The sequence below is a fragment of the Acinetobacter sp. CY17 genome (assembly GCF_059515825.1).
Map to the genome: position 1 here is coordinate 1 of NZ_JCAKMX010000016.1, position 57,671 is coordinate 57,671.

General features: G+C 42.5%; 58 protein-coding genes and 1 rRNA gene (1 of these 59 running past the window's edge). 15 read left to right on the forward strand and 44 right to left on the reverse strand.

Features of this window, described 5'->3' with window-relative positions; genetic code table 11:
- Positions 1-44: 44 nt before the first annotated feature.
- Positions 45-1,581, reverse strand: a 16S ribosomal RNA gene (locus AC5YCI_RS11230).
- Positions 1,582-2,045: 464 nt separating this feature from the next.
- On the opposite strand from AC5YCI_RS11230, the gene AC5YCI_RS11235 reads away from it, so the two are divergent.
- The 5 genes from AC5YCI_RS11235 (at position 2,046) to AC5YCI_RS11255 (ending at position 5,956) form a co-directional block, all read left to right on the forward strand.
- Positions 2,046-2,918: an MlaA family lipoprotein gene (locus tag AC5YCI_RS11235; protein ID WP_496130003.1), complete on the forward strand. Its 873-nt coding sequence runs from the start codon at positions 2,046-2,048 to the stop codon at positions 2,916-2,918.
- A 103-nt stretch (positions 2,919-3,021) separates the two neighbouring features.
- The gene (gene gigA, locus AC5YCI_RS11240; protein WP_496130004.1) at positions 3,022-3,990 is read left to right on the forward strand and encodes an RsbU family protein phosphatase GigA; all 969 of its coding nucleotides are present in this window, start codon (positions 3,022-3,024) and stop codon (positions 3,988-3,990) included.
- A 113-nt stretch (positions 3,991-4,103) separates the two neighbouring features.
- Positions 4,104-4,619: an anti-anti-sigma factor GigB gene (gigB, locus tag AC5YCI_RS11245; RefSeq protein ID WP_496130005.1), complete on the forward strand. Its 516-nt coding sequence runs from the start codon at positions 4,104-4,106 to the stop codon at positions 4,617-4,619.
- Positions 4,620-4,631: 12 nt separating this feature from the next.
- Entirely contained in the window at positions 4,632-5,456 is an 825-nt protein-coding gene (locus AC5YCI_RS11250; RefSeq protein WP_496130006.1) for a carbon-nitrogen hydrolase family protein, read from the forward strand.
- A gap of 107 nt (positions 5,457-5,563) precedes the next feature.
- Positions 5,564-5,956, forward strand: coding sequence for a DUF4951 domain-containing protein (locus tag AC5YCI_RS11255; protein ID WP_496130007.1), 393 nt, complete (start codon positions 5,564-5,566; stop codon positions 5,954-5,956).
- On the opposite strand, the gene gspE is transcribed toward AC5YCI_RS11255, so the two are convergent.
- Positions 5,957-7,444, reverse strand: a complete 1,488-nt coding sequence (gspE, locus tag AC5YCI_RS11260) for a type II secretion system ATPase GspE (protein WP_496130008.1) — start codon at positions 7,442-7,444, stop codon at positions 5,957-5,959.
- Positions 7,445-7,532: 88 nt separating this feature from the next.
- Here gspE and AC5YCI_RS11265 point away from each other — a divergent pair, with 88 nt between their 5' ends.
- A complete protein-coding gene (locus AC5YCI_RS11265) occupies positions 7,533-8,339 on the forward strand; it encodes a DUF432 domain-containing protein (RefSeq protein ID WP_496130009.1) in 807 nt (268 codons plus the stop codon).
- 8 nt (positions 8,340-8,347) lie between these two features.
- A complete protein-coding gene (locus AC5YCI_RS11270; protein ID WP_496130010.1) occupies positions 8,348-9,271 on the forward strand; it encodes a mechanosensitive ion channel family protein in 924 nt (307 codons plus the stop codon).
- A 29-nt stretch (positions 9,272-9,300) separates the two neighbouring features.
- Here the strand turns inward: AC5YCI_RS11270 and AC5YCI_RS11275 are convergent, their stop codons facing one another.
- Positions 9,301-11,955, reverse strand: a complete 2,655-nt coding sequence (locus AC5YCI_RS11275; RefSeq protein ID WP_496130011.1) for a DUF2339 domain-containing protein — start codon at positions 11,953-11,955, stop codon at positions 9,301-9,303.
- Positions 11,956-12,065: 110 nt separating this feature from the next.
- Between AC5YCI_RS11275 and polA the strand changes: the two genes are divergently transcribed.
- Positions 12,066-14,822: a DNA polymerase I gene (gene polA / locus AC5YCI_RS11280; RefSeq protein WP_496130012.1), complete on the forward strand. Its 2,757-nt coding sequence runs from the start codon at positions 12,066-12,068 to the stop codon at positions 14,820-14,822.
- 51 nt (positions 14,823-14,873) lie between these two features.
- Here polA and AC5YCI_RS11285 read toward each other — a convergent pair whose 3' ends face one another.
- The 5 genes from AC5YCI_RS11285 to ppx are packed head-to-tail and all read right to left on the reverse strand — an operon-like array spanning position 14,874 to position 19,950.
- Entirely contained in the window at positions 14,874-15,422 is a 549-nt protein-coding gene (locus tag AC5YCI_RS11285) for a YggT family protein (RefSeq protein WP_496130013.1), read from the reverse strand.
- Between the two features lie 25 nt (positions 15,423-15,447).
- Entirely contained in the window at positions 15,448-16,278 is an 831-nt protein-coding gene (gene proC / locus AC5YCI_RS11290; protein ID WP_496130014.1) for a pyrroline-5-carboxylate reductase, read from the reverse strand.
- A 16-nt stretch (positions 16,279-16,294) separates the two neighbouring features.
- On the reverse strand, positions 16,295-17,638 hold the full coding sequence (tilS, locus tag AC5YCI_RS11295) for a tRNA lysidine(34) synthetase TilS (protein ID WP_496130015.1): 1,344 nt from the start codon (positions 17,636-17,638) through the stop codon (positions 16,295-16,297).
- Positions 17,575-18,396 carry an acetyl-CoA carboxylase carboxyltransferase subunit alpha gene (locus AC5YCI_RS11300; protein ID WP_496130016.1) on the reverse strand — a complete coding sequence of 274 codons (822 nt, stop codon included), beginning with the start codon at positions 18,394-18,396 and terminating at the stop codon, positions 17,575-17,577. The genes tilS and AC5YCI_RS11300 overlap by 64 nt, the downstream gene beginning before the upstream one ends.
- 33 nt (positions 18,397-18,429) lie before the next feature.
- Positions 18,430-19,950, reverse strand: coding sequence for an exopolyphosphatase (gene ppx / locus AC5YCI_RS11305; protein ID WP_496130017.1), 1,521 nt, complete (start codon positions 19,948-19,950; stop codon positions 18,430-18,432).
- 263 nt (positions 19,951-20,213) lie between these two features.
- Here ppx and trxA point away from each other — a divergent pair, with 263 nt between their 5' ends.
- From trxA to AC5YCI_RS11320, 3 genes are all read left to right on the forward strand, one after another.
- Positions 20,214-20,534 carry a thioredoxin gene (gene trxA / locus AC5YCI_RS11310; protein ID WP_122900211.1) on the forward strand — a complete coding sequence of 107 codons (321 nt, stop codon included), beginning with the start codon at positions 20,214-20,216 and terminating at the stop codon, positions 20,532-20,534.
- 344 nt (positions 20,535-20,878) lie between these two features.
- Positions 20,879-22,147, forward strand: a complete 1,269-nt coding sequence (gene rho / locus AC5YCI_RS11315; RefSeq protein WP_004812998.1) for a transcription termination factor Rho — start codon at positions 20,879-20,881, stop codon at positions 22,145-22,147.
- 419 nt (positions 22,148-22,566) lie between these two features.
- Entirely contained in the window at positions 22,567-22,845 is a 279-nt protein-coding gene (locus tag AC5YCI_RS11320; protein ID WP_496130018.1) for a hypothetical protein, read from the forward strand.
- Between the two features lie 121 nt (positions 22,846-22,966).
- Here the strand turns inward: AC5YCI_RS11320 and AC5YCI_RS11325 are convergent, their stop codons facing one another.
- From AC5YCI_RS11325 to pheS, 3 genes are all read right to left on the reverse strand, one after another.
- Positions 22,967-23,263 (reverse strand): integration host factor subunit alpha, encoded by a 297-nt coding sequence (locus tag AC5YCI_RS11325; protein ID WP_067731076.1) that lies wholly within the window; start codon positions 23,261-23,263, stop codon positions 22,967-22,969.
- Positions 23,260-25,641 (reverse strand): phenylalanine--tRNA ligase subunit beta, encoded by a 2,382-nt coding sequence (gene pheT, locus AC5YCI_RS11330; RefSeq protein ID WP_496130019.1) that lies wholly within the window; start codon positions 25,639-25,641, stop codon positions 23,260-23,262. The genes AC5YCI_RS11325 and pheT overlap by 4 nt, the downstream gene beginning before the upstream one ends.
- A 177-nt stretch (positions 25,642-25,818) precedes the next feature.
- On the reverse strand, positions 25,819-26,799 hold the full coding sequence (pheS, locus tag AC5YCI_RS11335; RefSeq protein WP_122900217.1) for a phenylalanine--tRNA ligase subunit alpha: 981 nt from the start codon (positions 26,797-26,799) through the stop codon (positions 25,819-25,821).
- Between the two features lie 153 nt (positions 26,800-26,952).
- On the opposite strand from pheS, the gene AC5YCI_RS11340 reads away from it, so the two are divergent.
- Complete coding sequence (locus tag AC5YCI_RS11340; protein ID WP_496130020.1) at positions 26,953-27,954, forward strand: hypothetical protein; 1,002 nt, start codon at positions 26,953-26,955, stop codon at positions 27,952-27,954.
- A gap of 5 nt (positions 27,955-27,959) precedes the next feature.
- Here the strand turns inward: AC5YCI_RS11340 and AC5YCI_RS11345 are convergent, their stop codons facing one another.
- The 4 genes from AC5YCI_RS11345 to rpmI form a co-directional block, all read right to left on the reverse strand.
- Positions 27,960-28,490 carry a P-loop NTPase family protein gene (locus AC5YCI_RS11345; RefSeq protein ID WP_496130021.1) on the reverse strand — a complete coding sequence of 177 codons (531 nt, stop codon included), beginning with the start codon at positions 28,488-28,490 and terminating at the stop codon, positions 27,960-27,962.
- A gap of 17 nt (positions 28,491-28,507) precedes the next feature.
- The gene (locus AC5YCI_RS11350) at positions 28,508-28,699 is read right to left on the reverse strand and encodes a hypothetical protein (protein ID WP_496130022.1); all 192 of its coding nucleotides are present in this window, start codon (positions 28,697-28,699) and stop codon (positions 28,508-28,510) included.
- 120 nt (positions 28,700-28,819) lie between these two features.
- Positions 28,820-29,179 (reverse strand): 50S ribosomal protein L20, encoded by a 360-nt coding sequence (gene rplT, locus AC5YCI_RS11355; protein WP_004647525.1) that lies wholly within the window; start codon positions 29,177-29,179, stop codon positions 28,820-28,822.
- Between the two features lie 11 nt (positions 29,180-29,190).
- On the reverse strand, positions 29,191-29,385 hold the full coding sequence (gene rpmI, locus AC5YCI_RS11360) for a 50S ribosomal protein L35 (RefSeq protein WP_122900225.1): 195 nt from the start codon (positions 29,383-29,385) through the stop codon (positions 29,191-29,193).
- 202 nt (positions 29,386-29,587) lie between these two features.
- Between rpmI and AC5YCI_RS11365 the strand changes: the two genes are divergently transcribed.
- A complete protein-coding gene (locus AC5YCI_RS11365; protein WP_496175545.1) occupies positions 29,588-30,304 on the forward strand; it encodes an energy transducer TonB family protein in 717 nt (238 codons plus the stop codon).
- A gap of 9 nt (positions 30,305-30,313) precedes the next feature.
- Here the strand turns inward: AC5YCI_RS11365 and AC5YCI_RS11370 are convergent, their stop codons facing one another.
- From AC5YCI_RS11370 to AC5YCI_RS11380, 3 genes are read right to left on the reverse strand one after another with little or no spacing between them, the layout of a single operon-like run.
- Positions 30,314-30,736: a YqaA family protein gene (locus AC5YCI_RS11370; RefSeq protein ID WP_496130023.1), complete on the reverse strand. Its 423-nt coding sequence runs from the start codon at positions 30,734-30,736 to the stop codon at positions 30,314-30,316.
- A gap of 1 nt (position 30,737) precedes the next feature.
- Positions 30,738-31,022, reverse strand: a complete 285-nt coding sequence (locus AC5YCI_RS11375) for a hypothetical protein (protein WP_496130024.1) — start codon at positions 31,020-31,022, stop codon at positions 30,738-30,740.
- 43 nt (positions 31,023-31,065) lie between these two features.
- On the reverse strand, positions 31,066-31,689 hold the full coding sequence (locus AC5YCI_RS11380; protein WP_496130025.1) for a glutathione S-transferase N-terminal domain-containing protein: 624 nt from the start codon (positions 31,687-31,689) through the stop codon (positions 31,066-31,068).
- A 242-nt stretch (positions 31,690-31,931) separates the two neighbouring features.
- Between AC5YCI_RS11380 and AC5YCI_RS11385 the strand changes: the two genes are divergently transcribed.
- Positions 31,932-32,396 (forward strand): Hsp20 family protein, encoded by a 465-nt coding sequence (locus tag AC5YCI_RS11385; protein WP_496130026.1) that lies wholly within the window; start codon positions 31,932-31,934, stop codon positions 32,394-32,396.
- A 47-nt stretch (positions 32,397-32,443) separates the two neighbouring features.
- Here AC5YCI_RS11385 and infC read toward each other — a convergent pair whose 3' ends face one another.
- Both infC and thrS read right to left on the reverse strand, forming a co-directional pair.
- Positions 32,444-32,992: a translation initiation factor IF-3 gene (gene infC, locus AC5YCI_RS11390; protein WP_168401791.1), complete on the reverse strand. Its 549-nt coding sequence runs from the start codon at positions 32,990-32,992 to the stop codon at positions 32,444-32,446.
- Positions 32,993-32,997: 5 nt separating this feature from the next.
- Entirely contained in the window at positions 32,998-34,920 is a 1,923-nt protein-coding gene (thrS, locus tag AC5YCI_RS11395; RefSeq protein WP_496130027.1) for a threonine--tRNA ligase, read from the reverse strand.
- A gap of 324 nt (positions 34,921-35,244) precedes the next feature.
- Here thrS and AC5YCI_RS11400 point away from each other — a divergent pair, with 324 nt between their 5' ends.
- The gene (locus AC5YCI_RS11400) at positions 35,245-36,864 is read left to right on the forward strand and encodes a glutamate synthase-related protein (protein ID WP_496130028.1); all 1,620 of its coding nucleotides are present in this window, start codon (positions 35,245-35,247) and stop codon (positions 36,862-36,864) included.
- Between the two features lie 23 nt (positions 36,865-36,887).
- Here the strand turns inward: AC5YCI_RS11400 and yjgA are convergent, their stop codons facing one another.
- The 24 genes from yjgA to ilvC form a co-directional block, all read right to left on the reverse strand.
- Entirely contained in the window at positions 36,888-37,421 is a 534-nt protein-coding gene (gene yjgA, locus AC5YCI_RS11405) for a ribosome biogenesis factor YjgA (protein WP_496130029.1), read from the reverse strand.
- 2 nt (positions 37,422-37,423) lie between these two features.
- Positions 37,424-37,693, reverse strand: a complete 270-nt coding sequence (locus AC5YCI_RS11410; protein WP_154772117.1) for an HPr family phosphocarrier protein — start codon at positions 37,691-37,693, stop codon at positions 37,424-37,426.
- Positions 37,690-38,541, reverse strand: coding sequence for an RNase adapter RapZ (rapZ, locus tag AC5YCI_RS11415; protein WP_496130030.1), 852 nt, complete (start codon positions 38,539-38,541; stop codon positions 37,690-37,692). The genes AC5YCI_RS11410 and rapZ overlap by 4 nt, the downstream gene beginning before the upstream one ends.
- Positions 38,542-38,560: 19 nt before the next feature.
- On the reverse strand, positions 38,561-39,406 hold the full coding sequence (gene panC / locus AC5YCI_RS11420; RefSeq protein ID WP_496130031.1) for a pantoate--beta-alanine ligase: 846 nt from the start codon (positions 39,404-39,406) through the stop codon (positions 38,561-38,563).
- A 3-nt stretch (positions 39,407-39,409) separates the two neighbouring features.
- Entirely contained in the window at positions 39,410-40,219 is an 810-nt protein-coding gene (gene panB / locus AC5YCI_RS11425; protein WP_496130032.1) for a 3-methyl-2-oxobutanoate hydroxymethyltransferase, read from the reverse strand.
- Between the two features lie 46 nt (positions 40,220-40,265).
- A complete protein-coding gene (folK, locus tag AC5YCI_RS11430) occupies positions 40,266-40,751 on the reverse strand; it encodes a 2-amino-4-hydroxy-6-hydroxymethyldihydropteridine diphosphokinase (RefSeq protein WP_496130033.1) in 486 nt (161 codons plus the stop codon).
- Complete coding sequence (gene pcnB, locus AC5YCI_RS11435) at positions 40,748-42,208, reverse strand: polynucleotide adenylyltransferase PcnB (RefSeq protein ID WP_496130034.1); 1,461 nt, start codon at positions 42,206-42,208, stop codon at positions 40,748-40,750. Before pcnB ends, folK begins: the two co-directional genes overlap by 4 nt.
- A 138-nt stretch (positions 42,209-42,346) precedes the next feature.
- Positions 42,347-42,733 carry a ComEA family DNA-binding protein gene (locus AC5YCI_RS11440; protein ID WP_496130035.1) on the reverse strand — a complete coding sequence of 129 codons (387 nt, stop codon included), beginning with the start codon at positions 42,731-42,733 and terminating at the stop codon, positions 42,347-42,349.
- Between the two features lie 3 nt (positions 42,734-42,736).
- On the reverse strand, positions 42,737-43,498 hold the full coding sequence (mazG, locus tag AC5YCI_RS11445; protein WP_496130036.1) for a nucleoside triphosphate pyrophosphohydrolase: 762 nt from the start codon (positions 43,496-43,498) through the stop codon (positions 42,737-42,739).
- Between the two features lie 85 nt (positions 43,499-43,583).
- Entirely contained in the window at positions 43,584-44,993 is a 1,410-nt protein-coding gene (gene der / locus AC5YCI_RS11450; RefSeq protein ID WP_496130037.1) for a ribosome biogenesis GTPase Der, read from the reverse strand.
- 163 nt (positions 44,994-45,156) lie between these two features.
- On the reverse strand, positions 45,157-46,305 hold the full coding sequence (gene bamB / locus AC5YCI_RS11455) for an outer membrane protein assembly factor BamB (RefSeq protein ID WP_496130038.1): 1,149 nt from the start codon (positions 46,303-46,305) through the stop codon (positions 45,157-45,159).
- Complete coding sequence (locus AC5YCI_RS11460; protein WP_496130039.1) at positions 46,305-47,009, reverse strand: YfgM family protein; 705 nt, start codon at positions 47,007-47,009, stop codon at positions 46,305-46,307. Before AC5YCI_RS11460 ends, bamB begins: the two co-directional genes overlap by 1 nt.
- A gap of 23 nt (positions 47,010-47,032) precedes the next feature.
- Positions 47,033-48,328, reverse strand: coding sequence for a histidine--tRNA ligase (gene hisS / locus AC5YCI_RS11465; RefSeq protein WP_496130040.1), 1,296 nt, complete (start codon positions 48,326-48,328; stop codon positions 47,033-47,035).
- A 3-nt stretch (positions 48,329-48,331) separates the two neighbouring features.
- Positions 48,332-49,453, reverse strand: a complete 1,122-nt coding sequence (gene ispG, locus AC5YCI_RS11470) for a flavodoxin-dependent (E)-4-hydroxy-3-methylbut-2-enyl-diphosphate synthase (protein ID WP_496130041.1) — start codon at positions 49,451-49,453, stop codon at positions 48,332-48,334.
- 18 nt (positions 49,454-49,471) lie between these two features.
- Entirely contained in the window at positions 49,472-50,251 is a 780-nt protein-coding gene (locus AC5YCI_RS11475) for a helix-turn-helix domain-containing protein (protein WP_496130042.1), read from the reverse strand.
- Positions 50,242-51,057: a type IV pilus biogenesis/stability protein PilW gene (pilW, locus tag AC5YCI_RS11480; RefSeq protein ID WP_496130043.1), complete on the reverse strand. Its 816-nt coding sequence runs from the start codon at positions 51,055-51,057 to the stop codon at positions 50,242-50,244. The genes AC5YCI_RS11475 and pilW overlap by 10 nt, the downstream gene beginning before the upstream one ends.
- 19 nt (positions 51,058-51,076) lie before the next feature.
- Positions 51,077-52,309: a dual-specificity RNA methyltransferase RlmN gene (rlmN, locus tag AC5YCI_RS11485; protein WP_496130044.1), complete on the reverse strand. Its 1,233-nt coding sequence runs from the start codon at positions 52,307-52,309 to the stop codon at positions 51,077-51,079.
- 123 nt (positions 52,310-52,432) lie between these two features.
- Positions 52,433-52,864 carry a nucleoside-diphosphate kinase gene (gene ndk / locus AC5YCI_RS11490; protein ID WP_122900270.1) on the reverse strand — a complete coding sequence of 144 codons (432 nt, stop codon included), beginning with the start codon at positions 52,862-52,864 and terminating at the stop codon, positions 52,433-52,435.
- A 106-nt stretch (positions 52,865-52,970) separates the two neighbouring features.
- Entirely contained in the window at positions 52,971-53,171 is a 201-nt protein-coding gene (gene iscX, locus AC5YCI_RS11495; RefSeq protein ID WP_496130045.1) for a Fe-S cluster assembly protein IscX, read from the reverse strand.
- Positions 53,172-53,219: 48 nt separating this feature from the next.
- Entirely contained in the window at positions 53,220-53,777 is a 558-nt protein-coding gene (locus AC5YCI_RS11500) for a phosphatase PAP2 family protein (RefSeq protein ID WP_496130046.1), read from the reverse strand.
- A gap of 26 nt (positions 53,778-53,803) precedes the next feature.
- On the reverse strand, positions 53,804-55,081 hold the full coding sequence (locus tag AC5YCI_RS11505) for a glycosyltransferase family 4 protein (protein WP_496130047.1): 1,278 nt from the start codon (positions 55,079-55,081) through the stop codon (positions 53,804-53,806).
- A 73-nt stretch (positions 55,082-55,154) separates the two neighbouring features.
- Positions 55,155-55,919 (reverse strand): XAC2610-related protein, encoded by a 765-nt coding sequence (locus AC5YCI_RS11510; protein WP_496130048.1) that lies wholly within the window; start codon positions 55,917-55,919, stop codon positions 55,155-55,157.
- Positions 55,920-56,022: 103 nt separating this feature from the next.
- Positions 56,023-56,868 (reverse strand): DUF2971 domain-containing protein, encoded by an 846-nt coding sequence (locus AC5YCI_RS11515; RefSeq protein ID WP_496130049.1) that lies wholly within the window; start codon positions 56,866-56,868, stop codon positions 56,023-56,025.
- A 232-nt stretch (positions 56,869-57,100) separates the two neighbouring features.
- Positions 57,101-57,671, reverse strand: the 3' portion of a protein-coding gene (ilvC, locus tag AC5YCI_RS11520; protein ID WP_496130050.1) for a ketol-acid reductoisomerase. Its footprint extends 446 nt past the window's final position; 571 of the gene's 1,017 nt are visible here — the last part of the coding sequence; the start codon falls outside the window, past its right edge — the gene reads right to left on this strand; it ends in the stop codon at positions 57,101-57,103.

The window sequence follows — 57,671 nt, forward strand, 5'->3', positions numbered from 1 at the left end:
AAGAACAACTTGTTGTGGATTCTTACCGGTCGCCAATCTTTCGTTAAGGAGGTGATCCAGCCGCAGGTTCCCCTACGGCTACCTTGTTACGACTTCACCCCAGTCATCGGCCACACCGTGGTAAGCGTCCTCCTTACGGTTAGACTACCTACTTCTGGTGCAACAAACTCCCATGGTGTGACGGGCGGTGTGTACAAGGCCCGGGAACGTATTCACCGCGGCATTCTGATCCGCGATTACTAGCGATTCCGACTTCATGGAGTCGAGTTGCAGACTCCAATCCGGACTACGATCGGCTTTTTGAGATTAGCATCCTCTCGCGAGGTAGCAACCCTTTGTACCGACCATTGTAGCACGTGTGTAGCCCTGGTCGTAAGGGCCATGATGACTTGACGTCGTCCCCGCCTTCCTCCAGTTTGTCACTGGCAGTATCCTTAAAGTTCCCACCCGAAGTGCTGGCAAATAAGGAAAAGGGTTGCGCTCGTTGCGGGACTTAACCCAACATCTCACGACACGAGCTGACGACAGCCATGCAGCACCTGTATCAGAGTTCCCGAAGGCACCAATCCATCTCTGGAAAGTTCTCTGTATGTCAAGACCAGGTAAGGTTCTTCGCGTTGCATCGAATTAAACCACATGCTCCACCGCTTGTGCGGGCCCCCGTCAATTCATTTGAGTTTTAGTCTTGCGACCGTACTCCCCAGGCGGTCTACTTATCGCGTTAGCTGCGCCACTAAAGCCTCAAAGGCCCCAACGGCTAGTAGACATCGTTTACGGCATGGACTACCAGGGTATCTAATCCTGTTTGCTCCCCATGCTTTCGTACCTCAGCGTCAGTATTAGGCCAGATGGCTGCCTTCGCCATCGGTATTCCTCCAGATCTCTACGCATTTCACCGCTACACCTGGAATTCTACCATCCTCTCCCATACTCTAGCTTCCCAGTATCGAATGCAATTCCTAAGTTAAGCTCAGGGATTTCACATCCGACTTAAAAAGCCGCCTACGCACGCTTTACGCCCAGTAAATCCGATTAACGCTCGCACCCTCTGTATTACCGCGGCTGCTGGCACAGAGTTAGCCGGTGCTTATTCTGCGAGTAACGTCCACTATCCTAGAGTATTAATCTAAGTAGCCTCCTCCTCGCTTAAAGTGCTTTACAACCAAAAGGCCTTCTTCACACACGCGGCATGGCTGGATCAGGCTTTCGCCCATTGTCCAATATTCCCCACTGCTGCCTCCCGTAGGAGTCTGGGCCGTGTCTCAGTCCCAGTGTGGCGGATCATCCTCTCAGACCCGCTACAGATCGTCGCCTTGGTAGGCCTTTACCCCACCAACTAGCTAATCCGACTTAGGCTCATCCATTAACGCAAGGTCCGAAGATCCCCTGCTTTCCCCCGTAGGGCGTATGCGGTATTAGCAGTCGTTTCCAACTGTTGTCCCCCATTAATGGGCAGATTCCTAAGCATTACTCACCCGTCCGCCGCTGAATCCAGTAGCAAGCTACCTTCATCCGCTCGACTTGCATGTGTTAAGCCTGCCGCCAGCGTTCAATCTGAGCCATGATCAAACTCTTCAGTTTAAAATCAATAGTGCCTATAGGGCACCAATCTTGGCTCATCAATTACTGACAAAAAATTTGCTCAAATAAACTTCGAGAAATTCTTACCAATTATCAATGAAAATATATTCGATTGATCAACCAGTAAAAATCCACACAAGTTGTTCTTCATAATCTCTTAATGATTTTCTTGCATCTTCGTCAGAAGCAAGTAGTCGGCTATATTACTCTTATTCCCACAAGAGTCAAGCGATTTATTTCAATCACCGCCGATGGATGGGCATTATAGACAAAGTGATGCATGTTGCAAGTCATTTAGTCTTTAAATACATGAAAAATGTTTTATTTGAATATTTTTTATACATTTTGCGCTTTTTTCTGTATTTTTTGATTAAATTTGCTTTAATAACCTTCTATATAACCGATACAACGCTGTGGCTTTGCCCGATTTACCTTGATAACAGATTAATCAATAAGGATTTTATATGCGTCATTGTTCTTATCTATGGATAGGTCTTGGCAGTTTACTACTGAGCTCAGCAAGTTTTGCCATGGAAAATCAAAAACCGCCTACCGCAAGCAGTGAAGTGTCTCGGCTAGAGAGCTTAAAACAATTAAAACAATTGCGTGTTGATCAATTTAAAGTCGATGCCAATGCTGCACAAAGCGAAGAGGTCAAAGATCCTTTACAACCTTTAAATCGGCAAATTTATGCTTTTAATGATGTGTTAGATCGTACTGTGCTACGTCCTGTTGCGGTAAGCTATAGTGAAAAGGTACCTGAACAAGTACGCGGCTCCTTAACCCAAGCACGAAAAAATCTAGATGAACCTTGGAATGCGGTCAATCAATTCGCACAGGCCAAACCTTTACGTGCCATTAAAACCCTCGGACGTTTTACCATTAACACCCTAACCACCTTAGGTTTTGCTGATCCAGCTAGTCGTCTTGGTTTAGATAGTGAAGATGAGAGTCTAGGCACAACTTTAGGTTTTTATGGCGTCCCATCTGGTCCTTACTTGGTTTTACCTGTAATGGGACCAAGTACACTACGCGATGGTTTAGGTAATATTGTTGACAGCCAAGCACGACCACAAAAATATATGCTTGATGATCATGATGGCTTATATTGGGGTGAAATCGCATGGCGTGGTGTAGATACCCGTGCGCGCCTACTGGATTTAGATGGTGTATTACAAGGTGATAAATATGCAGCCATGCGTGACATTTACCTACAACGAAAGAGCTTTGAAATTGCGCAAAAACGTGATGCCGATGCTGCTGCTATCAGCTTTATTGATGATGAATTTGATGATTCAGTCGATCTAGATGAAGAAAAGCTTGAAATCAATCCGTAAATTTTAAAAAGTTTTACAAAAATTGCAGCATCATTGAATTGATGCTGCAATTGATTGCTATAGTAGTTCAACTCACTGTTATTCAGGATCATACACAGTCTTTATGTATTTCATTCAACCGACTCGCGATATCGCTTATTTAGATCAGGTCTTAGATACGCTACCCAGTGTACAAATGATTCGCATAGAAGACATTCACTTGTATGACCCTACCATTGTCGCGATTGCGGATGTGCAGGATTATTTGACCCATAAATGGAGCTTGCCGACGATTGTGCTGGCCTTTGATCAAGAAGGTAGTGCTTTATCACAAGCTTGGGAACAAGGTGCACTTGCCGGTTGGATTTGGAATCGCTTGCCTGAAAACCCTCAAGCTGCACTACTGCGTATTGATGCTAAATATAAGCGCAACCAAGATAGTCGTGATTTACCTTCCGCAGCTGAATTACAAAAACGCTTATTGCCTAATCCTATTGAATTGCAAAACTATCAAGTTGAAACCTTATTTAAGCCCTCAGCGTATTTATCAGGCGATTGGTACGACTATTGGAAAATCAGTGACAAAGAGATTATGTTCTATTTGGCGGATGTCTCAGGTCATGGCGTGACCAGTTCTTTACTGACCTCGTGGATGGCTGCTTTTCATGGACGTTCTAAAACGCCACGTGAGCTACTCAAAAAACTCAATGGCATGTTGGTGCAAGAAAATATTGAAAAACATATCACCATGCTGGCAGGAATTTTAAACCTAGAAACCCATCAAATTCGTTGGTCAAGCGCAGGACATTATCCACCTGCGATTATTTTTGAGAAAGATCAACCACCTAAAGTGTTAAATACAAGCAGTTTTCCATTGGGTTTAACTGAAGATTTAGAGGTTGAAGAGTTTGAATGCACTTTAAATCGCGACGCGCGGTTCATTATTTGTTCAGATGGTGCGCTTGAACCATTCACAGGCGGCTTAAGCGAACAATTTGAACAATTGGTATTTCATTTGCAAAATCAATCATTTCAAGCACCAGAACATGTTGCGGATGATATTGCCATCTTAAGTTTAAGACGCATGAAATAAAATATTTATCAAATAGTTACAATACTTACAAAGCTTATACGACTCATCCATACTTGAGTTATGCCTACCGCCTATGGGATAATTTTCTATCCTTCTCTGCAAATGGCATTTATATGTCAACAGGTCATGTTGAATACGCAAGTTTAGACGGAACGCATATTTTTAAGCTTATTGGCGAAGTGCGTGCCCAATCTTGCATCAGTCTCGATAAACTTCTCAATAAATTAGAACAGCATGAAAATGTTGTGGGTGCGATTGTTGATTTAACTCAAACCACTTTTATTGATAGCACTGTACTGGGTGTCTTGGCGAAACTGGGGCTTAAGCTCAAGCAAATCCACCAAATTCAAGCTGTGATGCTGTCGACCAATCCAGATATCACTACTTTAGCCAATAGTATGGGCCTAGGTCAGGTCTTTGTGATTTTAAATTACTGTGGTGATCCGCAAGTCTGTACCCGCGCTTTGGTTGAAGATAATATTACCCATCGCAATATGCTGACTACTGTACTCGATGCGCATAAGACCTTAATGAAACTCAACGAAAATAATCAAAATATGTTTGAGCCACTGGTTAAACAACTTGAAAAAGAACAACAAAATTTAGAACAATCAAATCAAAATGTATAAAATGGAGTAGCCATGACTTTTCTTTCTGTTGCACAAATGAACTCCCAAGATGATATTGAAGCTAATTTCAACGTCATTGAACAATTGATGCAGCAGAGTCAAGCAGCCGGCGCATCGTTGATTGTCTTTCCAGAAAACTTCGTCTGTTTTGCAGGTGGCAAACAACGCCAAACCGCAGAGCAGTTTGAAGTGATTCAAGCACGCCTAGAACAGCTCGCCCATCGTTACAATCTCTGGATTGTGGCGGGTACCTTACCCTGCCCATATCGTCCAGATGGTTCAATCATTCAAGATGGACGAGTACGCACTGTGAGCTTATGTATTAGCCCAGAAAAAACTGAAGCGCGTTATGACAAAATTCATTTGTTTGATGTTCAAGTGGGAGATGCAGTCGGTGGCTATCAAGAATCCAAATATTTTGAACCCGGTACAGATGTGGTGGTTGCGAAGACTCCATTTGGTAGTATTGGCCTCATGGTGTGTTATGACTTACGCTTTCCAGAACTTGCACTGCAATTGCGTCAGCAAGGTGCTCATATTTTAACTGCACCTGCGGCTTTTACCTACACCACCGGTCAAATGCACTGGCAACTATTGCTGCAAGCACGCGCAATGGATAGTCAATGCCAAGTCCTAGGTGCAGCGCAGCAAGGTTGGCATGGTGAAAAACGCCAAACTTGGGGGCATACAGCTGCAACTCATTCACGTGGGCATGTTTTAGCTTTAATTGATGAAAACGGTGCAGGCCTAATTACTGTACCTTTTGATTTAGCCGAACAAGCCAAGATTCGTGAATCAATGCCTCTGATGCAGCACCGTGTTTTAGTCAATTATTAATTCTAATTTTGCGATACAAAAACAGCGCTTGCTAGAACCAATCTACCAGCGCTGTTTTTTATGGTGAATTTTTCTATAATCAAAGATTATTTGTTTAGGTTATTCCAATGCTAAAACTGGCTTTGATTACGGCAGCTTTGCTCGCCTTTTCTCCTTTGACTCAAGCTGAACTGACGATTTCTGAAAAAGTCCGTCCTGCGCTTAAATCATTGGTGAATCCTGCCTACCAACGTATGCCAATTCCCTCTACCCCCAATAACATTAACCTACCGAGTTTTGGTCAAGGAATTATTGGTTGGGGCACAGGCCCAGATGGTGCAGAAGCACGCTTAAATAATATAAGCGCAGCCGATGTAGCACAGATGAAAATCCAAGGCGTGACTTTAAATATGGCAAAGGCATGGCAAGCCTTTTATGAAAATGAAACCTTGCGCAATCCTGGCAACCCAACTGCACCGTTTCGTGCCCAGCTTATGCAGAAGATTGTCAGCCTTTGGTAATCACTCACTTGCTGCATTGGTGACACGTAATACCTCTTCTAAGGTGGTTTTACCCTGTAACACTTTGTTTAAGCCATCATTACGGATCGAGCCTGCCGACTGGCGGGCATACTGTTCTAGCTCAAATTCTGCGGCATTGCCATGGATAAGACGGCGCATTTGATCATCTACAGGCACAATTTCATAAATCGCAGTACGACCACTAAAACCGGTGTGTCCACAGTATTCACAACCTTTTGGATGAGGGAGCTGTAAGGCGTCTTGCGCTTGAACATCAGCAAAGACTTGTCGCTCAAACTCATCCGCTGCGCGCCACGTCACACAGTGATGACACAAGGTACGCACCAAACGCTGGGCAATCACCCCAATTAAAGAACTCGACAATAAAAATGGTTCAATGCCCATATCTTTTAAACGGGTCACCGCACCAATTGCGGTATTGGTATGCAAGGTAGACAAGACCAAATGACCGGTTAAGGATGCCTGTACCGCAATTTCAGCAGTTTCTAAATCACGAATTTCACCCACCATCACCACATCTGGATCTTGACGTAGCATGGCTTTTAGAGCGCGAGCAAAGGTCATATCCACTTTGGTGTTGACTTGGGTCTGACCAATGCCTTCGAGTTGATACTCAATCGGATCTTCAGCAGTTAAAATATTACGTGAACCATCATTAAGATCTGCAAGCGCCGCATACAGCGTGGTGGTTTTACCTGAACCAGTTGGGCCCGTCACTAAAATAATGCCATGCGGACGATGCACCAAAGTGCTTAAACGTGTGTAGTCCTCGTGCATGAGACCCAAATGACTCATATTCAGACGACCGGCTTGTTTATCCAATAAACGCATTACCACGCGTTCACCATGACTCGATGGCAAGGTCGAAACACGCACATCTACTTCACGTCCAGCCAAACGTAACGAAATACGACCATCTTGCGGCACACGTTTTTCGGCAATATCTAAGCGTGCCATGACTTTAATCCGTGACACCAACAGCGGGGCGAGTTCACGGCGCGGCTGGACAATCTCTCGCAATTGTCCATCGACGCGTAATCGTACCGAGAGTTTTTTCTCAAAAGATTCAATATGAATATCTGAAGCACCGACCCGAATCGCCTCAGACAGCAAGGCATTAATCAGACGCACAATCGGCGCATCATCTTCTTGATCCATCAAATCTTCAGCTTCAGGTACAGAATCGGCTAAAGACAATAAATCAGGATGATCTTCTAAACCTGCGGCAACCTGCTGCGATTCATTACTATCACCCGCAAAACTTATACTGAGTAATTGGCTAAATTGTTGTTCGTCATATAGTTCATGCTGAGCAGGCACGCCCAAAATACGTCTTGCTTCTTGAATGGCAAGTAAAGGCGTATGTTCACGGCGCACGATAATCGGCTGATCACCCGCATAACGAATTAAAATGGCATGCCGTTTAGCAAAACTATAAGGAATTTGTACATGTTTTAATGGCTGCATCACAAATTATCATGATGAAAAAAATTGTTTTGAGTGTACTCTAAGCACATGACAACGTGAAGTCAGTTTTTTGCGGACTAGGATATTAATGCACTCTAATGCCTTGAGCCCGATTGCCAAATGGTGGGGCGAATATAGTTTTGAGATTGGTCAGGCACGTGCTTGGCAATTTGGTTCTTTGCTGCTGCGTTTAACGCGTGGTTTACAGGAGTGGCGCTTAGAATATCATCGCCCACAAGTGCAATATGATTATGAACAGCAGTGGCACCCGATAGAGGATCCCGCTTTTGCTTTTCCACAGCCAGTCCATATCGAACGCTATATGTTTAAAAGCACACATGGTACTGTACAGTTGATGCCGCGTTTAGCCAATCGTTCTGTAGTAATTAAACCCGTTGATCCCATTTATATTCCCGCCAGTCAACGCGGTACTTTATATATTAGTACCCCACTTTGGATTGCAGGTTTTGTCGAAGGACAACGCGAACCCTTGTTTGATATTCCCGTGATTTTGCCTAAAGATACTTGGTTTGGTCCAAATCCACGCTTAGGTGAGATTTGTTATGCCACGTCTGTGGATGGCCGTACTGAACTCAATCAACTCAAACCGCGTTCATTTCGTGCCATTACCCCCATTGAATTTCATAACACCAGTAATCAGCAATTACGCTTTGACCGGATGAACGTACCCGTGACCGCCCTACCACTGTTTTTTAGTGAAAGTACCGGCCGTTTATGGACCTCGCAAATTCGCGTCAATCATGAAGGCTTAGATCGACCACCCCGTATTCGTATTGAAAACCGCACCCCGATTCATGCCGGAGAAGTCACCTATCTACAACCGCCACGCGAATCAGGCAGCGTGTTGTTTAATATGTTTGATTCATTCTTCTAGGGATTGTTATGTCAGATTCAAAAATTGTCGATGGTGTATTTAGCAGTCTCACCGGTACCTTTTCCGGTTGGAAGAGCGAACGCATCATTGAAATTATTATTGCCGTTGTCATTATTATCTTAGGCTTCTTTATTGCCCGATTGGTGTCCAATACCTTTATTCGCACCGTAGGCACCAAGTTTAATGCCCATCAAAGTTTGGTCTGGCGACGCGGGATTTTCTACAGTATTTTCTTGCTGTTTATGATCGCAGGCTTAAAAGAAGCCGGTTTTAAACTCAGTGTATTTTTAGGTGCGGCGGGGATTTTAACCGTTGCTTTAGGTTTTGCTTCACAAACCTCAGCCAGCAACTTAATTAGTGGTATGTTTCTAATTGGCGAAGGCTCGTTTGAAGTCGGTGATACCATTCAAATTACCCTGATTCGTGGTCATACCATTGAAGGTGAAGTAATTTCAATTGATTTACTCTCAGTCAAACTCCTTACTCAAGACAATGTTTATGTACGCTTACCCAACGAACAACTGATTCGCGCCCCAGTACAAAACTTATCTAAATTTCCTATCCGACGCATTCCAATTACCCTTGCCATCAACTTTGATGAAGACATCATTAAAGTGCGTCGGGTTTTATTAGATGTGGCACAAAAATATCCCTTGGTATTGGCTGATCCTAAACCCGCAGTAACTGTGACTTCCTTTGGTGAATCTTCGATTGAAATATTGTTTGCAGTGTGGTGTCAGCGTGAAAACTTTTTAAAAGTTAAAGATGAGCTGCATGAGCGTATTCGTAATGGTTTCGTGGATAATCAAATTGAGATTCCTGTACCCAAAATGGGCTTTGTTGATCGCCCTATTCCATCTGCTCCAACACAGCAGATGGACATAGATGAATATGCCCATAAACAAGACATACAACGTGAGCCTAAGCTTTAACACCTCGCCCAACTTAAGGTTGGGCTTTTTTAGCTGTGCTGTTCAGGCATTGGTGCAATATAAGCAATAATTAACATCAGTAAACCTGCGCCTAAAAATGACAATACTCGACTTAGGGTGCCAATATTTGCTAAATCAAATAAAGCTAATTTCAAGCTCACCAATAGCAATACACTCGCCCCGAGTATCCACACACTCTTGAGCTGCTTGCGACTCGCAAATTGCATCGTGATAAAGGCTAAAATGACCCACAGTAAGGTTAAGCTCATTTGTACTGTGGCATCTTGCCAAATGGCAATGCTGTTATAGGGCGTATCTAGATAAACATGTAAGGCACGCAATAAAATATAACTACTTAGCCACAGCACACCCAATACCCCACATACACCGAGTAAACCACGTTCCAAGCCAGATTTTTGCTGCTGTAGCAGTATCCAAATAAAGTTGGTGAGCATCGCGATACTTACTGCATCAAAGGGGTTAATCACAGGTGCAACATAAGCATCAAAACTTTCTTGGGCAAATAATTGCGAACTGAGTATCCATATCGCCATGACCACCAGGCTACTACGCGCTTGCCACCACTGTGACCAGAGTGCCTTTTGCTTGTAGCAGTACAGCGCAAAAACCAGTGGTAAAATCACCATACTCACAAAGGGCATATGCGGCAGTAAACTGCTACTGGCCAAAGCCAAACTGATTAAAGTCGTCAGACTGACCCATTCACGATCGTCATAAATGGCCTGTAATGGGCGGATACACACCGCACTCAGCAATATGAGTGCGGTAAAAAATAAGCCTTGCTCTAAGCCATTTTCCCATATGATTTGACCATGCTTTACATGGCCAAGCAGCAACCAAAAGGCATAAGTAAAAATTGGTAATAAGCCAATCCATTTAGGTAAAGCCCATGTCCATGTGGCGCGGCGATTAATTAGCCCTTCATTGATAAGCAGATAAACTAAACCAACTATGCTTAGCGTGATCACGCCTTGCAATGCCCCCTCTAAGGCATCTAATAACAATACCTGGAGCAAAATGACCGCCACAAACATTAAGCCACTTAAGAATATTACATCTAAGGTTGCAAGCTGCTGACGATAGTGTTGAGTACTATTGCTGATCACCACAACCGCTATAAACAGCAGCGCTAATACCCAATAGATATGACTGGCAAAATGGTCTAGATCAACTAAATAATAAGCCGCGCTAGCGCCTGCAAGCATCAGCAATGCCATAGCCACATAACGGCTAATAGCAGATTGGCGCTGTAAGGCCAATACAAACACCGCTGTACCCAGTACAGACCAGCCTACGACACTCCATTCCTTAGGCAGTAAAATCGCAGGGATAAATGCTATAAACAGCAGTGCTAGGCTAAAGTAACTGTGCTTAATCCAACTCATTTGCTGCTGACGTTTGGCAATAAAATATAAAATTCCGTATAGCAGCGCATAAGCTGCACTCAGCAAGGCTTGCGTTTTGATTTGTTCAAAATAAATTAAATACAACGCGCCATAAGCAAAGAGCGGTGCGCCAAATAACAAACCTAAATCAAGCGTCGGTTTTAAAGCAAAGCCCTGCACATCTTGCTGAGATAACAACTGACTAAAACGAAAAGCCAACCAAATAAACACCAGACTATGCAGCACTACATATAGTGCAATTAACTCTTGTTGGCTGTCTTGTCCAAACCAAAATACATAGGCGCCGCCAACCCACAACGTGACTAAAAAACCCACTTGATTGAGCGCTTTCCATGCGCGCCAAGTCCCAAGCCATGCAATAGCCATATTCACAACCAAATAGTAGGCTAAAAATTCTGCAGCAGTTGCTTCACGAACGGGCAAAGTAAACGGCGCCGCATAAGCAATCAACATCGCCATAAAGGCCAGCTCAATACTGTTTTGTTTTAAGCTTAAATAAATACTGACAGCCATTAAGGCTGCAAAGGCTAAACTGGCCACAACAAAGCTTGGCAAAATTTGATTGTAATAACTAAAAAATAAATCCAAACATAAGATTGCCAGCCCCAACCCTTGTAAAGCCAAGGCAAAGCTACGGTTTTTGTTGCTTAAACACAGCCCCAATAGCGTAATTGCTGTGGCAATAACCGCGAGAACTGATAATTTTAAGGTTAAGCTGATTTGCCAATATTCTGTCGCAAAGCGCAATAATAGAATAATGCCAACTATTAAAATCAGCATAGCCCCTTTAAGCACAGGGTTGCCCTGTAATAGCCATGTCATGATACTCTGCGGCAGCGAGGAGCGACTATCACTAGGTACAGGCACTGAATTAAATCTTGGTAGGGCTACTGACTCCTCTAACGATTCAGGCTGTTGTTGCAGTAAGCCAGTGATTTTTCGTTCTAACTGTTGCAACCAACTCAGTAAAAAATAAATCCACAAACTTAATGCCAAAGCAAATAGCCAAGACCACTGCAACACAGCGGCAACTACCGCAACCACTGAACATAAATACAAAGGCACACGTGAACGTGCAGGCGCTTGTGGCTCAGTTTGAGTCGCTAAAGCATTGACATATTGCATAATACTCATGACAAAGGCTAAGCCACATAACACACTGATCACCTGATGTTTAAAGACAAACCACGCAGAAAATCCTAAGATCAGCAAGCCAAGTAACCACATCATGCGCAGTTCAGATTGCTTATGGGTCATTGTTTTGTTCTCAAGTGTTTTAATGATGATACAACAGCCAATAGGATGTTGAATGGCATATGCTAAAATCAACAACAATACTATTGATGCAAAAAATTAGGATTCCTCGCATGCCACCATTTGTATTGGTCGATGGCTCATACTTTTTATTTCGTGCCTTTCACGCCCTCCCACCATTAACCACCTCCACAGGCTTGCATACCAATGCGGTGCGCGGTGCAATTTCTGCCATTCAAAAATTGATGCGTCGTACTCAGCCTACCCATATGGCGGTGATCTTTGATACCTCAGAGCCAACTTTCCGCCATCATTTATCACCCATTTATAAAGGTGACCGCCCAAGTATGCCAAGCGAACTTGCAGAGCAAATTCCGTATTTGCATGCCTTGATTCGTGCTTTAGGCATTCCATTACACTTTTTAGCCGGTGCCGAAGCTGACGATATTATTGGCACATTGGCCAAGCGTGCAGAAGCTTTAGGTCATCAAGTGTTAATTTCAACTGGTGATAAAGACATGGCGCAATTGGTCACGGAAAAAGTTACTTTAGAAGACAGCTTTAAAGAACGTCCTATGGATATTCAAGCGGTATTTGATAAGTTTGGTGTGTGGCCGCATCAAATTATCGATTACCTCACTTTAATGGGTGATGCATCTGACGGTATTATGGGTGTACCAGGGGTTGGTGCTAAAACTGCAGCGAAACTGTTAACCGAATACGGATCAATTGGCGGTATTTTAGAAAACGTCGATAAGATCAAAGGTAAAGTCGGTCAAAATATCAAAGACAGCGTTGAAGGCATTACCCTTGACCATCAATTGGCCAGTATTGTTTGCGACCTAGATTTAAACTTTGGTTATGAGGATCTTAAACTGCAAGAACCCAATGTAGACGAATTGCGCCGTTTATATACCGAGCTTGAATTCCGTAACCAATTACAGTCTTTAGACCATCCCAATAATCCCAACAGCCCACAATATAAAAAGATTAATCAAGCTTTAGATACTCAGCCGCAAAGCGTAGAGGTTATACAACAAGCTGCGCAAACGAGTACAGATGATCAACTTGGTCAAGCCAAATACCATACTGTACTGAGTCAAGCCGATTGGGACAATCTATGGGCGCGTTTAAACACTGCAACGCGTTTTGCTTTTGATACCGAAACCACCAGCCTTGATTATCGCGTGGCGGAAATTGTTGGTTTTTCAGTGGCTTTTGATGCAAGCGATGCCTACTACGTCCCATTAGCCCATGATTACGACGGTGCACCTGAACAACTTAATCGTGAGCAAATCCTCGCGCAAATCAAACCAATTCTAGAAAATCCTAATATTGATAAAATTGGTCATCACCTCAAATACGACGCGCATGTGTTAGAAAACCATGGTATTCATTTACAAGGTTGGTATTTTGATACCATGCTGGCCTCTTATGTTTTAAATTCTGTGGCGACACGGCATGGTATGGATGATGTCGCGCGGGTCTATTTAAGTCACTTTACCACTACATTTGAGCAAATCGCTGGCAAAGGTGCTAAGCAAAAAACCTTTAATCAAATTGAGATTGAAACAGCTGCCCACTATGCCGCAGAAGATGCGCATGTGACCTATCGTCTTTATGAAGTGCTCGATGAAAAGCTTAAAGCCATTCCTGAACTAAGCAATATTTTGCATCATATTGAAATGCCTACCGCGCGTGTTTTAAGCGTAATGGAAGAAAATGGCATTCAGCTTGATTTAGCTTTTTTAGAGCAGTTAGGTAATGATTTTGCCACTGCCATTGCAGCGTTAGAGCAAAAGATCACTGAAATTGCTGGTGAAAGCTTTAATGTCAGCTCACCGAAACAAGTCGGTGAAGTACTGTTTGAAAAATTGGGCTTAAAAGGTGGTAAAAAAACCTCGACGGGTCAATACAGCACCAGTGAAAGTATTTTAGAGAAAATTGAGCATCCAATCGCGGAATTGATTTTAGAATATCGCGGCTTAACTAAACTCAAAAGCACCTACACCGATGGTTTAATTAAACAAGCCAACGATGCAAGTGCCCGTGTGCATACCAGTTACCATCAAGCGTTAACCGCAACAGGTCGTTTATCTTCGACTGATCCGAACTTACAAAATATTCCAGTCCGTGAGCAAATCGGCCGTCAAATTCGTAAAGCCTTTGTGGCACCTGAAGGTCGTGTGTTACTCGCAGCCGATTACTCACAAATTGAACTGCGTTTAATGGCACATTTTTCGCAAGATGATGCCTTAGTCGACGCCTTTAACCATAATCAAGATGTGCATCGTCGTACTGCGGCAGAAGTATTGGGCATTGCTTTAGACGATGTGAGCAATGACCAACGTCGTCAAGCCAAAGCGGTGAACTTTGGTCTGCTGTATGGTATGTCGGAATTTGGTTTAACCCGTCAGCTCGGTTTTAGCCGCCAAGAATCACAAGAGTATATTAAAAAGTACTTTAACCGTTATCCAGGTATTTACGAATATATGCAGCGCACCCGCCAAGTGGCTTTAGAGCAAGGCTTTATTGAAACTATTAGCGGTCGTCGTTTATATACGCCTGATATTGATGCACGTAATATGATGGTACGTAAAGCCGCAGAACGTGCTGCCATTAATGCACCTTTACAAGGCTCAGCAGCAGATATCATTAAAATGGCGATGATTGAAGTGGATAAAATCTTACCGAAGGATCAAGCTAAATTATTACTACAAGTACACGATGAATTGGTCTTTGAAGTAGATCAAGATATTGCCGATCAACTCGCTGAGCAATTACGTGACGTCATGCAATCTGTTGTTCAACTCTCTGTACCTTTAATTGTGGAAGTTGGGAAGGGTCAAAACTGGGACCAAGCACACTAAAACGTTAAAAACAAAAAAGGACGCCACGGCGTCCTTTTTTTGAAGCTTTATTTATACAATTGAGCTGAGCATCATTTCAGCAATATATAAGGTAAAGAATGCCAAAATAGGCGATAAATCAATCATCCCCATATTAGGCATAATCTTACGAAACGGTGCTAACATCGGTTCGGCCAACTCTTGAATCAGATCAATATAAGGCGAGCGGGTTTGGCTAAACATTTGAATCCAACTACAAATAATGTAAGCAAAGAGTAAATATTTTAAAATTGAAACCAATGAATGCAACATAGACAACACAGTGCTGATAATAAAGTAACCTGCCCCACCTGTTGGCTGCGCATTTAAGTATTTAAAGCCAAAGACCTTTAGAAAATACAACAATACGGTGAGCACCAGTGCTGCTAAATTGACACGACCACCTGCAATTGTTGGCAAAATACGCCCAAACACATCCACAATTTTAGTGGCTTTGGCCGTTGACTGTACCACGGGGTTATAGGCATTTACCCCAGCCAGTTGCATTAAAAAGCGGAAGAACACCAATAAAATCGCGACATTAATAATAATGTCAAAAAATAGCGCAGAGGTTGCACCCATACTTAAACTTTCCTAAATAAAAAACTTATTTACTGCTTTCGCTTAACTCTTGCGCCAACTCTTGGCTACGGGTTTTGGCTGCTGCCAATGCTGCTTGAATATTTTGTGAAATATGCGCACGATCAAACACTTCAATTGCAGCTTGCGTTGTACCATTAGGTGAAGTGACATTTTTACGTAATTGTGCTGGCGTACTGGCACTGGTAATCGCCATTTGTGCTGCACCGAGTGCAGTCTGTAGAGTCAGCTCAGTGGCAGTTTTTTCATCCAAACCTAAGTTTTTGCCTGCACGAATCATACTTTCCATCATATAGAAAAAGTATGCAGGACCCGAACCTGATACTGCCGTCACCGCATCAATTTGCGACTCAGTTGTTACCCAAATAGTTAAACCAGTAGCCGCCAGAACTTGACTGGCTAAATGTCGATCTGCCTGATTGACAACATCAGTGGCAAATAACCCATGCGCCCCAGTTTGAACTAAAGCTGGGGTATTTGGCATGACTCGTACAACGCGCTGTGTATCTAAAAGATTTGCAATCGTTGCAACTTCTGCCCCTGCCACAATTGAAATCACCAGCTTATCTGCAAATAAACCTTTCAATGGTTTAAGCACTTGAGCAAGTACTTGGGGTTTGACAGCAAATACTACAATGTCGGCATTTAAAATTGCTGCAGCATTATCGGTGGTCACTTGTACTTTTTTTTCTGCCAGTAAGTCACGCACAGCTTCTACTGGGTCAGACACTGTAATACGCGTCGGCGCTAAACCACGAGCAATCAAGCCACCAATTAAGGCTTGAGCCATATTTCCGCCACCAATAAAACTAATATTACAATCTAAAACAGCACTCATGATTTTTTGCTCAAGGTTAATGATCAATCAATAACTTGGGTTGCCAGCCATTGCTTTGACAATAGATTGACTCGGCAAGCCAAAATCCTTTTGGGGTAAAAACGCCTAGCATAACATCATCTTTGCTTAATATTTGTATCTGATGGCGTTGCCAAGGAAAAATTTGCGCCTCCTGAATCGCTTTTTTTAACGGCCAGCGCCCCACTCTTCCATACAGATGGATCTTCTCGCCGCCTACACGCGGGCTTAACATCAGTTTTTGACCCAATAGTTTTGGGTCTAAGCCAAGTGACGCTGTTTGAAGAGCAAATTGCCCTGCGGCAACTTGAATTGTTTGTTGCTCATCAAGCTGTAAAATTTCCGTAGAAATCGGATGTTGCTGTGCCAAATAATCAGCTTTACTAACCTTATACAGCACATTTTGATAACGTAAATAATAGAATCCAGCATGATGCAGCGCCGCTTGCGCGTCAGTTTTAGCGGCAATGACTTCTGTTTGAATACGTTCCACCATAGCCAGACTTGGACGATATTGTGCCTCACCCTTGATCCAATTAGAGAGCAACTGGCGTTGCCTTGCTTTTGATAACTGTAACAGCTGAGGGATCTGTAAGTGCTGGGCATTGCCACACATTTGTAAATCTTGCGCTGCAACTTCTGCCAAAATATCAGCAGCATCTTGCATTAAATAACTGTTACGACTCACGGCTTGCTGCATTTTAGGAAAACGCGAGTTTAACAGCGGCCATAAGGTTTCACGGCACCAAGCACGGTCATAGTGGGTATCAAAGTTGGTTGGATCCTGAATAAAGGCAATGTTGTCTTGCTCAACCCAAACTGCGATTTGCTCACGTGATATATCTAAGAATGGTCGCCAGATCTTGAAGCCATCACGCTGATCCAAAGCCGACATGGCACTTAAACCACCCACGCCACTACCTGAAAATAAATTCAGCAACACAGTTTCGGCTTGATCTTGTTGATGATGCGCCAAGACTAAAATTTCGTTAGGCAAAATATGCTGCCTAAAGGCTTGATAACGAGCAATTCGTGCTTGGTTTTCTAGATTACCCTCTTGCACGTCTACATTGACCACCAGACAAGGAATGCTTAGTTTTTCGCATTCTGCGCGCACAAAATCACCCCAACTGGCACTTAAGTCTTGCAGCTGGTGATTAATATAAATGGCGCGGATTTTTTCAGGAAATACAGCAGACATCACCTGTAGCAGCAACATGGAGTCCATGCCGCCACTACACGCGATTAAAAAGCTTGACTCAGCATAAGGCCAAGTGGTTAAGAGGCGAGACCTAAGTTGTTGCTGCCAAACTTCATTAAACGTTGGTAACGTGCTTCGCATCGCTCTTCGGCACTCATTGGTTGTAATTCAGCTAAAGCTTGCTTTAACACATCTTTAAGCGCGTACATCACATTTTCAGGATCTAAATGCGCACCTTCACCTTCGTCAACCACGTACTCAACAATACCAATTTTTTGTAGTTTTTCTGCAGTTAAGGCTAAAGCTTCGCTGGCTTGTTCTGCCTTTTCAGCCGTCTTCCATAAAATAGACGCACAGCCTTCAGGTGAAATCACAGAATAAATACTATGCGACAGCATAATCACGCGATCCGCAACACCAATACCTAAAGCGCCGCCTGAGCCACCTTCACCAAGCACTGTTGCAACAACAGGCACTTTAAGGCTTGAAAGCTGTGCTAAACTTGAAGCAATCGCTTCTGCTTGACCACGCTCTTCTGCACCTACCCCTGGGTATGCGCCCATCGTATCAATAAAGGTAAATACCGGTAAGTTAAAGCGCTCTGCCATATCCAGCAAACGCTGTGATTTACGGTAGCCTTCAGGATTACACATCCCAAAGTTATGTTGTAGTTTTTCACGTGTACTACGACCACGGTGCTGACCAATCACCATCACAGGTTGACCGTCTAAGCGGGCTAAACCACCAATCATGGCACCATCATCACCAAATAAACGGTCGCCATGCAACGCGTCAAATTCAGTGAAGATTTCACCAACATAATCCAAGAATTGCGGACGCTCCGGATGACGTGCAATTTGAACCGTTGTCCATGCTTTAGATACAGCTTTATTTTTCATAGGTCGACCATTATCCCTTAATTAACCCGTTCGTTAATCGATAAATTGTTCCGACTGAATATTCAATTCAATATCCCAATGCTTAAATTGCACTTGTTCATCATGTAACTCGGCAACGAGCAGAGGCCATTGTTTGGCATCACCAGAAACGCTAAGTTGCCATTGTTGCGCATTGATCACCTGTAATTCAATGGCAGGAAGCATCTCATCGCTACGACTGTGGTTGAGCAAAACTGCAAGGCGAAGTAATAGACATAAGTAGATGAGTTTTTGCCCACCTACGCGTAAAACGTCAACTTTAGCTTCACTCCGTAGTTTACGGCGATGATGTGCGACCAAATGAGAGAGATAATTTTGGTCAATTTGTGAGAAGCCGGCAATATCAGAGTGTTGCAAAAGATATGCGCTATGACGGTGATAACCACTGTGACTAATGGCCAGACCAATTTCGTGTAAATACGCGGCACGGCGCAGTAAATCACTGTCGTCTACAGTTAAATTTAAGGCTGGCGCAACACTTTCAAATAGATGCTGTGCGGTCGCCACTACACGTTCAGCTTGTTTAGGGTCGGCATTGTAACGCCCCATTAAAGCATGTACCGAACGATCGCGAATATCTTCATGTTGGAAACGACCCAGCAAGTCATACATCACGCCTTCACGTAATGCACCATCCGAATAAACCAGCTTATCAATGTTTAATACATCAAAAACTGCATATAAAATGGCAATACCGGCTGGCAAAACTGCTCGACGATCTTCTTTTAGGCCATCAAGTTCTATGTCAGACACGTGCTTATATTTAAGCATTTTGTCTTTGATTTTTTCTAAGCCTTCACGGGTCAGTTCTTGTTTTTCATTACTCCACCCCATATTCACACAAATCTGACGACAGGCTTTGATGGTACCACTTGAACCGACCACCGTATCCCAACCTGAGTCTTTATAAGTATTGACCAAACCTGACACTTCTTTACGAGCCGCTGTCATGGCACGTTCAAATGCTTTTTGACTAATTTCACCATCAGCAAAGTAAGCCTTGGTAAATGCTACACAGCCCATTTGTACCGATTCGGTATGAATCGGTTCAAACTCTTCACCAATAATCAGCTCAGTCGAACCACCACCAATATCAATCACCAAGCGACGACCACTATTTTCCATGGTATGTGAAACGCCTAAATAAATTAAACGCGCCTCTTCACGACCCGCAATAATTTCAATCGGCTTTGGTAAAATTTCAGCGGCTTTTTGAATAAATTCATGTCCGTTTTTCGCTTGGCGCAGTGCATTGGTCGCCACAATACGTAAACGATTGGGCTGTACTGAACCTAAACGACCAACAAAACGCGCCAAACAAGCTAAACCACGTTGCTGGGCAGCTTCAGTTAGGTTCTTATTTTCATCAAGACCAGCAGCTAACTGAACCTTTTCTGACATTGAGGCAACTTTTTTTACTTCGCCATGATCAACACGCGCAATCGCCAAATGAAAGCTGTTCGATCCCATATCGATGGCAGCAAGCAACTCTTCATCAATCAAAAAGTCTGACATTATTTAAACAAATCCTTGCAGAATTGCCCCCTAGATTAATTCACATATATGCAATTTAAAAGCCATTTGTGCACTGATTTTTCTAAGATTGCTTTTTTAGCCGCTTGGTTAATTGTGTTACACGATGAATACCATCGTGATCATCCATTAGACAAACTCCATCGAAAGCCACAAAATTTAAATATTCCCCTACATTGTTACAGATGGCTATGTAATACTAATAATTATAGAGCTATCTTAAAAAATCATCTGGAGCCAAATCCATGTCTATCGTAAATACCACTGAAGCAACTTTCGCGGCTGACGTTTTAGAGTCTGATGTACCTGTTCTTGTTGACTTCTGGGCGGGCTGGTGTGCGCCATGTAAAGCCATTGCACCTGTACTTGAAGTACTTGCAACTGAATACGAAGGTAAAGTGAAAATTGTTAAAGTTGACGTAACACAATTACAATCTGTTGCTGCAGACTATAACATTCGTAACATCCCTGCTTTGCTTATGTTCAAAAATGGTGAAGTTGTCGGTACTCAAGTGGGTGCTGCACCAAAATCAAAATTAGCTGCTTTCATTGACGAAAACATCTAACTCGAACATCTGATCTATTCACCTCGTCTAGATCATGATCTTAAAAATACGTTGTGCTTATGCAACGTATTTTTTTGACTGCTAAATTGACAAAGTCTAGTTTCTCTTCTATATTGCATGTTCAAGAAATAAAGGATGTCAATCCTGTCATTTTCTTACAAGACACAACACATAACATGCCGCTCGGCAACAGCAATTGTTTTTACACAATTCTGAAACAATCGTTCCAAATTTTGAATTGTTGCTGTACAAAACAATGACGTGCATCTCTTGTCCGTTTGCGCTCGTATGTTGCTTCCTTTCTTACACTTTATCCTAGAATTTTACATTCTATCTGACCACCTATGAATTTAACAGAACTCAAGAAAAAACCGATTGGCGAACTCATCAAGATTGCCGAATTTATGGGCCTTGAAGGAATGGCACGTAATCGCAAGCAAGATATTATTTTTGCGATTTTAAAGCGCCACGCAATGAATGGTGAAGAAATCTTTGGTGACGGCGTTCTCGAAATTCTGTCAGATGGTTTCGGCTTTTTACGTTCAGCTGCGGGTTCTTATCTTGCCGGCCCAGATGACATCTACGTAAGCCCATCGCAAATCCGTCGTTTTAACTTACGTACGGGCGATACAATTACAGGCACCATTCGCCCACCAAAAGAAGGTGAACGTTATTTTGCCTTACTCAAAGTGAATCAAATTAACTATGACACGCCTGAAAACTCACGCAACAAAATTTTGTTTGAAAACCTAACGCCGCTTTTCCCAACCGAGCAATTGGTAATGGAATTGGGTAACGGTACCACTGAAGATTTAACTGCGCGTGTGGTTGACTTAGTCGCTCCGATTGGTAAAGGTCAACGTTCTATTATTGTTGCACCGCCTAAAGCGGGTAAAACCATGTTATTACAAAACATCGCGCAGTCGATTGTGCGTAATAACCCTGAATGTTTCTTAATTGTGCTTTTAATTGACGAACGTCCTGAAGAAGTTACCGAAATGGAACGTACCGTTCGCGGTGAAGTGATTGCCTCAACCTTTGATGAATCGCCTGCGCGTCACGTGCAAGTGGCTGAAATGGTGATTGAAAAAGCCAAGCGTTTAGTTGAACACAAAAAAGACGTGGTGATTTTACTTGACTCGATCACTCGTTTAGCACGTGCCTACAACACCGTGATTCCTTCATCAGGTAAAGTCTTAACCGGTGGTGTGGATGCCCATGCCCTAGAACGTCCAAAACGTTTTTTTGGTGCAGCCCGTAACATCGAAGAAGGCGGTTCACTTACCATCATTTCAACTGCTTTAATCGAAACAGGCAGTAAAATGGATGAAGTGATTTACGAGGAATTTAAAGGTACAGGTAACCAAGAAATTACCCTTGATCGTCGTATTGCAGAAAAACGTGTTTTCCCTGCGATGAACATCAAGAAATCAGGTACACGCCGTGAAGAACGTTTAATGTCTGAAGACAATCTACGTAAAGTTTGGATTTTACGTAAATTATTACATACCCAAGATGAACTTGCTGCTATGGAATTCTTGCTTGATCGTATGAAAGAAACCAAAACCAATGATGATTTCTTTGATCAAATGAAACGTAAAGCTAGCAACTAATTAAGGCTTGCTTTACGGTTTAAATAAAAGGCTGTCTCTAACGACAGCCTTTTATTTTGGTTGACATAATTTACATAACTACACAATTCATTCATTCCTTTGTAAACTTATTTTTAAATCTATGATTCTAAAAAAATAAATATAAAAAATATTAGTCTTTTTAACCAGTTATTAAGTATTTCTCCAATATAAACCTTTGCCTTGATTGTTATTTTCTGTTAAAAAATCGTCAATTTATCTGCTTTTTCGCACTTTTTTTCCAGTTGCCTAGTGGCATTTCAAAAAGCGCAGTGATAGCATATTCGCATACCAGTTAGACTGCTCCTGCATTGTTAAACCTAGTGTTAAAATTAGGTCAAATAACAGCACACAACAGGCTAACTTAGGTCTTTTTTATCTCATATTTAGAGAGTGATGCCATGTTATTCAAAAAAATCGCTATTGCTGCTGCAGTTGCTACTACTTTAGCTTTCGTTGGTTGTGCTAAAAAAACTGAAGAAGCTGCTGCTGACGCTAACGCTGCTGCATCTGAAGCTGTTGTAGCTGCATCTGAAGCAACTGCTGCTGCTGACGCTGCTTCTGTTGCTGCTCCTGCTGCTGCTTCTGAAGCTGCTGCTGCTGCTTCTGAAGCTGCTGCTGTAGCTGTTGACGCTGCATCTGAAGCGACTGTTGCTGCTTCTGAAGCTGCTGCTCAATAATCTAAACTTTAGATTATTTGAAAAAAAGGGAGCCATTTGGCTCTCTTTTTTTATGTTTATATCATTTCAATATAAAAAAACCTGAGCCAAAGCTCAGGTTTTTTAGTTGACGCTACAGGTCTTAATCGACTTGCTCAGTCCCTACACGTTGACGGAATTTTTGACCCGCACGGAACGTTACCACACGACGTGCAGAAATCGGAATTTCTTCACCCGTTTTTGGATTACGACCTGGACGCTGACGTTTATCACGTAGCTCAAAGTTACCAAACCCCGATAATTTTACTTGTTCACCTGAAATCAGTGCTTGGCTGATCTCATCAAAAAATAACTCAACCATTTGTTTCGCTTCACGACGATTTAAACTCGTGAGCTCACTTAAATGATCAGCCATTTCTGCTTTTGTTAATGCTGTCATGAAGCCCTCAATGTCGCTTGGTAAGTGTCTGCTAACACTTGTAGGATATTATCCATACCGGATTTAATTTCAGCATCTTCGAGTGTACGACTTGGATGCTGCCATAAAATAGCAAATGCCAATGAGCGTTTGCCTTCTTCTACGCCTTGTCCAGTATACACATCGAATAACCAAGTTGAGTCGAGTAACTCGCCGCCGGTTTTTTCGATAAGTTGCTGAATTTCGCTAACATTAATCTTATCATTAATTAAAAGCGCAATATCACGTCGAACTGATGGAAAACGTGATAATTCTGTAAAATTAGATACATAAGTTTGCAAAACAGCCGCTTGATCAAGCTCAGCCACCCAAGTCATGCCTAAATCTAAATCCGCTTCTAAAGATGGGTGCAAACGACCTAAGTAACCAATCGATTGACCATTCACAATAATTTCAGCAGATTGACCAGGATGTAACCAGCTACGTTCAGAACGAACAAAATCAGCTTTGACACGCGCAGCAGTCAGAATCTCTTCGACATCACCTTTAAAGTCAAAGAAATCCATTGGCTGAGGTTTACCATGCCAAGATTCTTGAGTTTTAGCACCTACAGCAATTAAAGCTAAAGTCGGAATTTGTTTGAGATCATGAATGCTTGCTGCATCTTGATAATCAAAACGTAGACCGAGCTCAAAGAAGCGTACACGGCTTTGTTGACGGTTAATATTGTGTTGTACACAAGGAATTAAGCTTGAAAGTAAGGTCGAACGCATTACCGCTAAATCGCTTGAAATTGGGTTGGCCAATGCCAATGGATTGACCAAAGGGTTCAATTGCTTTTCAAGTTTTAAATCGGCAAAGCTAAAGCTAATCGCTTCTTGATAACCTAAAGTCACCGCAGTTTGACGCAATTGCGCAAGCTCGAATTGATCTTGGTATTTTGCCAGTTTTGCTTCAATCACAGGCAAGCTGATTTGAATATTGTCGTAACCGTGAATACGCGCTACTTCTTCAATGAGGTCTTGATAGATCGCCATATCAAAACGGTGCGATGGCGGCACCACTGTCCACTCACCTTGCGCTTTTACAGTTACCGTGCAACCTAGACGAGTTAAAGCATCGGTAATAAAGTCAGATGCTACTTTATAACCCAATAATTGATCGACTTGTGCTTGGTTTAACTCAATCGCTTCACGCTTTGGCAAAAGCTCTGGTTTTTCAGCCACGGTAATTGGACCAAACTCACCACCGGCAAGCTCAGAAATCAATTGTGATGCACGATGCATGGCAACTAGCGGCAATTCAAAATCGACACCACGTTCGTAACGCTGCGATGCATCGGTATGTAAACCAAAGCTACGCGCACGACCAGCAATATGTAGTTGATCGAAGAACGCAGATTCTAAGAAAATCTCTGTGGTTGCATCAGTCACAGATGAAGATAAACCACCCATAATACCAGCAATCGCTAAGGCTTTATGGTCATCGGCAATCACCATGACGTTGTCTTGTAACTCAACTTCTTGTTCGTTGAGTAAAACCAGTTTTTCACCTGCTGTGGCTTGACGTACACGTACCGCACCATTAACTTTAGCAGCATCAAATGCATGTAACGGTTGACCAAGCTCCATTAACACATAGTTGGTGATGTCGACCAAAATGCTGTGCTGACGGATACCAGAACGCGCCAATGCACGCTCCATCCATTCAGGGGTTGCTGCTTTAGTATTGACGTTTTTAATCACACGACCTAAATAACGTGGGCAGCCATCAGTTTCAACCACAACTTGCTTTTCGTCAGCAATGCTTGCAGCGACTTCTTTAATTTCAGGTGCAGTTACAGGAAGTTGGTTAATCACACCAATTTCACGGGCGATCCCACGAATACTGAAACAATCACCACGGTTAGGCGTGATACTGATGTCAATCACGTTATCATCTAAGTGTAGATATTCACGGATATTCATACCCACAGGTGCATCACTTGGTAATTCTAATAAACCATCAATTTTGTCTTCTAAATCAATTTCAGACGCACCGCAGAGCATACCTTGTGATTCGATGCCACGCAATTTGCCTTTTTTGATTTTAAAATCGCCCGGCAATACTGCACCAATAGTCGCAACAGGGGCTTTCATCCCTGCACGTACGTTTGGCGCGCCACAGACAATTTGTAAAGGCTCAGCTGCACCAATGTTGACTGTGGTTACACGTAAACGATCTGCATCAGGGTGTTGTTCTACTGTTAACACTTCACCTACAACCACACCAGTAAATGGTTTTGCTGCTGGCGATAAATCATCCACTTCTAGACCAAGCATAGTCAGTTGGTCAGAAAGTGTATTGCTGTCGATGGCTGGGTTGACCCACGTACGTAACCAATTTTCGCTAATTTTCATACATTCAATTCCTGAATCTCCCCTAACCCCTCTTTAACAAAGAGGGGAATACCTATACGTCTATTTGTTCCGTATAAGTCCCCCTTTCTCAAAGGGGGATTTAGGGGGATTATTTAAAATCTAAAAACTAATTTATGTCCCAAACCCCAATTTATATAGGGAGAGGATTAAAAATTCTTAAGCAAACTGGCGTAAGAAACGCACGTCGTTTTGATAGAACATACGCAAGTCGTTAATGCCATAACGCAGCATGGCAAAACGCTCTACACCTAGACCAAAGGCAAAACCTTTGTATTTGTCTGGGTCGATACCTGCAGAGCGAAGTACATTTGGATGTACCATACCGCAGCCCAACACTTCTAACCATTTGCCACGCTCATCCATAATATCCACTTCGGCACTTGGCTCTGTGAATGGGAAATAAGATGGACGGAAACGCACTTTTAAGTCTTTTTCAAAGAATTCATTTAAAAGATTAACCAATAAACCTTTTAGTTCTGCAAAGCTGGTATTTTCAGCTACATATAAACCTTCGATTTGATGGAACATTGGTGAGTGAGTTTGATCCGAGTCACAGCGATAAACACGACCCGGACATACAATACGGATTGGCGGTTGCTGCGTTTCCATAGTACGAATCTGTACACCAGAAGTATGGGTACGTAGTAAATGATTCACATCAAAATAGAAGGTGTCGTGCATGGCACGCGCAGGGTGATGACCTGGAATATTGAGTGCTTCAAAGTTGTGATAATCATCTTCAACTTCAGGGCCAGTTGCAACGGTAAAGCCTGCTTTGGTAAAGAATTGGCAAATACGCTCTTGTACTTGGGTCACCGGATGGATGCTACCCACACGTTGGCCACGGCCCGGTAGACTAATGTCAATCGTTTCGCTGGCAAGTTTTGCAGCCAATGCGGCTTGTTGTAGTGCAGTTTGACGCTCAGTTAACGCAGCGTTGATTGCTTCACGTACAGCATGAATTTGGGCACCAAACTCTTTACGCTGTTCAGGGTCCATTTTGCCTAAAGACTTTGATTGCTCAGCAAGCTGGCTTTTCTTACCCGTAAATTGCACTCGTACTTGATCGAGTGTAGCAAGGTCCTCTGCTGCTGCGATGGCAGCGAGCGCTTCAGTAGTCAGGGCTTCCAGTGACATAGTAACTCTCAAAGCAACATTTAAAATATAATTAAAACCCATCATTCTAACAGTTTTTCAGTATTTTAATGAAGCAAGTCTTTAACGAAAATTTTATTGTCACTGGGTTTTTACACAGGCTAAGATAAAGTTAAATTTATTGAGACTCATCGCATGGCGCTTGACCCCATTTGGCAACAACAACTCACACTGGTCACTTACGGCAATCAATATCTGGCTCAAGACCTAAGTTTTAGCCGCTGGGTCAATCATGCTATTTTTCAGCAACATGCCTTTGCCTTTCGTGATCTGATCTCACAGCAACTCTTGGCACAACATTTTCAAATTTGGTTAGAAGGCTTAAAAAGCCAAGGGGTCACCCGTTTAAGCTTACATTGCTCTAGCTTATTGCTCGATGAAGATAATCCTAATCCAAGTGTAGAACTGGTGCCCTATGCGCATTTTATTGTTAGTCATAGTAAGAAACATACGCACGCATGGATTTGCGGGCGTGAATTAGCGGCATGGTATCGCTTAGAACAAGACTATGCAGCACCCTTAGGCCAAGAAATCCCGATTCGTTTCGAAACCCTATGGCGTTATGAACTAAACGCCAAACTAGCAAAACGCGTTGCCGCAGATTTACAACAGCCCAATTGGGATGAAATTGAGCAATTTCTGCAAACAGAGCTTTTTCAAACCCCATTGGCACAAGACTTCCAAGCGCCACAGCTGGATTTACCTTATTATGGAATTGAAGATCCACAAAATAGCAGCGTGTATTTAACCTTGATACCAACAGACGTTCAGGCCGATTATGCCCATCAAAGTTTGCATCGTTTAGATGCTTTAAGCCAATATATTGCACAGCGTCAAAAAGCGGCTTTACACACAGATGGTTCTAATTTCAGTGCCGATGAGCATCTTAAATATCGCCACTTCGCACAAAAACTTGATGATCTACAGGGTAAATTTATTGTTAAAGTCGCCAATCATTATGCGACTGCACGGTTAAGTTATGTGGCACAAGAAAGTACACCTTTAGACAGTAATATACACACGCCCTCTCGGCAATTACCTGAAAAAAGCCAAAAAAAAGCCAGTGCAGGTAACGTGATTGCCTTAATTTTTATTACTGCGCTACTGTGTGCAGCGGCTTATTATTTTGGTTTTTAAAAAATTTAAAGATGCAGTTTGCTTAAAAACAACTGCATCTGTTGTCTAGAGCAAAGACGAATAAATTCAATGCCATGCGGTTGTTGCATTAGGCTTAAATAGCGCCGTCGATTTTTTTGATGGGTTTTCATCATCCACCAAATAATCGACTCTTTAGACAGCAGCTTTGCCCACGTTTCTCGATTATTAGAATGCGGCCACAGGGGTTGTTGGCTAGACGCGCGTTGTACTGCCCGAGTGATGGCTTGTTTAAAGTTAGGCCAAAAGGGTAAATCGAGCCAAATAATGCAGTCAATATGTTGCCATTTAATGTTTTCAAGCTGGCTATAATTGCCATCAATTACGTAACCCTGTGGCGCGGCCTGCATACGCTGCTGCAATTGGCGCTTAAAATCGTCTACATCACGCTGTTGCCAATCATCCAACCAAAACAAATCATCTAATTCAATATAATCCAGTTGTAGCTTGGCTGCTAAAGCTTTGGCAAAGGTTGATTTGCCACTCGCTGAGGTACCAATCACATTGATATAACGCACAAACGCTAGACCAAAGGTTAATTAATCGGTTTTAAGGCAATTTTTATCTGCTGTGGGCTATTCGGATCAATAGTATGGGTGACTGATGCCACTTCAGCTTCAATGATGTCGTCATCTTGCTGAATTTTTAAATATTCGCCCTCACGTGGTAAAACGCTTAATTCAACCACAAGACTACCTTGCTCTAAACCTGTAATTTCAACTTGCATGTTTTTATTCCTGTATTTTTGTTTTTTTCTACTATAAACCGATTTAGAGCTTGATCTAGCACAAATATGTAAACAAAAAAAAGACCGCTAAAAGCGGTCTTTTTCTTAAGTCATAAAGACTTATGCAGCCAATGCATCTTTAGCTTTAGAAGCTAAAGCAGCAAACGCAACTGCGTCATGCATAGCGATGTCAGCAAGTACACGACGGTCGATAATCACTTGAGCTTTTTTCAAGCCAGCGATCATACGGCTGTACGATAAACCATTTTGACGAGCACCAGCATTGATACGCGCAATCCATAAAGCACGGAATTGACGTTTCTTTTGACGGCGGTCACGGTAAGCATATTGACCAGCTTTGATTACCGCTTGGAACGCTACGCGGTAAACGCGTGAACGAGCACCATAGTAACCTTTAGCGCGAGCAAGAATTTTTTTGTGACGGCGATGAGCCTGTACACCACGTTTTACACGAGCCATTTATAATCTCCTTAGATGTACGGGCACATAGCGCGAACTGCTGCAACGTCACTTACGTGAACCATTACACAGCCGCGTAATTGACGAATACGCTTAGCAGATTTTTTGGTCAAAATGTGGCGTTTGAACGCTTGTTTACGCTTAAAACCGTTTGCAGTCGCTTTGAAGCGTTTAGCTGCACCACGGCGAGTTTTCATCTTAGGCATAACAACCTCTTTTGAACACCTGTTCGGCTCGTTTGCACCATTGCAAAACGACCTGCAGGTAAGGGAGCCGATATTCTAAAGCATCTTTGTCTAAAACAAAAGCATCCTTGCTCAATATAAACTGATCTTTTTACTTGCGAGCGCATCGGTTTTTGGAAATACTTGAGCGCATTATTTTTGTCCTTTTATTAAAATATTGGTTATGAAAGCAATTCTCGCTTTAGCTGTTTTAAGTATTCCTCTGAGCTTAGCGCATAGTGCTGAGCTAAAAACCCAACAATTAACTCCACAAAAGAGTGCAGCCCTGCCCGCGCACCTCACCACACGGATTAATTGGAGTCAATTTCCCAAACCAAACTATCAAAACCAAGATTTAAATGGACAAGATCGCAGTGCGATTTTACGTATTTATGCCGATGAAACAGGCCAAGTCACCAAAGCCCAAGTTCAAGAAAGCACAGGAATTAAAAAGCTAGATGAGGTCTTAATTAAAGCGGTGTATGCAGCTCAAGTAAAGCCACATCAAATCAAAGATGTCACTTTACCTATTATTGGTTACCAAGTCTTTAATTTAAATTATCAACAAGATGGTTCTGAAGTTTGCCAATATCAATTTAATTCTAAAGCCTGGCAAGATCAGCAAAAGACTGGCTTTCGCTATATGATACAGCCGCAATTAGCACTTAACGAAAATGAACTCAATGCACATGACCGCAGCATTAAGTTTAAGCTTAAGGTCAACAACAAGGGGCAAGTTAAAAAAGTCAAAATTACCCAAGGTTCAGGTGTTTATGCAGTCGATCAAAAGCTTAAAGCCGCTGTACAATCTGCACAAGTCAAAGTAGCACGCAAATATTGGCTGTATAAACCCAATACTTTAAAAGATGAAATTACTTTTAAATTGAATGCTTGCGATTAAGATTAAATATTACCACGCTAAAAAAGCCAGATAAATAAACACATAACGTCCGATTTTTGCCACACTCACCAAGAGTAAAAATCGGATGATGTTTTCCTTCATTAAACCCGCAATTAAGGTAATTGGATCACCAATGATCGGTGTCCAACTGAGCAGCAATGACCAAAAGCCATAACGCTGATAGATTTTTTGGGCTTTTAGCAGCTTTTGATCTGAAACTGGAAACCATTTTTTATTTTTGTATTGTTCGGCTTTAACACCAAGCCACCAATTGACACAGCTGCCTAAAATATTACCAATACTTGCCACGCTAATCAGTAAAATCGGAGCATAACTGGTTTGAGCAAATAAAGTCAGTAAGACTGCTTCTGATTGCAGTGGTAATAAGGTCGCTGCACCAAAGGCACTGACAAATAATAACAATAAAGCCAAATTACAAGCCTAAACGCTTTTTAGTCAGACTATATTCAAGGCTTGACCAAATACACATTAAAATCAGCACCGCAATACGTGCCCATGTATAAAGCTGTGCAATCGGCTGAATCGCCTCACGTAATATCCCTTGATCTTTGGTCGCAAGGCTTTCGGCAATTTTTTGCACATGCACCGCTTCTGCCACAAACAGCAATAAGCACAAAGCAATACCAAAAATAATACTTAAATAGATCCGTGCGTTGTTTTCAATAATACGGGTAAGATTTAAGAAAAACTGCTGCATTGATCAAGACCATTCAAAAAAAATCCTGCGCATAGTAGCAGATTTAGGCGCTGACCTGAATGCTCAAGGCGCGTTGTACAGCTGGCCGCGCAGTTAAGCGTGTGACATAGTCTTGCACATACGGATAATCTGCTAAATCAATCTGCTGCCATTCATGCCGTAAAATCCAAGGCAAAATTGCCATATCCGCAATCGAATACTCACCTGCCACATATTTTCGCCCAGTCAGCTGTGTATTTAACACTTGATATAGACGTTTGGTTTCATTGACATAGCGCTCAGTCGCATAGGCAATTCGTTCTGGTGCAAAACGGCTAAAATGATGATTCTGACCCAGCATCGGGCCAAAACCGCCCATTTGCCACATGAGCCATTGCTCGACTTCTACGCGCTCGACTTCATCAGTTGGATAAAATAAACCCGTTTTACGGCCTAAATATTGCAAAATCGCGCCCGATTCAAAAATCGAAATCGGCTCACCGCGCGGCCCATGCTGATCAACAATGGCAGGGATTTTATTATTGGGTGAAATCTTTAAAAATTCAGGCTGAAATTGCGCATCTTTTAAAATATTGATGGGGAAAATTTGGTAGTCCAAACCCATTTCTTCTAAAGCAATACTAATTTTATGGCCGTTGGGTGTACCCCAATAATATAAATCAATCATTAGCCTGTGAAACTCCATCTCTATGTAGAACGACTTTTTTTATAGCATGCTTTTGCTTACAAAGCCGTCAACAAATTGTGTAAAACACTGCAAAAAATTGCTGAAGTAAAACTTGAAATTTTTTAGCGCATACCGATATAAAAATTACGCAAACGATCTGTGATGATGTTAAGCGTCAGGTTGTGAATTTCTATTACAGCCACTTATTTATATGACTTTGCTAACCTTAGGAGGTTTTATCAATGAGTAACATGACTCTAAGCCCATTATTCCGTCGTGGTATTGGCTTTGACCGTCTAAACGATTTCTTTGACTATGCAATGCAAAGCGATACCCCCAATTATCCACCGTATAATATCGAAAAACGCGGTGATAATACCTATCGTATTGTGGTGGCAGCGGCTGGTTTTGCCCAAGATGAACTTGCGATTCATCTTGAAAACCGTGTTTTAAGCATTAGTGCACAGCCACAAGCTCAAGACAATGAGCAAGTTGAATTTTTGCATAAAGGCATTGCACGCCGCGCCTTTAAACTGTCATTGCGTTTAGATGAGTATATTGAGGTGCAACAGGCGGACTATCAAAATGGACTTTTAGCCATTGATCTGCAACGTATTATTCCTGAAGAAAAACTTCCGCGCCAAATTCCAATTGGTCGTAAACTCGAACAGATTGAGAATGTAACGGCAGAAGTCATTTCAGAATAAGGCATAAAAAAAGCGCTGCAATTGCAGCGCTTTTTTCTCATGAGTGCTTACTTTTTCTTTTTAGGACCAAGTAGCATACCCATTTGACGGCCTTCCATTTTTGGCGCTTGTTCAACAACACCATATTCAACTACGTCAGCTTCAACTTTTTGTAGTTGCGCAAGACCCAATTGTTGGTGTGCCATTTCACGACCACGGAAGCGTAAAGTGATTTTCACCTTGTTGCCTTCTTCAAGGAACTTGATGATTGCACGTAATTTTACGTTGTAATCACCAACATCAGTACCAGGGCGGAGTTTGATTTCTTTCACCTGTACTTGATGTTGTTTTTTCTTCGCTTCTTTCTGCTTTTGTTTGAGATCAAACAAATGCTTGTTAAAGTCCATGATTTTACAAACAGGTGGCTCAGCATTGGCTACGATCTCAACCAAGTCAAGATCTACAGCTTCTGCAGCACGTACTGCATCAGCTAAGCTTACAATACCTTTTTGCTCACCATTTTCGTCTACAAGACGAACTTCTTTAGCACGAATTTCATCATTCAAAGCAGGACGGTTTGATTTACCGCCCTGTTGATTACGGTCAGGCTGTTTAATCGCTTTTACTCCACAATGTACCGGCCGCGTTCGGCAACGGCTACTTTCACTAAGTCAACGAAAGCATCGATTGACATAGTACCCAAATTTTTCCCTGAACGGGTACGTACGTTAACAGTACCTTCCTCAACTTCACGGTCACCTAGAACCAGTAAGTAAGGGATACGTTCTAAAGTACGTTCACGAATCTTAAAGCCGATTTTCTCATTTCTCAAGTCTGAAATCGCGCGGATACCGCTTTCTTTAAGTTTTGCGACGACTGACTCACATGCCTCGGCTTGTGAATCTGTAATATTCATCACACATGCTTGAATTGGCGCTAACCATGGTGGCATAAAGCCTGCATAGTGTTCAATTAAGATACCAATGAAGCGTTCGAAACTTCCTAAGATCGCACGGTGCAACATCACCGGTTGGTCACGGTCGTTATCTTCTGTGACATAAGAGGCATCTAAACGCTCTGGTAAGTTAAAGTCACATTGAATCGTACCACATTGCCATACACGGCCTAAGCAGTCTTTTAATGAGAATTCAATTTTCGGACCGTAGAACGCGCCTTCACCCGGTTGTAATTCCCATTCAAGACCTGCTGCATCTAAAGCATCTGCCAAAGATTTTTCAGCCATGTCCCAAAGTGCATCATCACCCACACGTTTTTCTGGACGTGTAGAGAGCTTCATTTGTACGTCTTCAAAGCCGAAGTCTTTGTACACATCTAAGGTCAATTTAATGAAGTTTGCCACTTCTTGACCAATTTGTTCTTTGGTACAGAAGATATGCGCGTCATCTTGGGTAAAGCCACGTACACGCATAATCCCATGTAATGAACCTGATGGTTCGTTACGGTGACAAGAACCAAACTCAGCTAGACGTACTGGCAAATCACGGTACGATTTTAAACCTTGGTTGAACACTTGTACGTGACAAGGACAGTTCATTGGTTTAACCGCGTAGTTACGGTTTTCAGAATGGGTGGTAAACATGTTGTCTGCATAGTTTGCAGCATGGCCTGATTTTTCCCATAACGTGAAGTCAACCACTTGCGGTGTGCGAATTTCTTCATAACCGTTGTCTTGTTGCACTTTACGCATGTATTGTTCAAGCACTTGGTAAATGGTCCAACCATTTGGATGCCAGAATACCATACCTGGTGCTTCTTCTTGCATATGGAACAAATCAAGCGCTTTACCAATTTTACGGTGATCGCGCTTTTCTGCTTCTTCAATACGTTTTACATACGCTGCAAGCTGTTTCTTGTCTGCCCACGCGGTACCGTAAATACGTTGAAGCTGTTCGTTTTTCGCATCACCACGCCAGTAAGCGCCCGACATTTTGGTTAGTTTGAATGCTTTTAAGAATTTAGTGTTAGGTACGTGCGGACCACGGCACATATCTAAATAATCTTGATGGTAGTACAAGCCCATTTGTGTCTCGTTGGGCATGTCTTCGATCAAACGTAATTTATAGTCTTCGCCACGTTTGGTGAATTCTGCAATGACTTCATCACGCGGCGTCATTTTTTTAATCACGTCGTAATCTTGATCGATAAGCTTTTTCATACGCTCTTCGATTAAGGCCATATCATCTGGGGTAAATGGCTTTTCACTGAAGATATCGTAGTAAAAACCATCTTCAATGACCGGACCAATCACCATTTTTGCTTCTGGGAACAATTGCTTAACCGCGTGACCCACTAAGTGCGCGCAAGAGTGACGGATGATATGCACACCATCTTCGTCTTTAGGCGTGATGATTTGTAAGGTTGCGTCTTCAGTGATTAAGTCAGATGCATCAACCAGCTGACCGTTCACACGGCCTGCAACTGTATTTTTTGCAAGACCCGGACCGATGCTCAGCGCAACATCCATCACAGATACGGCTTGATCAAATTGTTTTTGATCGCCATTTGGCAAAGTGATAATTGGCATAAAAAATCCTTAAGGAGTGATGCCCCGTACAATAGAGCATATCACCGCGAGATTATGATCGAGGGAAACCCTCAAAAGATAAAAACGGTGGATAAATAAAAATCGTGTAAAATTTTACACGGCTTCGCACTTTTAATAAACCGTTAAATCAGTATCAATGCGCGCCAATTGCTGATTCTGCCTTACATATTTAATTACATCTGCCGGCTGTTTTTGCTTACAAAACTGATTATGTTGGTCAAGAACCTTTTTATTCGGGTTTATTTTTTCACATATCAAAACAAAAAGACCCCATCCCATTTAATTTAATTTAGGCAGGTCATTATGCAAAAACAATCCTTACTTTGTTGGTCTTCCCTTGCTGTTTTAACACCCACCTATGCTTTGGCTGCCAATGTGGATTTGGTGGTACTACGTTTACCCGATGATGATCCTGAACAGGTCATTGTGATGTATGGTCGTTGTCAGCATCGTGGTGCTTTAATGTCTGATGCGCATATTCAAGGCAATAAGATTGTCTGTGGCCTACATGGCTCGCACTACGTGTATAAAACTGGCATTAACCCACGTTATTTAAATAAAAACTTACAAAAATTTAAGGCATGGATTGAAAACGATCAGGTCATGGTCGATGTTGAAGAAATTGCTGCATGGGAACAGCGTAATCCACAGCAGTTTAACCGTGAACGTTACCAAGGTTTATATGCTGACTCACAAGCAGCACCTGAAGAACCGCATAACCGTTTTATTTTAGATTTGGCCCGTCATGGCTTAAAAAATTACGGTCATCATGGACCAACTGCTGCCATGGGCGTGGCTTTTGACAAGCTGCCAAAATGGGAAGATATTCAACTGGTCACAGCCCAGCTTTGGAAAGTACCCTTGTTGGATGATGCTCCTGTTAAAACTCAAGTGGTGATTGGCCCCAATGCCAAAAAACCTGTGCTTCTTGATATTCCTTTATTTGTTTCAGATATGAGCTTTGGCGCTTTATCACAAGAGGCCAAAACGGCTTTGGCCATCGGTGCTGAGATAGCAGGTACAGGCATCTGCTCAGGTGAAGGTGGCATGTTAGAAGATGAACAAGCCGCTAACTCACGCTACTTCTATGAATTGGCTTCAGGTCGCTTTGGTTATGACATCGAGAAAGTGAAAAAATGCCAAGCCTTCCATTTCAAAGGTGGTCAAGCCGCCAAAACCGGCACAGGTGGGCACTTACCGGGGCATAAAGTGGTCGGTAAAATTGCCGAAGTGCGTGGCTTAACAGCAGGTCAAGCTGCGATTTCCCCTGCAACCTTCCCAGATTGGAGTGAACTGTCGCAGTATAAAGAGTTTGCAGCTTATATACGTGAAGAAACGGGTGGCATTCCGATTGGCTTTAAACTCTCCGCTCAGCATATCGAAAAAGATATTGATGCCGCGCTTGCCATTGGCGTGGACTATATTATTTTAGATGGTCGTGGCGGTGGTACAGGCGCAGCTCCAACCTTGTTCCGTGATAATATTTCAGTCCCAACCATTCCAGCGCTGGCACGTGCACGGCGCCATTTAGACCGTTTAGGTCGTCGTGATGTCAGTTTAGTCATTACAGGTGGTTTACGTGTCCCTGCCGACTTTATTAAGGCTTTAGCACTGGGTGCAGATGCGATTGCCATTGCCAACTCTGCTATGCAAGCGATTGGCTGCTTAGGCATGCGCGCTTGTCAAAGCAATGACTGTCCTGTAGGTATTGCGACACAGCAAGAGCATTTACGTCAACGCCTTGAAATTGAAAAGTCAGCACAACAGTTGGCCAATTTTTTACATGCCTCAGTAGAACTGATGCAAGTGATGGCACGTGCTTGTGGTCATCATCATTTAAATCAATTTAGCTTGGCAGATTTAAGTACATTTAAACACGAGATCAGTGCGTTAACAGGCATTGAATATGGCGGTATACGATAAAAAAGCGGCCAAAGCCGCTTTTTTTAATTATCTGAAATCAGCGCCACTTGCTGAATATAGTTAAATAATTTTAACTTTGAAGCCGCAAGTTCTTCTGCAGAGACTTGTTTTGCCATATCACGATGAATACGCAAAATATGCTGACGGATTGGATGATGCTCCGCCGCATTATGGGCTTTCATAAACTCTTTAATCACCGGTTCGCCTTGGTTAATCATACGATCAACCCAGCGCTGTAATTGCGCAGTTTTCTTAGCACCTTGTTGCGGGGTTAAATAAGACAAAATCATGCTTTCATCTTCATTACGCAACAATTTACCAATACGTAAAAACTGACGACGACGTGCCTCGCCTGAAGTAATCGCACGTACGTCTAGCAGTGCGTCAATTAAGCGTTCTTCAACTGGGAGGTTATTGATCTGCTTAACATTAAGCTGTGCAAGCTGCTCACCTAAAGCGGCCATACGTTGTACGGCTTTTTTCTGTTCGGTTTTACTTGCACGTCCTTCCAAAGACTCAAAGTCGTCTTCGGTAAAACGGGATGGTCGACGTGCCACGATTAATCTGCCTCGTAAAATTTTGCTGCAAACAGTGCTTGAATTTCAGATAAAGCTTTTTCTTCATCTGCACCTTCAATCACTAAGCGTAAAGTTGTGCCCTTGCCCGCACCAAGCATCAGCAAAGACATAATATTTTTTGCATCTACTAATTTATCACCTTTGCCAATTTGAATCGACGAACGAAATTTGGTGGTGACTTCAATCAGCTTACCAGATGCACGCGCATGTAAACCTAGTTTATTAATTACGTCAACAGTTGTGTCGATCATGACCAGTGCTTCATTTCTCGGTGGAGGACTTGAATAGACCATTTTGCCTCAAGGGCTTGCCTTAGTCTATCTACTATATATACAGAACGGTGTTGACCACCGGTACAACCAATGGATACGGTCATATAATGGCGATGCCCTTCTGCAAAGGTGGGCAACCACTTTTCTAAAAACTGATAAATATCATTAAACATCTCATGTACTTGATCACTTTGTACTAAAAAATCTTGTACCGGTTGATCAAGTCCTGAGTATTGACGTAATTCTAAATCCCAATGCGGATTGGGTAAATGGCGTACGTCAAAAACATAGTCGGCATCCAATGGAATACCATGTTTATAGCCAAAGGATTGTAAAATTAAAACCAAGCGTTCGTTTTGTCCAAGTTTAGACAACAATACATGCTTTAAATCATGGACGCTTTTATCTGTGGTATCAATGCTCACCGTGGCGCGCATTTGGATAGGAAGAAGAAGATTTTTTTCCTCTTGAATACAAAGACTTAAACTTTGGAAGCGGTTGGATAAAGGGTGCGGACGCCGTGAAGCACTAAAACGGGCAAACAGTTCTTTGTCTTGCGTGCTTAAAAAGATGACTTCCACTTCACCATGTTGTTGCAACAAAGCGAACACATCATCAAATTCTTGCAAGTCAGCACGGGTGCTACGTACATCCACACCCAATGCTAACAGTTCAAGATTATTTTCATAATCGAGTTTTGCGACAATTTCAGGTAACAGTGCCAAAGGCAAATTATCAATACAGTAATAGCCCAAATCCTCCAATACCTGTAAGGCAGATGATTTACCTGAGCCTGATTGTCCTGTAACGATTAAAATCCGTTTCATGGCAATGTTCCCTTTAAAATTAAGCGCTATGTTTAACCTGTAAATTATCGATTAAACGAGTTTCACCTAATTTTGCCGCAACAAACAATACAATATCTTGTTCAAATTGTTCGATTTTGTGAAGTTCAGGCGTACGTGCTTCAACATAATCCACAATAAAACCGGCATCAGTTAAAGTTTGAGCTAGAACCTCTAACACTTGAGCCAAAGCCACACCTTCATGGAGCTGACTTTGGGCTGCTTTTAAGCTCTGATAGATGGTTGGGGCAATCGCGCGGTGTTCTGGACTTAAATACCCATTACGCGAACTTAAGGCTAAACCATCTTCTGCACGAGCAATCGGCACCCCAATGACTTCAAGCGGAATATTTAAATCACGCACAAACTGACGAATCACTGCCAACTGTTGGTAATCTTTTTCACCAAAGAATGCATATTTTGGCTGTACCATATTAAACAATTTGGTCACCACAACCGCCACGCCATCAAAATGCCCTGGACGTTGTAAACCGCATAGATCTTCTGTAATGCCAGCGACTGAAATATTGGTCAAACGCGGCTGAGTACCATACATTTGTTCAACAGTTGGCGCAAAGACAATGTCACAGCCCACTTCAGCCAATAAACGCTGATCTTGCTCGAGCGTACGCGGATAGCTGTCAAAATCTTCATTAGGTCCAAATTGAATAGGATTCACAAAGATACTTACGACCACCACGTCACATAATTTTTTCGCTTCACGAACGAGGTTTAAGTGACCTTGATGTAGGTTACCCATCGTTGGTACAAAGCCAATGATTTTGCGTGCTGCACGTGCTGGGCTTAATGATGCGCTTAAACCCTGAATTGTGGTTTCTGTTTTCATTGTTTACAGTTCTACCTGAAAGGTTTGTTCTTTCGCTGGGAAAGATCCGTCTAATACTGCAGCATGATAGGCTTTAAAAGCATCTAAAATGGCAGTTTCCCCTGCTTGCTCTTTCATAAAGTTACGTACAAATTTTGCCACGCGACCAAATGTTAAACCAAGCATGTCTTGTACAACCAAAACTTGTCCGTCTGTGGCATTGCCCGCGCCAATTCCAATTACAGGGGTATTTGGGAATAATTGGCTAATTTCTTGCCCCAACTGTGCCGGTACACATTCAAGTAATAAAACTGCAGCACCTGCCTCAACCACCGCTTTACAATCTGCAATCAGTTGATCAGCAGCTTCACGGGTACGCGCTTGTAACTTATAACCACCTAACACATGCACTGATTGTGGGGTTAAACCCAAATGTACACATACCGGAATACCATTACGGGTTAAAACTTCAACGGTTTCAGAAAGCCAAGCACCGCCTTCCATTTTGACCATTTGCGCGCCTGCTTGCATCACGGTACGTGAGTTTTGCAAAGCATCATTTAAAGTGGCATAGCTCATAAATGGCAAGTCAGTCATAATGAATGCATGACTGTTACCGCGGCGTACCGCAGCTGTATGATAGGCCATATCGTCTACGGTCACAGGTAAAGTCGAATCACGCCCTTGAATCGACATGCCCAACGAATCACCAATCAAAATACTATCGATTTGGGCAATTTCCATGGCTTTGGCCATGCTGGCGTCATAACAAGTAAGACATGAAAATTTACGTGCTTCAGCTTTGAACTTACGCAAATCGCTTAGACTGATCATGTAGCTATTCCTCTATGGAAGTAAAAAGGACTTCCCTCAAAAAATCTTAAAGTTGAGCCCAGTTATGCTCTGCACACACAGTTAAGGTGGCATGTTGAACTCGGCTTAAATGTTGTAGTGTTTGACCGTGAACTTGTAAAAATGGGTCAAGATCTAACAGCGGCAATAAAACAAATTCACGCTCAAGTACACCCACATGCGGCACAGTTAAACGTTCATGTTGAATCTGCTCATCGCCATAAAGTAACAAGTCCAGATCTAAAGTCCGCTCACCCCAATGGCGTAAACGTACTCGACCCGCTTCTTGTTCAAAGCGTTGTAATTGATCTAATAAATCTAAAGGTGCAAGATCAGTAGTCAGTTGTACCACTGCATTCAAATAATCCGGTTGATCTTGCGGTCCCATCGGTGGACTTTGATACAGCTTTGAGGTTTTAACATTACCCAAGCTGGATAACTTGGCTACTGCTTCAGCTAAAATCTCGCGTGAATCCCCTAGGTTACTGCCTAAGCCAATATAAGTGACAATCATTGCGTTGGTCCAAAAATCACTTGGCTTAAATCACGCTGTACGCGTTTACGCTTTAAAATTGGATGATCTGAACCAATGCTACCGTCGGTTGAACCTGACGCCACAGAACGTTCCACTTTGGCTTGTACTTCTTGTTTGGCCTTACGCTGACGACGGCTACGTGATTCAGGCTCTTGTACCAATGGCTCAAGTTCTTGTAGTTGGACTTTAGCCACCACCTCTTCTTGACCCTTGCTACGACGGCTTTTGGCACGCTGACGGTTATATTGACTGATGGCACGTTCTTTTTGGTCACCGCTCATCACTTGATAAGCATCCCACCATTCGCCCATCCCTTGCGTGCTATGATCACCTGATTTTTCACGTAACAATAGGAAGTCAAAACCAGCACGGAAACGTGCATGCCCCGATAAGGCCTCAATTTGCTGTGGCTTTGGATTGAGTAAGCGGGTTTGCATTTCCCATACTTCACGAATAAAGGTTTCAGCAAAACGCGGAATAACCGTACGCGTGCTTTGACGTTTGAGCACGTCTAGACCTGCTTGCGCGCGTGCTTCTGCGGCAACAACACCTTTATGCTGATAAAAATCACAGCGCTCTTGGAATTGCTCCCACAGCAATACAGCATAGAAAAAGGCAGGATTGATGGTTTTACCGATTGAAATCCGTTGATCAGTATTCTTTGCCGCACGTTCAATAAATGGGCTAATACGCGGTTTAATATCAGCAAATAATTGTTGCCAAATACCAAATTCGATCAGCATAGGCATCACTCGATTTAAGTGGCCCATAGTAAATAATTTTTGTGATTCATCGTATAAACGATGCGGTGACACATCACGTAATAATTGTGTTAATTCTGGTGTAAAGACATCCAAAATTTCAGGCGCAATATTAAAGTTTAATTTGGCGGCAAAACGTAGTGTACGCAGCATACGCACAGGATCTTCTTCAAAACGCGTTTGCGGATCGCCCAGTAGACGTAAAGTTTTATGTTTAATATCGTCGACCGCATTACAAAAGTCTAAGACAATGCCTTTACGCGGTTGGTAGTACATCGCGTTAATTGAAAAGTCACGGCGCGCAAAATCTTGCTCAATCGTACCCCAATTGTTGTCACGTAAAATCATGCCTTGAGCAGAGGTGACCGCTTTTTTAGGTGGCGCACGGAAAGTCGCGACCTCAACTAGCTCACGACCAGAATAGACATGAGCCAACTCAAAACGACGACCGATAATTCGGCAACGACGACCGAATACTTCTTTAACTTGGCTTGGGGTCGCATTAGTGACAGCGTCAAAATCCTTTGGATTAAGACCAAGCATTAAGTCACGAACACCACCGCCCACAATATAGGCCTCATAACCCGCTTTAGTTAAAGCATCGATGACATCTAAAATATAAGAAGGTAATTGTGCGGTAGATAAACCGCATTTTGACGCGCGCAAGGTTTGCAAAAGACGCTGTCTCCTACGTCTGAACGTAATGTATTAAGATGTCGCTAATCATATCGCTTACACCATCAAAGGGCAATTTGATAATCGAACAGAAATTATCGAAGCGGGCCTAGATCAGCATTTTTTTTGCAAATTCTGTTATAAAGCCAAGCGTGCACGATTTTTCTCCAATAATTTTGGCCCAATGCCTTTGACATTTTGTAAATCATTGACGTTTTTAAAGCGCCCATTTTGCTCACGATATTGAATAATCGCTTCGGCTTTTTTCTGACCCACGCCAGAGAGTTGCTGTAACTCTGTAACGGAAGCACTATTGATGTTGACCTTAGGTCCAGTGGCGCCCGATTGAGATAAACTCGGTTTTGATAAATAATAATTCGGATCTTGGCCAGCTTTTTGCGCTTTTAAACGTGCATCAATGGCCTGTTGCTGCGCTTGCCATTTGGCATAGTCTTGATCAAATTTTTGATTGGCGTGTGCTACAGCAGCAACACACAATACCATCAGCATGCAAATGATTCGCATCATTTATCTCCTTTGCTGCTTGGCTGCCTCCCATAATTGATCCATTTCTTCTAAGCTCATGTCGTCTATGCTTTTGCCTTGTAGTTCAGCGTGTTGTTCAATATAGGCAAAACGTGTGCGGAACTTATGGATAGTGCCAAGTAATGCAGTTTCACTTGATACTCCTAGTTTACGCCCAACATTGACCAGTGAGAATAAACAATCGCCAAACTCATCCTGAATTTCATCGGAATTTTGGTTGAGCATGGCTTGCTTTAGCTCACCGAGTTCTTCCTCTAATTTGTCATAAGCGTCTTGCACATTGGCAAAATCAAAACCAATTTTTGCAGCATTTTTTTGAATATATTCAGCTTGTTGTAAACTTGGGCCAGGTTTAATTTCATCTAAACGCGCGTGCAGCTTGCCTTGTTTTTCTTGGGCTTTAATTTGCTGCCATAACTCAGAGACTTGCGCAGGGCTCAGCTGCTCAAATTGTTCTGCCTCAAAAACATGCGGATGACGACGAATCAACTTTTGGCTAATGGCATTGACTACATCATTAAAATCAAAGGCACCTTGTTCACTATACATTTGCGCTTGAAACACCACTTGTAACAATAAATCGCCCAGTTCATCGCGGATGTCATCGAGCTGACCACTGCGCACAGCATCTTCGACCTCATAGGCTTCTTCAATGGCGTAACGGGTCAGGCTAAGTGGCGTTTGCTCACGATCCCAAGGGCATTTTTCGCGTAATTCACGCATAATCTCTAACAGTTGTTGCATCAAAATGTACTCATCTATTTTGTGTTTATTGTAAAGAAAAAACCCAGTCATCTAGACTGGGCTTAAGCTCAAGCAAAAGAAAAACTTAGCGTTTAAATTTCTTCTCAGCTTTCTTAAATTTCTGTACATAACGACGTTTACGCGCAGCAGCACGCTCGTCCATTTGTGACTTACGACCTTCAAATGGGTTTTCTGAGGTTTTAAATTCAATTTTTACTGGCGTACCTTCAAGTTTATACACTTTACGGAACACGTTTTCTAAATAACGACGATAATCCGCAGGCGTTTTATCTACCTTGTTACCATGAATCACAATCGTTGGTGGGTTTTGACCGCCAATATGCGCATAACGCATTTTAATACGACGACCTTGAACCATACCCGGTTGGTGTGCTTCGGTGGCATCTTGCAAAATTTGTGTAATTTTGGCAGGAGAAACTTTTAAGCGTGATGAATCATAAGCACGGTGAATTGAAGGATAAAGATCACCTACACCTGTACCATGCAGTGCAGAAATTAAATGCACTTTGGCCCATGGAATAAAGTCAAAGCGACGCTCCACGTCCAATTTACATTGTTTACGATCATATTCAGACATGTTGTCCCATTTGTTGATCGCAATCACCATGGCACGACCTGCTTCTAGGGCATAACCAATTAAGTGTAAATCCTGCTCTACAATACCGTCACGCGCATCAATCACCACCACAATCACATTGGCATCTTTAATTGCTTGTAAAGTTTTCACAATCGAGAACTTCTCGATCATTTCGTCGACTTTACCTTTACGACGTACACCCGCAGTATCAATTAAAGTATATTTACGGCCATCACGTTCAAATGGAATATAGACAGAGTCACGCGTTGTACCCGGTTGGTCAAATGCCACTACACGCTCTTCACCCAGTAGACGGTTCACCAATGTTGATTTACCCACATTTGGACGACCAATAATGGCTAAACGTAAACCGGTGTCTTTATCGTGATCTTCTGGATTTTCGTCTTCAGGTACATCTTGTAACACATCTTCAAGCATTTGCTGTACGCCGCGGCCGTGGCTGGCTGCCACTTGCATCGGTTCGCCCATACCCAACTTATAGAATTCAACCAAAGCCGCTTCAGCGTGTACGCCATCGACTTTGTTGGCCACAAGATAAACTTTTTTACCTAAAGTACGTAATTCACGGGCAATTTGCTCATCAGATGCAAGTAAGCCTGCGCGCGCATCAACCACAAAGATAATGATGTCTGCTTCGTTAATGGCAGTTTTAGATTGCTCTGCCATGTATGAGTCAATACCGCCTTCACTCTCACCAATACCGCCGGTATCTACCACGATGAAAGATTTATTTTGGTAAGTTGCATCACCATATTTACGGTCACGTGTCAGACCTGCGAAGTCTGCCACCAATGCGTCACGGCTCTTGGTAATCTGGTTGAACAGCGTTGATTTTCCGACGTTCGGACGACCAATGAGCGCAATTACGGGTTTCATAGATTAACCTTATAGTTAAGATCAGCCAGTACAAGTGGCCTGAACATCAGAAACAATGGGAAGAAAAATGAGTCAAAGACTAAATAAAACACGGGGGCATTGCGATGTATGTCCCCGTGTAAAAAATACGATTGTGCTTAGTTTACCACAAGCGTGCAAAAAATTAACGATTCTGCCAAATGCTATATGTGCCCTTTTGACTAGAAACATAAAGTTGTTGGTCAATTGTGCGCAATGAACGCACTTCACCTGAAGTTTTAGCACGCCCAACCAAGTTGCCTGTGTTTGGGTCAATTAAATGCAACACACCATCTAAATCACCCACAACCAACTGATTGCCCAGTACAGCAGGGTTACTTAAATGACGGTTAAGTAACTGTTCATTCTGCCAAAGCTGCTGACCTGTCGTAATGTCATGCGCGGTGATTTTACCTGTACTTTGAGTCACAAAAACTTTGTTATCAAATATAACAGGGCTACGTAGACTGGATGCGTCTTCGCTCCAAATCACACGCTGTGAGGCCAAATCTAATGCGGTCACTTGACCTTGGTAACTGGTGCTAATTAAATAGCGACCCGCAACCACAGGTTCACCATCAATATCATTAAGACGCTGAATATCAGAACGACCATCATTGACCGATACACGGCGCTGCATGTGTGGAATACCTGTTACAGTATCAATTACATAAACATAACTATTGGCCCAAGCGACCAATACAGTACGCGGATCTACAGCGACAGGTGCTGCTGTGCCACGCATGCTAAAGTCAACTTTAGGTAAATTATAGGTCCAAATTTGCTGACCTGTGACCACATCATGCGCAAAGACCGTGCCATCATTGGCAAGAGTAATCACTCGCCCGGCTTGAATTAAAGATGGAGCTAGCACTGCACTGGTCAGTTGGCTTTGCCATTTTTGAGCACCTGTAGCCTGATCTAGCGCAAACAGTTGGCCTTTTTTATTGGCCACCACCACAATCCCTTCGCCTACTGCGGTACCTGCACTAATGCCGGCTTTTGACACACTGCTTTGCCACACACGTTGCTTGCCTTGATAAGCACTGATTTCGCCTTTAGGATCAGCAGCAAATACCAGTCCATCAGCCACTCCGAGCTGTAAACGCAATGGGTCAACTTTATCAGTTGCTGCCACGCTATAGCTTGCCACAGGTGCAATACTTTGCGATGCAGAAATCTTAGGTAATGGATTGGGTTTTATTTGTTCTACTTTGACTGCTTTACTCGAACAGCCTACAAGTGCAAGGCTTAGAACGGTAAAAGCCAAAGGAATTTTATAATTCATTTTCATTAAGACTCATCCATTTGTGTCTCTAAAACTGGGCGTTCGATTTCTGGATCATCTACTAAAACGCCGACGCTTTCGAGTTTAATTTGTAAAATTTGGCGTTCTTGTTTACGTTCTAACAACGCATCCCATGCGCTCATATAGGCTTTTTTGGCATTGGCAATATCATTTTTGGCCATATACACATCACCCATGGCCTCATCAACTGTAGCTTTAAAGGCAGGCTCTGTGACTGCGCTTAAGCTTTTTAAGGAATCATCATATTTATTTTGTGCCAATTGACTGTATGCCAAACGTAATTTAACCAATTGCGTTAAGCCTTGGTCATCGACTTTTGCGTTTTCAACTTTCTTTAAGGCTTTTTCAGCGGCTGCATAATTGCCTTGATCATAAGCTAATTTTGCCAGCATAAACTGAGTTTGAATGGCCTGAGCCGAATCCGGATATTTTTTTACAATTTCATCTGCAGTTTTGGTCAAGTTATTCCATGCAGTGCTATCAGTTGCATCAATGGTTGCCGCTTGATCCATTAACTGCTGGACTTTGGCAGTTTCCAACTGTGCTTGTGCCAGTTGGTTATTCTGCCAATAGGTCCAACCGAAATAGGCAATCAGCGCAACCAACACCCCAGAAACCACGGCTGAACCGTATTTCTTGGTATTATTTTTTAAGCTATTGAGTTGTTCATCATCACTTAGTGCGCTCATGTGATTACCCTTTTCCTTATATATTATTGTGAAGACAGTTGTTCAAGCATAAATGGTACGATCTGAGTAAAAGCAACGTCACTTTGCTCAGCAGTGGCTAATTTTTTCAGCAACACTTGACCGCTTTCCCATTCACGTTCACCACAAATCAAGGCATAGATCGCCCCTGATTGATCGGCTTTTTTCATCTGTGATTTCATTGAACCTTGCGAACCCACTTTAAGACGAATAGCACTGCCTGCAGCTTCTAATTGATCACGTAGCTGCTCAGCCAATACTAAAGCTTTACCTTGTGCACTAGGCTCTGAAACCAAGAATACTTCACAATCACGTACTGGCTCAGCTTCGCCAACTTGCTCTAGTAGAAGCAATAAACGCTCCATACCCATCGCAAAACCTACCGCAGGCACAGATTGATCTGCTTTACCTTTAAGCTGACCGACTAAGCCGTCATAACGACCACCGGCACAGACTGTACCTTGTGAACCTAAATGTGTGGTGGTCCATTCAAATACACTTTTGTTGTAGTAGTCTAAACCTCGAACCAATTTTTGGTTAATGACAAAGCTCACCCCAGCATCTGTTAAATACTGCTGCAATTGATTGAAATGTGCGAGTGTTTCTTCGCCCATAAAATCATGCAATTTTGGTGCATTTTCTAAAATGCTTTGGGTTTTGGCATCTTTAGAATCTAAAATACGCAGTGGATTGGTGGTCAAGCGGCGCTGAGAATCTTCATCTAAATCTGTTTTGTGTGCTTCTAAGAAATCCACCAATGCTGCACGATAGTTCGCACGTTCATCAGACTCACCTAAAGTATTCAGTTCTAATTGAACTTTATCCGATACGCCCATACGCTTCCACAGACGTGCCGTCATTAAAATCAGTTCAGCATCCATATCTGGCGTTGCCACACCAAAGGTTTCCACACCAAATTGATGGAACTGACGGTAACGGCCTTTTTGCGGCTTTTCATAACGGAACATTGGACCGATATACCACACACGCGGTGTCGCACCACGCAGTAAGTTATGCTCAAGCATAGCACGTACGCAGCCGGCAGTGCCTTCAGGACGTAAGGTCAAAGACTCAGGTGGATTACCTTTATCTAAAAAGGTATACATTTCCTTTTCAACGATATCGGTTGCGTCACCAATGGAACGTTTAAACAAATTGGTTTGTTCAACGATCGGCAAACGGATTTGTTGGTAGCCGTAAGCATCCATCAAGCCAGATAGATGCTGTTCTAGACGTCGCCACGCTGGAGTTTGCGTTGGAAGACAGTCATTAAAACCTTTAATTGCGACGATTGAACTCATGATCTACTCAGGAAAACTTGTACGAATAATTTCTTTAGATTTAGCTTCTTCAAGCTCAGTAACACGTTGACGAACCATGCTTTCGATTTCATCAACTAAGGTGTTGGTATCAATTAAATGGCTCTTTTCACCATTTTTATACACCAATGAACGTGGTGCAGCACCCACAACACCAATATCTGCTTCTTTGGCTTCGCCTGGACCATTGACTTTACAGCCAATGACAGAGACATCCATTGGCGTACGGATATCCTCTAAGCGCTCTTCAAGCTGTTGCATGACTTTAATCACGTTAAATTCTTGACGTGAACAGCTTGGACAAGCAATAAAGTTAATGCCGTTTGAGCGTAGACCGAGTGATTTTAAAATATCAAAACCAATCTTCACTTCTTCTTCAGGTTCAGCCGCCAAAGAAATACGCATGGTGTCACCAATGCCTTCCATAAGCAAACCGCCCAAAGCAATGGCAGATTTGACTGAACCAGTACGGTAAATACCCGCTTCGGTTACACCTAAATGCAGTGGATTATCAATTTGTTGTGATAACAAACGATACGCGTCCATGGTTAAAAATACATTGGACGCTTTGACCGAAATTTTAAATTCTTGGAAATCTAAACGATCTAAAATATCAATATGGCGCATGGCAGATTCAAGCAAGGCTTGGCCTGTGGGTTCGCCGTATTTTTTTTGAATGTCTTTTTCGAGTGAACCCGCATTCACACCAATACGCATTGAAATATCGTTATGACGTGCCGCAGCTACCACTTCACGAATTTTGGCTTCAGAGCCGATATTACCTGGGTTAATACGTAAACAGTCCGCGCCTAGGTCAGCCACTGCTAAAGCAATTTTGTAGTCAAAATGAATGTCAGCCACAAGCGGTACAGAGACTTGCTTGCGGATTTCACCAAAAGCGGCGGCTGCTTCCATAGTCGGCACAGACACGCGCATGATATCCGCACCTGCATCCACGCAGCGCTGAATTTGCGCTACCGTTGCTGCCACATCACAGGTTTCTGTATTGGTCATACTTTGAATACTAATCGGCGCATCACCACCGACATACACCGAACCCACACGAATTTTGCGTGTTGGACGGCGTTGAATTGGATTTACGATCATAAGAATACTCTTAGGCCATTAGCGTGACAAACGGAATTCGGCTTTGCCATTCACAGTGTATGGGCTCAATGAAATATTTTCATTGTTTAAGTTTAATGACACCGCAGTGGCATCATCAAGGCGAATTTGGAATGGTGCTTCACCGCTGACTGTAGTGCTGCTCGCTTGACGGCCTGTTAGCAACACTTTGCCAGTGGCATCTACGATATGCACTGAAGTTGGACGATTAAAACTTAAAGCCAACTGATCGCCTGTGGTGGCCACAGTTGAACCATCCATTGACAACACTTCCACAGCCTCTTCAGCAGGTACAGGCGCTTCTTCATCCGAACGGCTCTTAAGTGCCGCAATTGCTGCCCAAAGTAGCAACAATACCGCCATAGTGATGGCCGCGCGTTTTAACCATTTTTTATTGCGGTCACGATTAGAACCTGGCAATTTACCCATAATTTTAATGGGTGAATTGTTTAGGGCATGATTCGGCAAAAGCCCCGTGTCATTGGCATAAATTTCGTCAAAACGCTGAATAATATTGCTGGCATCTACCTGCAAAAATTTAGCATAGCTACGGTAGTAGCCCTTAATAAAGGTGGCTTCTGGTAGCGCTTTATAATCATCCTGCTCAAGTGCAGTTAAAGTTTTTTCAGGAATATTTAACGCTTTAGCCACATCAGCTAAATCACGTTTTTGATTCATACGAACTTGACGTAAGTACTCACCTGGACGTTGTACATTTCCTAATGCGTTTGGAGCTGTGCTTGAACCAGTCGATTGCGATGAATTAGGATTTATTTCCATACGGCCTCAGTACTGTACTGTAATTGCAGATAACGTTGGTATTCTTGACTATTGGGGAATAAGGCACGCAATTGATTGACCAAGGCATTTTGCCCGAGCTGATCTTGATTGGCACGTGCAATACGTATTCCTAGCCAAAGCGCACGTGAACTTTGATTATGTGAACCCACTCGATGCACAAATTGTTCATACAACTGAGTAGCGCCCGCATATTGTTCGCGTAAATAAAAAATTTCAGCTAACTCTAACATTGAAATTGTTGAATCGCGATTTACTGATAAGGCCTGTTTGAATGTTTTTTCAGCATTCAACACATCGCCTTGCTTTAAGTAAACTCGACCTAAATTTTCCAGTGCTAGGTAGCGCTGCTCATAACCGAGCGCAGCGCCTGCAATTGTCAGCTGTTCAATTGCATCATTATAACGTTCTAGACGATATAAGTAGGTGCCATAATTATTGCGTGCTTGTGAGTTATTTGGATCACTACTAATCGCACGCTTAAAATAACTTTCCGCCTTATCTAAATTGATTTTACTGCCCTCTTGCTGCAGTAAAATACCCATCATCATATTGGCATTACTGTCACGCCAGTCATGCTCTAAGGCCTGATCAAGCGAGCGTTTGGCGGCATCTAAATCACCATTGCGTAAATGTTCAGCCGCCAATTGGGTGCGGACCTGCAACGATTTGGTCGGATCTTTTTTATAAGGGGTGGAAGAGGAAGTGGTTTGACAGCCACTGACTAACAGTGCCGTCGCAACAAAGAACCCTACAGCAAGCTGTTTTACTATTGCCTGTTGCACCAAAGTCTTCCTCCTTATTCAGTTATCCTTGCGAACGCATAATTTCGTTTTGCGCTGCAACTTTCTTTTTCCACTGTTCCGCACGGCGAGTACGGTCAGCCACTTGTCCCACCAATTGACCACATGCCGCATCAATATCATCACCACGAGTCTGACGAATCGTACACACAAAACCAGCATCAGACAAAGTTTTTTGGAAAGAAATAATGCGGTTACGGCTTGAACGACCATATGGCGCGTGTGGGAATGGGTTAAACGGAATTAAATTGATTTTGCTTGGTAAGTCTTTTAGCAATTTAATCATTTGCTGCGCATGTTCAGGTTTGTCATTCACGCCATCCAGCATCACATATTCAATAGTGACGTGTTTACGTGAACTTTCGTTGCCATCTTTGGCGATATAACGCTGACATGCAGCAATCAATTGCTCAAGTGGATATTTCTTGTTGATTGGCACCAACTCATCACGCAGCTCATTATTGGTGGCGTGTAATGAAATAGCTAAAGCCACATCAATATCCTGCGCCAATTGATCAATTTTAGGCACCACACCTGAAGTTGACAGGGTGACACGGCGTTTAGACATGCCATAAGCAAAGTCATCTAACATAATACGCATGGAGTGCAGTACCGCGTCGTAGTTAAGGAGGGGTTCGCCCATACCCATCATCACCACGTTAGTCACAGAACGCTCACGCTCTGCCACTGGTACATCTTCCATATACGAGTAGTTGGCCATCCATAACTGACCAATGATTTCCGCTTGCGATAAGTCACGTTGGAAACCTTGTTTACCCGTTGAGCAGAATGAACAATCCAGTGCACAGCCAACCTGTGATGAAATACATAAGGTTTTACGTAAACCAGTTTTGTCTTCAGCAGGAATCAGGACAGTTTCAACCAATGAACCTGCACCATCCCCAACACGGAACACCCACTTACGCGTGCCGTCTTTCGAATAGTTTTTATGCACCACTTCTGGCGCTTTAATTTCAGCGATTTTTTCTAGTTTTTCACGTAATTTGCCAGAAATATTGGTCATCTCGGCAAAATCAGTCACAAAAAATTGATGAATCCATTTCATGACCTGACCGGCACGAAACTTCTTCTCTCCCATGTCCTCAAAGAATTTTTCCATTTGCGGACGTGACATGCCAAGTAAGTTCACTTTTGCCACCGGTGTATGCGTCTGAACAGACGTAGATTGTTGCTTTTCATCAGAATGTGCAGATGAAGCGACCACTTCAGTACTCATGTGTAATTACCTAGACCATGCTTTCAATAGAGAAGGAGATGTTCAATAAGTGAACAAATTAAATTTCAGGAATAAAAAAACCAGATAAGTATAATAACACTTATCTGGTTTGAATACTGCGTATTAACGAGTACGTGGAGCAATCTCAGTTTGAGCGAAGAAGTAGTTTACTTCACGATCAGCAGATGCTACAGAGTCAGAACCGTGAGCAGCGTTTTCGTCGATGCTTACAGCGAAGTCAGCGCGGATTGTACCAGGAGCAGCTTCTTTAGGATTCGTTGCGCCAAGGATTTCGCGGTGAGCAAGAACAGCGTTTTCGCCTTCAAGAACAGATACAACAACTGGACCAGAAGTCATGAAAGCAACTAAGTCAGCAAAGAAACCACGTTCTTTGTGCTCAGCGTAGAAGCCTTCAGCTTCAGCTTGAGTCAAGTGTTTCATTTTAGTTGCAACGATTTGAAGACCAGCTTTCTCGAAACGAGCAAAGATTTCGCCTACAACGTTTTTAGCAACTGCATCTGGTTTTACGATAGATAATGTACGTTCAATCGCCATGATAGGCTCCTTAAGTCAAATTGACATGAAATTTTGCCGCATTATACCGAATAATGGGCTTTTTTCTGCTTTTGATGTGTAAAAAAATTGCTTTTTTTCGTGGCAATTAGCTTGCTTCATCAATCCATGCCATTTGAATGGCTTCTAATAAACCTTCAGTTGACTTCTCAGGGTTGTCTTCAAAGTCAGGTAGCGCGCATACCCATGCATGTAAATCAGTAAAACGAATCCACTGTGGATCTACATCTGGGTGCGCCTCGTACAATTCGATGGCAATATCAATGGTGTCCGTCCAACGTAAGCCCATAACTATTCCTAAATCAATATGTCTGACTACTTTAGCAAATTTTAGCTGTTATAACAGCACATCAAAATAGGGCGCACAGAGGATAATTAAACTGCCCACAGCAGCACCAATTAATGCCCCAACCATCACATCACTCGGATAGTGCAAACCTAAAATCATACGCGACAGTGCCACCAAAAGCGTAAATGGCAACATCAACACCAATAATAACGGTTCGATATAACCGAGTACCACCGTTGCCAGTACCGCATGCAAGGTATGCCCTGATGGGAAACTAAAATGATCCAGCGGCCGTTCACCCAAATGAATCACCTGATGCACTTGATAAGGCCGTGGACGGATGGTTTTGGTTTTTAAAATTTTATAGATGGCTGTGCCAACCAAGGTACCCAATAACACATACAGCACACTGGCTTTAAAGTCCCAACCGCGCACCCACCAAGCCAGACCGAGCATGGCATACCAAAATGGCCCATCGCCCATACGACTAATAGCGCGAAAGGTATAACAAATACGCTGTGAATGTGAAAAATGATTTAAATAGACACAGCCTTTTAAATCGAGTGCCAATATTCTTATTTTTGCGCGTTTTATTTTTAAATTCATCTGCGTCTCCTTGCAATCAAGGATGGCTAGGTGTGCATCACGCTCTCCCGAGCCACACGATAAAGAGCATTCTCAAGCTGCGCCACTGGATAATCCCAACCAATTTGGCTGGCCATTTGGCGTGCTTGCTGCCCCATTTTTTGTAACGTTTTTTGATGTGGAAGCTGTTGCATATACTGTGCAAAGCCGTTTTGATCACCTCTTGGGGCTAACCATCCCATATGCTTATGTTTGACATATAAATGTGCTGCAGCATAGTCATAAGCAATGACAGCTAAACCACTGGCCATGGCCTCAAGTACCACATTGCCAAAGGTTTCAACTTGGCTTGCAAACACAAAGACATCACAACTTGCATAAACCGTTGCAAGTTCTATACCGCTTAAACTGCCTGTAAAAATAATGTTACGGTTTTCATTCAGCGCCAATAACGCATTACGTTGTGGTCCATCACCTACAATCACCAATTTAAGTGCTTGCCCTGCAGCCCGCATCTGCTGATAGGTTTCAATAATGAAAGGAATTTCTTTTTCAGGCGATAAACGTCCTACATAAAGCATAACGCGATCATGAGCAGTTACACCCCACTGCTGTCTTAATACTTCAGAACGGCGTTCGGGACTAAATAGCTCTATATCTACACCACGCCCCACCACAGTTAAGGGACAGGTCACCCCAAACTCACGCAAGGCACGTTCTGTGTCACGACTTGGCACACAAGTAAGTGCGGTATGATTATGAAACCAACGTAAATAGCTTTGAATGGGTTTGACTAAAAAAGCTAAATCAAAGAATCGACTAAAATCTTGAAAAGGTGAATGAAAGCCGCTAGAGACTGGTAGACCTTTGGCCTTAGCGGCATGCAGTACTGCAAAACCTAATGGCCCTTCGGTGACAATATGCACCACATCGGGCATAAACTCATCTAAGGCTTGGTTGACTTTGAGCATTTGCGGCCAACCAAACTGTAGGCTTGGATAACGTGGAACTTGTTGTGCCTTAACTAAACATTCTTGATTTGGAGTAAAGCTTGGACAACGACCACGTTGCTCTGGTCGAATCAGTAAGATTTTATGGCCATTTTTTTGTAGACCTTGGCTTAAATGCAATAAGGAATGCGCCACACCGTTAATTTCGGGTGGCCATGTTTCTGTGACAATCGCGATTTTAAGGCGCGGTCGCACTAAGGCTTCTAAAACAGTGATTTCATCCGTGAAATTAACATGTTGATTTTTTAAATAAAATTTAAAACTATCCGGAAAATCTTGTTGTTTAAGGAGGCCGCCAATATTGATATTGTCCATCACGCAGCTCGCTGTGTTTTTATTTTTAGTTCAGCATAGCTGCGTTGTGTGACAGTTTAATGTCCTTAGCCGTTTATAGTGGTCGCAATAAACCCTGTTCGACTTTAAAAGTTTGCTCACCAAAACTCACTTGTCGTGTTAAGCCATCAATTTTAGGCTGCCCTGCCAATTTTTCTAATTGCGGTGCGCGTTGGAACTGGGCAGTTTTTGGGTTATACATCCAATAAATATAACGATCTGCTTCACGCGCATTTACAAACACAAGATCATAATAACCATCAAAGTTAAGATCCATATAATCCATACGTTCAGGGCTGGCGTTAAAACCTGTTAAGTTTTGTACTACACGTTGGCTAGTGCGATCTGTAACACTCACCTGTTGAATAGTTGCACCACCATAGAATTTAAAGCTAAAACTTGGGCGATTTTGCAGTTTAATTAAAGGTTGAAAGTTAACGTTTTTATCAGCGCTGCTAGTGATGATTTGGCTATTTAGATTGCCGCTACTAATATTTACATCTGCATTGATTTTATGGGTATGGGTTTCTGTACCTGCAAGCAACTGATTTACCGAGTATAAGCTCAGATTATTGCCTTTTTGTGTGCCATTAAAATACACAGTGGTGTTATTAATACGATCAAACAGGGTAGCTTGTGGATTCCAAACGCCTGTAGTGACTTGTAATAAGTAGCGTTGTTCCGCTGATTCTAAGACACGATGGACAGGTACATAGACGTTATTGATTTGTGGCAAGTTGCTATTGGCAGTTGCCATTGAAGTTAAACCTAAAACAGGTAAAGCAAGTACAAGTGACTGTATAAGCAAATGTTTTTTCATGATTTAACCTCAAAATAGTTAGATTGGGAGGAAGTTAATTTAGCATATGAATAGTGTAATAATATGAAGTAAAAATTAATCTTTTTAATGTATTACTTAACTTTTAAGTAACAACATTAGTCAATTTACTTTTTAATCTCCACTTCTCAATATCTAGATCAACGTTATAAAACTTTATATGATTCTCTGCGCAAATTTTCTTTAGCTCTTCAACTTTTGGTACGATGTGATCTTTAATCTGCTCGCCTAAGGATTCATATTTTCTTCGTTGATCAATATAAGTGTTTTTACCCACATATACTTCCACAAAAGCTTCTTGAGGGATTTCCAACGTATAAATAGGACGAGTGGGTAACTGAACTCTTTTCCAAAGTTGATTATCAATCATAGCCTCAGTTTTGGTTGAATAGTGATATGAAAATTGAGCAGCACTAATATTTTTTACAATGCGTACTTCTTCTTCATATGCCCATTCTTGCATTTTATATAGGAGAGCATGCTTTAATAAGCTTTCCTCGTTTTCCCAATTTGAAACATTAGAGTCTCCTACTGACATCAATTGTTCAGCAGACACTTTATTTACTTTATTAGGTGCAGTTTTTAAATATCGAATCTCCCCTTTTATGGATGGAATTATGAATTTTTTTCTATCATCAAAACCTGCTTTTTGAACATCAATACCAATCACAACACCTTTATAACTGTCGCCATAATGTGACCACATTAAAGGATTTAAAGCAGTTCTCGTTAAGCTTAAGATTGCATATTTTCTAGAAAATTTATTACGAAAGGCACCAGTAGCCACATTTAAAGGCACATCTAAATCATATAAGCCTAAACCAGTACATTCAAAAGGATCATTAAAATCCTCTAAATGAGAAAACCCCAAAGACCTAGTTTTTAAAATAGTTAAAGCTGCTTCAAAACTTACATATTTATATAAAATCATTTTTCTTATCCAATAAAAAAAACCCTCGTTTTCACGAGGGTCTTTTTAGCATTTAAAATCTGCTAAATCAAAGAATTAGTTCTTTTCTTTGTCTACGATTTTGTTTGCTTGAATCCAAGGTACGCAAAAATAGAAAAGCATGCTTTTCTATTTTTAAGGCCGTAATATTAGCCATTAAAAAACCCACTCAAATTGAGTGGGTTTTTGCATTCAAATCAATTAATTCGAGAAATTAGTTTTTCTCTTTATCAACGATTTTGTTTGCTTGAATCCAAGGCATCATTGCACGAAGTTTGTTACCAGTTACTTCGATACCGTGAGCAGCATTTTGACGACGACGAGCAGTCATAGAAGGATAGTTTAAAGCACCTTCTTGGATGAACATCTTCGCGTATTCGCCAGATTGAATACGTTTAAGCGCATTACGCATAGCTTCACGAGATTGTTCATTGATTACTTCAGTACCAGTTACATATTCGCCATATTCAGCGTTGTTAGATACAGAGTAGTTCATGTCCGCGATACCGCCTTCGAACATTAAGTCAACGATCAATTTAAGTTCGTGTAGACATTCGAAGTAAGCCATCTCTGGTGCATAACCAGCTTCAACTAAAGTTTCGAAGCCCATTTTAACAAGTTCAACAGCACCACCACAAAGAACTGCTTGCTCACCAAAAAGGTCAGTTTCAGTTTCTTCACGGAATGAAGTTTCGATAATACCTGTACGGCCGCCACCTACGCCAGAAGCATAAGATAAGGCTACGTTACGCGCGTTACCAGAAGCATCTTGGTGAATCGCGATT

What these genes read in the sequence shown, in the direction of transcription:
- AC5YCI_RS11235 (WP_496130003.1), top strand. Translation starts at nt 2,046, where the DNA reads ATGCGTCATTGTTCTTATCTATGGATAGGTCTTGGCAGTTTACTACTG.
- gigA (WP_496130004.1), top strand. Translation starts at nt 3,022, where the DNA reads ATGTATTTCATTCAACCGACTCGCGATATCGCTTATTTAGATCAGGTC.
- gigB (WP_496130005.1), top strand. Translation starts at nt 4,104, where the DNA reads ATGTCAACAGGTCATGTTGAATACGCAAGTTTAGACGGAACGCATATT.
- AC5YCI_RS11250 (WP_496130006.1), top strand. Translation starts at nt 4,632, where the DNA reads ATGACTTTTCTTTCTGTTGCACAAATGAACTCCCAAGATGATATTGAA.
- AC5YCI_RS11255 (WP_496130007.1), top strand. Translation starts at nt 5,564, where the DNA reads ATGCTAAAACTGGCTTTGATTACGGCAGCTTTGCTCGCCTTTTCTCCT.
- gspE (WP_496130008.1), bottom strand. Translation starts at nt 7,444, where the DNA reads ATGCAGCCATTAAAACATGTACAAATTCCTTATAGTTTTGCTAAACGG.
- AC5YCI_RS11265 (WP_496130009.1), top strand. Translation starts at nt 7,533, where the DNA reads ATGCACTCTAATGCCTTGAGCCCGATTGCCAAATGGTGGGGCGAATAT.
- AC5YCI_RS11270 (WP_496130010.1), top strand. Translation starts at nt 8,348, where the DNA reads ATGTCAGATTCAAAAATTGTCGATGGTGTATTTAGCAGTCTCACCGGT.
- AC5YCI_RS11275 (WP_496130011.1), bottom strand. Translation starts at nt 11,955, where the DNA reads ATGACCCATAAGCAATCTGAACTGCGCATGATGTGGTTACTTGGCTTG.
- polA (WP_496130012.1), top strand. Translation starts at nt 12,066, where the DNA reads ATGCCACCATTTGTATTGGTCGATGGCTCATACTTTTTATTTCGTGCC.
- AC5YCI_RS11285 (WP_496130013.1), bottom strand. Translation starts at nt 15,422, where the DNA reads ATGGGTGCAACCTCTGCGCTATTTTTTGACATTATTATTAATGTCGCG.
- proC (WP_496130014.1), bottom strand. Translation starts at nt 16,278, where the DNA reads ATGAGTGCTGTTTTAGATTGTAATATTAGTTTTATTGGTGGCGGAAAT.
- tilS (WP_496130015.1), bottom strand. Translation starts at nt 17,638, where the DNA reads ATGCGAAGCACGTTACCAACGTTTAATGAAGTTTGGCAGCAACAACTT.
- AC5YCI_RS11300 (WP_496130016.1), bottom strand. Translation starts at nt 18,396, where the DNA reads ATGAAAAATAAAGCTGTATCTAAAGCATGGACAACGGTTCAAATTGCA.
- ppx (WP_496130017.1), bottom strand. Translation starts at nt 19,950, where the DNA reads ATGTCAGACTTTTTGATTGATGAAGAGTTGCTTGCTGCCATCGATATG.
- trxA (WP_122900211.1), top strand. Translation starts at nt 20,214, where the DNA reads ATGTCTATCGTAAATACCACTGAAGCAACTTTCGCGGCTGACGTTTTA.
- rho (WP_004812998.1), top strand. Translation starts at nt 20,879, where the DNA reads ATGAATTTAACAGAACTCAAGAAAAAACCGATTGGCGAACTCATCAAG.
- AC5YCI_RS11320 (WP_496130018.1), top strand. Translation starts at nt 22,567, where the DNA reads ATGTTATTCAAAAAAATCGCTATTGCTGCTGCAGTTGCTACTACTTTA.
- AC5YCI_RS11325 (WP_067731076.1), bottom strand. Translation starts at nt 23,263, where the DNA reads ATGACAGCATTAACAAAAGCAGAAATGGCTGATCATTTAAGTGAGCTC.
- pheT (WP_496130019.1), bottom strand. Translation starts at nt 25,641, where the DNA reads ATGAAAATTAGCGAAAATTGGTTACGTACGTGGGTCAACCCAGCCATC.
- pheS (WP_122900217.1), bottom strand. Translation starts at nt 26,799, where the DNA reads ATGTCACTGGAAGCCCTGACTACTGAAGCGCTCGCTGCCATCGCAGCA.
- AC5YCI_RS11340 (WP_496130020.1), top strand. Translation starts at nt 26,953, where the DNA reads ATGGCGCTTGACCCCATTTGGCAACAACAACTCACACTGGTCACTTAC.
- AC5YCI_RS11350 (WP_496130022.1), bottom strand. Translation starts at nt 28,699, where the DNA reads ATGCAAGTTGAAATTACAGGTTTAGAGCAAGGTAGTCTTGTGGTTGAA.
- rplT (WP_004647525.1), bottom strand. Translation starts at nt 29,179, where the DNA reads ATGGCTCGTGTAAAACGTGGTGTACAGGCTCATCGCCGTCACAAAAAA.
- rpmI (WP_122900225.1), bottom strand. Translation starts at nt 29,385, where the DNA reads ATGCCTAAGATGAAAACTCGCCGTGGTGCAGCTAAACGCTTCAAAGCG.
- AC5YCI_RS11365 (WP_496175545.1), top strand. Translation starts at nt 29,588, where the DNA reads ATGAAAGCAATTCTCGCTTTAGCTGTTTTAAGTATTCCTCTGAGCTTA.
- AC5YCI_RS11375 (WP_496130024.1), bottom strand. Translation starts at nt 31,022, where the DNA reads ATGCAGCAGTTTTTCTTAAATCTTACCCGTATTATTGAAAACAACGCA.
- AC5YCI_RS11380 (WP_496130025.1), bottom strand. Translation starts at nt 31,689, where the DNA reads ATGATTGATTTATATTATTGGGGTACACCCAACGGCCATAAAATTAGT.
- AC5YCI_RS11385 (WP_496130026.1), top strand. Translation starts at nt 31,932, where the DNA reads ATGAGTAACATGACTCTAAGCCCATTATTCCGTCGTGGTATTGGCTTT.
- thrS (WP_496130027.1), bottom strand. Translation starts at nt 34,920, where the DNA reads ATGCCAATTATCACTTTGCCAAATGGCGATCAAAAACAATTTGATCAA.
- AC5YCI_RS11400 (WP_496130028.1), top strand. Translation starts at nt 35,245, where the DNA reads ATGCAAAAACAATCCTTACTTTGTTGGTCTTCCCTTGCTGTTTTAACA.
- AC5YCI_RS11410 (WP_154772117.1), bottom strand. Translation starts at nt 37,693, where the DNA reads ATGATCGACACAACTGTTGACGTAATTAATAAACTAGGTTTACATGCG.
- rapZ (WP_496130030.1), bottom strand. Translation starts at nt 38,541, where the DNA reads ATGAAACGGATTTTAATCGTTACAGGACAATCAGGCTCAGGTAAATCA.
- panC (WP_496130031.1), bottom strand. Translation starts at nt 39,406, where the DNA reads ATGAAAACAGAAACCACAATTCAGGGTTTAAGCGCATCATTAAGCCCA.
- panB (WP_496130032.1), bottom strand. Translation starts at nt 40,219, where the DNA reads ATGATCAGTCTAAGCGATTTGCGTAAGTTCAAAGCTGAAGCACGTAAA.
- folK (WP_496130033.1), bottom strand. Translation starts at nt 40,751, where the DNA reads ATGATTGTCACTTATATTGGCTTAGGCAGTAACCTAGGGGATTCACGC.
- AC5YCI_RS11440 (WP_496130035.1), bottom strand. Translation starts at nt 42,733, where the DNA reads ATGCGAATCATTTGCATGCTGATGGTATTGTGTGTTGCTGCTGTAGCA.
- mazG (WP_496130036.1), bottom strand. Translation starts at nt 43,498, where the DNA reads ATGCAACAACTGTTAGAGATTATGCGTGAATTACGCGAAAAATGCCCT.
- der (WP_496130037.1), bottom strand. Translation starts at nt 44,993, where the DNA reads ATGAAACCCGTAATTGCGCTCATTGGTCGTCCGAACGTCGGAAAATCA.
- bamB (WP_496130038.1), bottom strand. Translation starts at nt 46,305, where the DNA reads ATGAAAATGAATTATAAAATTCCTTTGGCTTTTACCGTTCTAAGCCTT.
- AC5YCI_RS11460 (WP_496130039.1), bottom strand. Translation starts at nt 47,009, where the DNA reads ATGAGCGCACTAAGTGATGATGAACAACTCAATAGCTTAAAAAATAAT.
- hisS (WP_496130040.1), bottom strand. Translation starts at nt 48,328, where the DNA reads ATGAGTTCAATCGTCGCAATTAAAGGTTTTAATGACTGTCTTCCAACG.
- ispG (WP_496130041.1), bottom strand. Translation starts at nt 49,453, where the DNA reads ATGATCGTAAATCCAATTCAACGCCGTCCAACACGCAAAATTCGTGTG.
- AC5YCI_RS11475 (WP_496130042.1), bottom strand. Translation starts at nt 50,251, where the DNA reads ATGGAAATAAATCCTAATTCATCGCAATCGACTGGTTCAAGCACAGCT.
- rlmN (WP_496130044.1), bottom strand. Translation starts at nt 52,309, where the DNA reads ATGAGTACTGAAGTGGTCGCTTCATCTGCACATTCTGATGAAAAGCAA.
- ndk (WP_122900270.1), bottom strand. Translation starts at nt 52,864, where the DNA reads ATGGCGATTGAACGTACATTATCTATCGTAAAACCAGATGCAGTTGCT.
- iscX (WP_496130045.1), bottom strand. Translation starts at nt 53,171, where the DNA reads ATGGGCTTACGTTGGACGGACACCATTGATATTGCCATCGAATTGTAC.
- AC5YCI_RS11500 (WP_496130046.1), bottom strand. Translation starts at nt 53,777, where the DNA reads ATGAATTTAAAAATAAAACGCGCAAAAATAAGAATATTGGCACTCGAT.
- AC5YCI_RS11505 (WP_496130047.1), bottom strand. Translation starts at nt 55,081, where the DNA reads ATGGACAATATCAATATTGGCGGCCTCCTTAAACAACAAGATTTTCCG.
- AC5YCI_RS11510 (WP_496130048.1), bottom strand. Translation starts at nt 55,919, where the DNA reads ATGAAAAAACATTTGCTTATACAGTCACTTGTACTTGCTTTACCTGTT.
- AC5YCI_RS11515 (WP_496130049.1), bottom strand. Translation starts at nt 56,868, where the DNA reads ATGATTTTATATAAATATGTAAGTTTTGAAGCAGCTTTAACTATTTTA.